This is a genomic window from Acidovorax sp. M2(2025) (assembly GCF_049330835.1).
In the GTDB taxonomy this organism is placed as follows: domain Bacteria; phylum Pseudomonadota; class Gammaproteobacteria; order Burkholderiales; family Burkholderiaceae_C; genus Acidovorax.
In genome coordinates this window covers 616,501-673,734 of sequence record NZ_CP186262.1, presented here as the reverse complement: position 1 = coordinate 673,734, position 57,234 = coordinate 616,501, and the positions used below count along the sequence as shown (strand labels likewise).

The 57,234-nt window shown below is 65.3% G+C and carries 46 protein-coding genes (2 of these 46 cut by a window edge); 15 read left to right on the top strand and 31 right to left on the bottom strand.

From position 1 onward, the window contains the following. The 3 genes in view from ACOYR3_RS03075 to ACOYR3_RS03065 are tightly spaced (at most 46 nt apart) and all read right to left on the bottom strand, a layout consistent with a single transcriptional unit that may run on beyond the window. Positions 1-2,765, bottom strand: partial view of a nitrate reductase subunit alpha gene (locus ACOYR3_RS03075; protein ID WP_422845035.1) — the 5' portion only. Its footprint begins 1,039 nt before the window's first position; 2,765 of the gene's 3,804 nt are visible here — the first part of the coding sequence; its start codon is at positions 2,763-2,765; its stop codon lies off the left edge, out of view. Positions 2,766-2,811: 46 nt separating this feature from the next. Further along, positions 2,812-4,221, bottom strand: coding sequence for a NarK family nitrate/nitrite MFS transporter (locus tag ACOYR3_RS03070; protein ID WP_422845034.1), 1,410 nt, complete (start codon positions 4,219-4,221; stop codon positions 2,812-2,814). 24 nt (positions 4,222-4,245) lie between these two features. Beyond that, positions 4,246-5,535, bottom strand: coding sequence for an MFS transporter (locus ACOYR3_RS03065; RefSeq protein WP_422845033.1), 1,290 nt, complete (start codon positions 5,533-5,535; stop codon positions 4,246-4,248). Between the two features lie 296 nt (positions 5,536-5,831). Here ACOYR3_RS03065 and ACOYR3_RS03060 point away from each other — a divergent pair, with 296 nt between their 5' ends. Further along, positions 5,832-6,860: an IS30 family transposase gene (locus ACOYR3_RS03060; protein WP_422845032.1), complete on the top strand. Its 1,029-nt coding sequence runs from the start codon at positions 5,832-5,834 to the stop codon at positions 6,858-6,860. A 130-nt stretch (positions 6,861-6,990) separates the two neighbouring features. Here ACOYR3_RS03060 and ACOYR3_RS03055 read toward each other — a convergent pair whose 3' ends face one another. Together ACOYR3_RS03055 and ACOYR3_RS03050 are read right to left on the bottom strand one after the other, a co-directional pair. After that, entirely contained in the window at positions 6,991-7,713 is a 723-nt protein-coding gene (locus ACOYR3_RS03055) for a response regulator (RefSeq protein WP_422845031.1), read from the bottom strand. Next, positions 7,710-9,704 carry a type IV pili methyl-accepting chemotaxis transducer N-terminal domain-containing protein gene (locus ACOYR3_RS03050; RefSeq protein WP_422845030.1) on the bottom strand — a complete coding sequence of 665 codons (1,995 nt, stop codon included), beginning with the start codon at positions 9,702-9,704 and terminating at the stop codon, positions 7,710-7,712. The genes ACOYR3_RS03055 and ACOYR3_RS03050 overlap by 4 nt, the downstream gene beginning before the upstream one ends. A gap of 78 nt (positions 9,705-9,782) precedes the next feature. On the opposite strand from ACOYR3_RS03050, the gene ACOYR3_RS03045 reads away from it, so the two are divergent. Then, on the top strand, positions 9,783-10,643 hold the full coding sequence (locus tag ACOYR3_RS03045; RefSeq protein WP_422845029.1) for a ChaN family lipoprotein: 861 nt from the start codon (positions 9,783-9,785) through the stop codon (positions 10,641-10,643). 21 nt (positions 10,644-10,664) lie between these two features. On the opposite strand, the gene ACOYR3_RS03040 is transcribed toward ACOYR3_RS03045, so the two are convergent. Beyond that, positions 10,665-12,992: a putative bifunctional diguanylate cyclase/phosphodiesterase gene (locus tag ACOYR3_RS03040; RefSeq protein ID WP_422845028.1), complete on the bottom strand. Its 2,328-nt coding sequence runs from the start codon at positions 12,990-12,992 to the stop codon at positions 10,665-10,667. A gap of 51 nt (positions 12,993-13,043) precedes the next feature. Here ACOYR3_RS03040 and purU point away from each other — a divergent pair, with 51 nt between their 5' ends. From purU to ACOYR3_RS03025, 3 genes are all read left to right on the top strand, one after another. Further along, positions 13,044-13,892 carry a formyltetrahydrofolate deformylase gene (gene purU, locus ACOYR3_RS03035; protein WP_291487993.1) on the top strand — a complete coding sequence of 283 codons (849 nt, stop codon included), beginning with the start codon at positions 13,044-13,046 and terminating at the stop codon, positions 13,890-13,892. A gap of 173 nt (positions 13,893-14,065) precedes the next feature. Beyond that, positions 14,066-14,971: a LysR substrate-binding domain-containing protein gene (locus tag ACOYR3_RS03030; RefSeq protein WP_422845027.1), complete on the top strand. Its 906-nt coding sequence runs from the start codon at positions 14,066-14,068 to the stop codon at positions 14,969-14,971. A gap of 211 nt (positions 14,972-15,182) precedes the next feature. Continuing rightward, positions 15,183-16,688: an FAD-linked oxidase C-terminal domain-containing protein gene (locus ACOYR3_RS03025; protein WP_422845026.1), complete on the top strand. Its 1,506-nt coding sequence runs from the start codon at positions 15,183-15,185 to the stop codon at positions 16,686-16,688. A gap of 865 nt (positions 16,689-17,553) precedes the next feature. Here the strand turns inward: ACOYR3_RS03025 and ACOYR3_RS03020 are convergent. The 4 genes from ACOYR3_RS03020 to ACOYR3_RS03005 all read right to left on the bottom strand — a co-directional run bounded on the left by ACOYR3_RS03020 (position 17,554) and on the right by ACOYR3_RS03005 (position 25,119). Then, positions 17,554-18,849 carry a DUF445 domain-containing protein gene (locus tag ACOYR3_RS03020; protein ID WP_422845025.1) on the bottom strand — a complete coding sequence of 432 codons (1,296 nt, stop codon included), beginning with the start codon at positions 18,847-18,849 and terminating at the stop codon, positions 17,554-17,556. Between the two features lie 33 nt (positions 18,850-18,882). Then, positions 18,883-20,022, bottom strand: coding sequence for an aminotransferase class V-fold PLP-dependent enzyme (locus ACOYR3_RS03015; RefSeq protein WP_422845024.1), 1,140 nt, complete (start codon positions 20,020-20,022; stop codon positions 18,883-18,885). A 101-nt stretch (positions 20,023-20,123) separates the two neighbouring features. Further along, positions 20,124-23,423: a carboxyl transferase domain-containing protein gene (locus ACOYR3_RS03010; RefSeq protein WP_422845023.1), complete on the bottom strand. Its 3,300-nt coding sequence runs from the start codon at positions 23,421-23,423 to the stop codon at positions 20,124-20,126. Between the two features lie 85 nt (positions 23,424-23,508). Further along, positions 23,509-25,119 (bottom strand): AMP-binding protein, encoded by a 1,611-nt coding sequence (locus tag ACOYR3_RS03005; protein ID WP_422845022.1) that lies wholly within the window; start codon positions 25,117-25,119, stop codon positions 23,509-23,511. Positions 25,120-25,239: 120 nt separating this feature from the next. Between ACOYR3_RS03005 and ACOYR3_RS03000 the strand changes: the two genes are divergently transcribed. The 3 genes from ACOYR3_RS03000 to ltaE all read left to right on the top strand — a co-directional run bounded on the left by ACOYR3_RS03000 (position 25,240) and on the right by ltaE (position 28,423). Next, a complete protein-coding gene (locus ACOYR3_RS03000) occupies positions 25,240-25,971 on the top strand; it encodes a TetR/AcrR family transcriptional regulator (RefSeq protein WP_422845021.1) in 732 nt (243 codons plus the stop codon). Then, positions 25,968-27,212, top strand: coding sequence for a branched-chain amino acid ABC transporter substrate-binding protein (locus ACOYR3_RS02995; protein ID WP_422845020.1), 1,245 nt, complete (start codon positions 25,968-25,970; stop codon positions 27,210-27,212). The genes ACOYR3_RS03000 and ACOYR3_RS02995 overlap by 4 nt, the downstream gene beginning before the upstream one ends. 140 nt (positions 27,213-27,352) lie before the next feature. Then, positions 27,353-28,423 carry a low-specificity L-threonine aldolase gene (ltaE, locus tag ACOYR3_RS02990; RefSeq protein ID WP_422845019.1) on the top strand — a complete coding sequence of 357 codons (1,071 nt, stop codon included), beginning with the start codon at positions 27,353-27,355 and terminating at the stop codon, positions 28,421-28,423. 27 nt (positions 28,424-28,450) lie between these two features. On the opposite strand, the gene ACOYR3_RS02985 is transcribed toward ltaE, so the two are convergent. Beyond that, the gene (locus ACOYR3_RS02985) at positions 28,451-29,170 is read right to left on the bottom strand and encodes a YggS family pyridoxal phosphate-dependent enzyme (RefSeq protein ID WP_422845018.1); all 720 of its coding nucleotides are present in this window, start codon (positions 29,168-29,170) and stop codon (positions 28,451-28,453) included. Between the two features lie 39 nt (positions 29,171-29,209). On the opposite strand from ACOYR3_RS02985, the gene ACOYR3_RS02980 reads away from it, so the two are divergent. From ACOYR3_RS02980 to ACOYR3_RS02965, 4 genes are all read left to right on the top strand, one after another. Then, the gene (locus ACOYR3_RS02980) at positions 29,210-30,253 is read left to right on the top strand and encodes a type IV pilus twitching motility protein PilT (protein WP_055398404.1); all 1,044 of its coding nucleotides are present in this window, start codon (positions 29,210-29,212) and stop codon (positions 30,251-30,253) included. A 71-nt stretch (positions 30,254-30,324) separates the two neighbouring features. After that, on the top strand, positions 30,325-30,960 hold the full coding sequence (locus ACOYR3_RS02975; RefSeq protein ID WP_422845017.1) for a cyclic nucleotide-binding domain-containing protein: 636 nt from the start codon (positions 30,325-30,327) through the stop codon (positions 30,958-30,960). 88 nt (positions 30,961-31,048) lie between these two features. Next, positions 31,049-32,185: a PilT/PilU family type 4a pilus ATPase gene (locus ACOYR3_RS02970; RefSeq protein ID WP_422845016.1), complete on the top strand. Its 1,137-nt coding sequence runs from the start codon at positions 31,049-31,051 to the stop codon at positions 32,183-32,185. A gap of 147 nt (positions 32,186-32,332) precedes the next feature. Continuing rightward, complete coding sequence (locus ACOYR3_RS02965) at positions 32,333-33,247, top strand: NAD(P)-dependent oxidoreductase (RefSeq protein WP_422845015.1); 915 nt, start codon at positions 32,333-32,335, stop codon at positions 33,245-33,247. 251 nt (positions 33,248-33,498) lie between these two features. Here ACOYR3_RS02965 and ACOYR3_RS02960 read toward each other — a convergent pair whose 3' ends face one another. The 3 genes from ACOYR3_RS02960 to ACOYR3_RS02950 form a co-directional block, all read right to left on the bottom strand. Then, positions 33,499-34,167 carry a BON domain-containing protein gene (locus tag ACOYR3_RS02960; protein ID WP_422845014.1) on the bottom strand — a complete coding sequence of 223 codons (669 nt, stop codon included), beginning with the start codon at positions 34,165-34,167 and terminating at the stop codon, positions 33,499-33,501. After that, positions 34,164-34,766 (bottom strand): SIS domain-containing protein, encoded by a 603-nt coding sequence (locus tag ACOYR3_RS02955; protein ID WP_422845013.1) that lies wholly within the window; start codon positions 34,764-34,766, stop codon positions 34,164-34,166. Before ACOYR3_RS02955 ends, ACOYR3_RS02960 begins: the two co-directional genes overlap by 4 nt. An 88-nt stretch (positions 34,767-34,854) precedes the next feature. Beyond that, positions 34,855-35,271 (bottom strand): YraN family protein, encoded by a 417-nt coding sequence (locus tag ACOYR3_RS02950; RefSeq protein ID WP_422845012.1) that lies wholly within the window; start codon positions 35,269-35,271, stop codon positions 34,855-34,857. On the opposite strand from ACOYR3_RS02950, the gene rsmI reads away from it, so the two are divergent. Beyond that, entirely contained in the window at positions 35,271-36,206 is a 936-nt protein-coding gene (gene rsmI, locus ACOYR3_RS02945) for a 16S rRNA (cytidine(1402)-2'-O)-methyltransferase (protein WP_422845011.1), read from the top strand. The two genes, ACOYR3_RS02950 and rsmI, sit on opposite strands and share 1 nt — an antisense overlap. Positions 36,207-36,301: 95 nt before the next feature. Here rsmI and ACOYR3_RS02940 read toward each other — a convergent pair whose 3' ends face one another. The 12 genes from ACOYR3_RS02940 to ACOYR3_RS02885 form a co-directional block, all read right to left on the bottom strand. After that, on the bottom strand, positions 36,302-37,561 hold the full coding sequence (locus ACOYR3_RS02940) for an Hsp70 family protein (RefSeq protein ID WP_422845010.1): 1,260 nt from the start codon (positions 37,559-37,561) through the stop codon (positions 36,302-36,304). A 475-nt stretch (positions 37,562-38,036) separates the two neighbouring features. Then, entirely contained in the window at positions 38,037-40,310 is a 2,274-nt protein-coding gene (locus tag ACOYR3_RS02935) for a DUF7024 domain-containing protein (RefSeq protein ID WP_422845009.1), read from the bottom strand. A gap of 115 nt (positions 40,311-40,425) precedes the next feature. Continuing rightward, positions 40,426-41,358, bottom strand: a complete 933-nt coding sequence (locus ACOYR3_RS02930) for a glycosyltransferase family 2 protein (protein ID WP_422845008.1) — start codon at positions 41,356-41,358, stop codon at positions 40,426-40,428. Further along, positions 41,351-41,713, bottom strand: coding sequence for a GtrA family protein (locus ACOYR3_RS02925; RefSeq protein WP_422845007.1), 363 nt, complete (start codon positions 41,711-41,713; stop codon positions 41,351-41,353). The genes ACOYR3_RS02930 and ACOYR3_RS02925 overlap by 8 nt, the downstream gene beginning before the upstream one ends. Before the next feature lie 16 nt (positions 41,714-41,729). Then, positions 41,730-42,671 carry an NAD-dependent epimerase/dehydratase family protein gene (locus ACOYR3_RS02920; RefSeq protein ID WP_422845006.1) on the bottom strand — a complete coding sequence of 314 codons (942 nt, stop codon included), beginning with the start codon at positions 42,669-42,671 and terminating at the stop codon, positions 41,730-41,732. Positions 42,672-42,673: 2 nt separating this feature from the next. Continuing rightward, the gene (locus ACOYR3_RS02915; RefSeq protein WP_422845005.1) at positions 42,674-43,594 is read right to left on the bottom strand and encodes a transketolase family protein; all 921 of its coding nucleotides are present in this window, start codon (positions 43,592-43,594) and stop codon (positions 42,674-42,676) included. Beyond that, positions 43,591-44,427: a transketolase gene (locus ACOYR3_RS02910; protein ID WP_422846514.1), complete on the bottom strand. Its 837-nt coding sequence runs from the start codon at positions 44,425-44,427 to the stop codon at positions 43,591-43,593. The genes ACOYR3_RS02915 and ACOYR3_RS02910 overlap by 4 nt, the downstream gene beginning before the upstream one ends. Before the next feature lie 16 nt (positions 44,428-44,443). After that, entirely contained in the window at positions 44,444-45,796 is a 1,353-nt protein-coding gene (gene rfbH, locus ACOYR3_RS02905; protein ID WP_422845004.1) for a lipopolysaccharide biosynthesis protein RfbH, read from the bottom strand. Continuing rightward, positions 45,793-46,875, bottom strand: coding sequence for a CDP-glucose 4,6-dehydratase (gene rfbG / locus ACOYR3_RS02900; RefSeq protein WP_422845003.1), 1,083 nt, complete (start codon positions 46,873-46,875; stop codon positions 45,793-45,795). The genes rfbH and rfbG overlap by 4 nt, the downstream gene beginning before the upstream one ends. Then, the gene (gene rfbF, locus ACOYR3_RS02895; RefSeq protein WP_422845002.1) at positions 46,866-47,639 is read right to left on the bottom strand and encodes a glucose-1-phosphate cytidylyltransferase; all 774 of its coding nucleotides are present in this window, start codon (positions 47,637-47,639) and stop codon (positions 46,866-46,868) included. Before rfbF ends, rfbG begins: the two co-directional genes overlap by 10 nt. An 18-nt stretch (positions 47,640-47,657) precedes the next feature. Next, on the bottom strand, positions 47,658-48,653 hold the full coding sequence (locus ACOYR3_RS02890; protein ID WP_422845001.1) for an FAD-binding oxidoreductase: 996 nt from the start codon (positions 48,651-48,653) through the stop codon (positions 47,658-47,660). Between the two features lie 81 nt (positions 48,654-48,734). Next, a complete protein-coding gene (locus ACOYR3_RS02885) occupies positions 48,735-49,181 on the bottom strand; it encodes a hypothetical protein (protein ID WP_422845000.1) in 447 nt (148 codons plus the stop codon). A 700-nt stretch (positions 49,182-49,881) separates the two neighbouring features. On the opposite strand from ACOYR3_RS02885, the gene ACOYR3_RS02880 reads away from it, so the two are divergent. After that, positions 49,882-51,099, top strand: coding sequence for a tyrosine-type recombinase/integrase (locus ACOYR3_RS02880; protein WP_422844999.1), 1,218 nt, complete (start codon positions 49,882-49,884; stop codon positions 51,097-51,099). Between the two features lie 480 nt (positions 51,100-51,579). Then, entirely contained in the window at positions 51,580-52,275 is a 696-nt protein-coding gene (locus ACOYR3_RS02875; RefSeq protein WP_422844998.1) for a YkgJ family cysteine cluster protein, read from the top strand. A gap of 124 nt (positions 52,276-52,399) precedes the next feature. On the opposite strand, the gene ACOYR3_RS02870 is transcribed toward ACOYR3_RS02875, so the two are convergent. The 5 genes in view from ACOYR3_RS02870 to ACOYR3_RS02850 are tightly spaced (at most 23 nt apart) and all read right to left on the bottom strand, a layout consistent with a single transcriptional unit that may run on beyond the window. Continuing rightward, entirely contained in the window at positions 52,400-53,140 is a 741-nt protein-coding gene (locus ACOYR3_RS02870; RefSeq protein WP_422844997.1) for a hypothetical protein, read from the bottom strand. 23 nt (positions 53,141-53,163) lie between these two features. Then, on the bottom strand, positions 53,164-53,568 hold the full coding sequence (locus ACOYR3_RS02865) for a hypothetical protein (protein WP_422844996.1): 405 nt from the start codon (positions 53,566-53,568) through the stop codon (positions 53,164-53,166). Positions 53,569-53,574: 6 nt separating this feature from the next. Continuing rightward, a complete protein-coding gene (locus tag ACOYR3_RS02860) occupies positions 53,575-53,925 on the bottom strand; it encodes a hypothetical protein (RefSeq protein ID WP_422844995.1) in 351 nt (116 codons plus the stop codon). A gap of 10 nt (positions 53,926-53,935) precedes the next feature. Further along, positions 53,936-56,737, bottom strand: a complete 2,802-nt coding sequence (locus tag ACOYR3_RS02855) for a hypothetical protein (RefSeq protein WP_422844994.1) — start codon at positions 56,735-56,737, stop codon at positions 53,936-53,938. A gap of 14 nt (positions 56,738-56,751) precedes the next feature. Further along, a protein-coding gene (locus ACOYR3_RS02850) for a DUF7146 domain-containing protein (RefSeq protein WP_422844993.1) crosses the window boundary here: on the bottom strand, positions 56,752-57,234 show its 3' portion. 237 nt of this gene lie beyond the right edge of the window; 483 of the gene's 720 nt are visible here — the last part of the coding sequence; the start codon falls outside the window, past its right edge — the gene reads right to left on this strand; the stop codon is at positions 56,752-56,754.

The window sequence follows — 57,234 nt, the reverse complement described above, 5'->3', positions numbered from 1 at the left end:
GCGGTGAAGCGCTTGTACAGGTTGGGGTAGTCGCGCTCGACCACCGTGACCTGCGGCGCGGTCTTGCCGGGGACGAGTTCGCACTCACCGCGCTTCCAGTCGCGCACGCCATAGGGCTGGGCCATTTCGGCAGCCGTGTCGTGCATGATGGGGGTGAGCACCACGTCTTTCTCGACGCCCAGGTGGCCTGCGCTGACCTCGCTCACGGCCTTGGCGAAGCCCTTGTAGATCTCCCAGTCGCTCTTGGCCTGCCAGGCAGGGTCCACCGCCGTGGACAGCGGGTGGATGAAGGGGTGCATGTCGCTGGTGTTGAGGTCGTTCTTCTCGTACCAGGTGGCCGTGGGCAGCACGATGTCGGAGTACAGGCAGGTCGTGCTCATGCGGAAGTCGAGCGTGACCAGCAGGTCCAACTTGCCTTCGGGCGCTTTGGCGTGCCACTGCACTTCCTCGGGCTTGGCTTCGTCCTGGCCCAGGTCCTTGCCCTGCACGCCGTGGGTGGTGCCCAGCAGGTGCTTGAGGAAGTACTCATGGCCCTTGCCCGATGACCCGAGGATGTTGGAGCGCCACACGAACATGTTGCGCGGCCAGTTGTCGGGGTGGTCCGGGTCCTCGCAGCTCATCTGCAGGCTGCCATTCTTGAGCGACTGCACCACGTAGTCCTTGGCGTCCATGCCTTTCGCAGCGGCGTCCTTGGCCACTTGCAGCGGGCTGGTCTTGAGCTGGGGCGCGGACGGCAGCCAGCCCATGCGCTCGGCACGCACGTTGTAGTCGATCTGGGCGCCGTGGTAGGCGCGCGCATCGGCCAGGGGCGAGAGGATTTCCTCCATGCCCAGCTTCTCGTAGCGCCACTGGTCGGTGTGGGCGTAGAAAAAGCTGGTGCTGTTCATCTGGCGGGGTGGACGGATCCAGTCCAGCGCAAAGGCCAGGGCCGTCCAGCCGGTTTGCGGGCGCAGCTTTTCCTGGCCCACATAGTGCGCCCAGCCGCCGCCGCTTTGGCCGATGCAGCCGCACAGCATCAGCATGTTGATGATGCCGCGGTAGTTCATGTCACTGTGGTACCAGTGGTTCATGGCCGCGCCGATGATGACCATGGACTTGCCGCGGGTCTTGTCGGCGTTGTCGGCGAACTGGCGCGCCACGGTGATGATCTGGTCGCGCGGCACGCCGGTGATCTTCTCTTGCCAGGCGGGCGTGAACGGACGGTCTGCGTCATAGCTGCCGCCAGGTTCTTCACCGGGCAGGCCGCGGTCGATGCCGTAGTTGCCAGCCAGCAGGTCGAACACGGTGGCCACGGCCACGCGGCCTTCGATGCCATCGCCGTGCAGGTCCAGGTGGGTCACGGGCACACGGCGCACCATCACGTCACCGCCCTGATCGTTGGCGGTGAAGTTGGGTGCGTGCACGCCGCCAAAGTACGGGAAGGCCACATCCGCCACGTCGTAAGCCTGGGCGCCGTCTTCCATCACTGACAGCTTGAGCTTGACGGTGTTGCCGGTGCGTGCGTCCTTGTTCTCCAGGTTCCACAGGCCCTGGTCGGCGCGGCCGTCCGCGCCCCAGCGGAAGCCGATGGAGCCGTTGGGCAGCGTGACCTGGCCCAGCTCGTCATAGCCCACGGTCTTCCAGTCGGGGTTGTTCGACTGGTCGAGCTTGTTCGGGAAGTCGCTGGCGCGCACGTAGCGGTCCGGCACCATGGCCTTGCGGCCGTCGGGCAGCGTCTTTTCCTTGAGCACCACCAAGAGCGGCAGGTCGGTGTAGCGGCGCGCGTAGTCGTCAAAGTAGGCGCTGCGCCCCTTGCCGCCGTCCTTGAAGTAGAACTCCTTCAGGATCACATGGCCCATGGCCATCGCGGCGGCGGCGTCGGTGCCCTGCTTGGGGTGCATCCACAGGTCGGCCAGCTTGGCCACCTCGGAGTAGTCGGGCGTGACGGCCACGACCTTGGTGCCCTTGTAGCGCACCTCGGTCAAGAAGTGCGCATCGGGCGTGCGCGTTTGCGGCACGTTGGAGCCCCAGGCAATGATGTACGAGCTGTTGTACCAGTCGGCAGATTCGGGCACGTCGGTCTGCTCGCCCCAGGTTTGCGGGCTGCTGGGGGGCAGGTCGCAGTACCAGTCGTAGAAGCTCATGCACACGCCGCCGATCAGGCTCAGGTAGCGCGAGCCGGCGGCGTACGAGATCATCGACATCGCCGGGATGGGCGAGAAGCCGATGATGCGGTCGGGCCCGTGCTTCTTGATGGTGTAGACGTTGGCCGCGGCGATCATCTGGTTCACTTCGTCCCAGGTGCTGCGCACGAAGCCGCCCAGGCCGCGCTGCTTTTGCCATTCGCGGCGGGCCGTTTCGTTCTCTACGATGCTGGCCCAGGCGTCGACGGGACTCTTGGCAATGGCCAGGGCCGCGCGCCAGTGCTTGAGGAGGCGGCCGCGCACCATGGGGTACTTCACGCGGTTGGCGCTGTACAAGTACCAGCTGTAGCTGGCGCCGCGGGCGCAGCCACGGGGCTCGTGGTTGGGCAGGTCCGGACGGGTGCGGGGGTAGTCGGTCTGCTGGGTTTCCCAGGTGACGATGCCGCCCTTGACGTAGATCTTCCACGAGCAAGAGCCCGTGCAGTTCACGCCGTGGGTGCTGCGCACGATCTTGTCGTGCGCCCAGCGGTCGCGGTAGGCGTCTTCCCAGGTGCGGTCTTCACCGTTGGTTTCGCCATGGCCTTGGGCGAAGGTTTCGCGGGGCTGCGAAAAGTGGGTGAGTCGGTCCAAAAAGTGGCTCATCGGGGGCTCCTTGTTCTGTAGGGGGTGCTGAGGGCGCGGGCGTCCGTCAGCAAGGCATCTCGGCGTTCTTGCGGGCGTAGTACCACCACGTCACGACGATGCAGACCGCATAGAAGGCGGCAAAGCACCACAGGGCGGCGTTGGGCGCACCCGTCAGCGCAATCGAGCTGCCATAGCTCTTGGGAATGAAGAACCCGCCATAGGCGGCCATGGCGGCCGTGAAGCCCAGCGTGGCGGCGCCCAGGGTGTTGCCTTCCTTGTTGGCGCTGGCCACGGCGGCGGGGTCATTGCGGTCCACGCCGCGCATGGCCTCGGTCAGGAAGATCACGGGGATCATGCGGAAGGTGGAGCCGTTGCCGATGCCGGTGGTCAGGAACAGCACTAGGAAGCACACGAAGAAGCCGGCAAACTGGCCTTCATGGCCGCCCGCGGGCAAGAACACGGTGACGCCCATCACGGCCACGGCCATGACGATGAAGTTCCACAGCGTGACGCGGGCGCCGCCGAGCTTGTCGGCCAGCCAGCCGCCAAAGGGCCGCACCACGGCGCCCACCAGCGGGCCCAGCCAGGCGTAGGCCAGGGGATTCACGCCCGGGAACTGGCTCTTGATGAGCAGCGGAAAGCCTGCGGCGTACCCGATGAAGGAGCCGAAGGTGCCCAGGTACAGCACGCACATGAGCCAGTTGTGCTTGCGCCGGAAGATGGCGGCCTGCGCGGCAAAGGAGGCCTTGGCGTCGGCGATGTCGTTCATGCCGAACCACGCGGCCAGCGCGGTGATGGCGATCCAGGGCACCCAGATGAAGGCGGCGTTCTGCGTCCACACCTGCACGTTCTGGCCGTTCTTGACGATGGTCTGGGCGTCGCCGCCAAAGACGCCGAAGATGCCGGCGGTGACGACCAGGGGGCTCAGAAACTGCACCACGGACACGCCCAGGTTCCCGAGGCCCGCATTCACGCCCAGGGCCGAGCCCTTGCGCTCCTTGGGGAAGAAGAAGCTGATGTTGGCCATGCTGGAGCTGAAGTTGCCCCCGCCCAGGCCGCACAGCAGGGCCAGGATGAGCATGGTGGGGTAGGCGGTGGTGTTGTCCTGCACGGCAAAGCCGATGCCGATGGCCGGGATCAGCAAGCTGGCGGTGGAGATCGCCGTCCAGCGGCGCCCGCCCACCAGGGGGACCATGAAGGAGTAGAAGATGCGCAGCGTGGCGCCCGAGAGGGCGGGGGCGGCGGCCAGCCAGAACAGCTGGTTGGTGGAGTACTTGAAGCCCAGGCCGGGCAGGCTCACGGCCACGACGCTCCAGACCTGCCAGATGGCAAAGGCCAGGAACAGGGCGGGCACGGAGATCCAGAGGTTGAGCTTGGCGACGGCTTCGCCTTCGCGCTCCCAGAACGACTTGTCCTCCGGCGTCCAGAGGGTGAGCAGGCGCCCCGGGCGCCCGCTGGTGGTGATGGCAGACATGGTGAGGGTCCTTTGAAGAAGAGATCAGCGGGCAGCGGCCGCAACGGCGCCTTGCGCGCCCATGACACGGGTGCGGCGCACCTCCGTGAAGTACATCCAGATGAGCGACACCCACACCACGCCGTACATCAGCATGAAGGCGCTGGAGCGGATGCCGGTCAGGTCCATCAGCGCGCCGAACAGGATGGGCAGGATGAAGCCGCCCATGCCGCCGGCCAGGCCGACGATGCCGCTGATGGTGCCGATGTTCTTGGGGTAGTCATCGCTGATGTACTTGAACACGCTGGCCTTGCCGAAGGCCCAGCAGATGCCCAGCAGGAACATCAGGCCAGTGAAGGCATACACGTTCAGGCCGATGTGAAAGGTCTTTGCGCCGTTGACGGTGGCGATGGTGAAATCGGTCTGCGGGTAGGACAGCAGGAACAGGCAGATCCAGCTCACCCACATCACCCACCAGGTCACGCTGTGCGCGCCGTACTTGTCAGACAGCACACCGCCGATGGCACGCAACACACCGCCGGGCAGCGAGAAGCAGGCCGCGAGCAACGCCGCCACGCGGATGTCCAGGCCGTATTCGCCCACGTAGTACTGCACCATCCACAGCGACAGCGCCACGTAGCCGCCAAACACGATGCTGTAGTACTGGCAGTACTTGAGCACCTTGGGGTCCTTCAGCGCCTTGAGCTGGTCGGTGAACTTGACGTTGCTGGGCACCAGATGGGACGGGTCGCTGTGGCTGAACAGCCAGAACAGCACCAGCGTGCCGAGCATGATGGCGGCATACACCTGCGGCACCATGGTCCACCCGAAGGCCACCAGGATGACGGGCGCCACGAACTTGTTCACGGCTGCGCCCGAGTTGCCGGCGCCGTACACGCCCATGGCCGTGCCCTGGCGCTCCTTCGGAAACCAGCGCGCCACGTACGGCGTGCCCACCGAGAACGAGCCCCCCGCCAGGCCCACGAACAGGCCGATGGTGAGGAAGTGCCAGTACTCGGTGGCGTAGCTCATCAGCCAGATGGCGGGGATGGTGGTGGCCATGACGGCGGCCATCACGATGCGGCCGCCGAACTTGTCGGTCCAGATGCCCAGCGGCACCCGCACCAGCGAGCCCGTGAGCACGGGCATGGACATCAGCAACCCGAACTGCGTGGAGTTCAGGTTGAGCATTTTCTTGATCGGGATGCCGATGACGCCGAACATCATCCAGACCATGAAACAGACGGTGAAAGCGAACGTGCTGACGATCAGCACGGACCAGGCTTGGCGGGTGCGCTGAGGGCTGGAGACCTCGGGCTGGGCAGGATGTGCCATGCGCTATTCCTCTTTTCTTGCGTGTGAGGAATGGTCGCTCCCGGGGCTGCTTTTGCCCATCCTTCGCTAGACCAGCCGGGGCGCGGCAGAAGGACTAGTCCTTGCGCGGCGCGCATCGTCCGAAAGAACTATGCGGCGTGCAGGCCCGCGCGCAGCCCCGGGGCGTACAGGCGGCCAGGGCGCGGCCCGCCCAGGGCTGCAGCCTGCGCGTGCTGGTGCAAGATTCAGAGAAAATGGCCTCTAGCGCTTGGCGGCCTCAATTCTGAAGTGCAACACCCTTCAGAATTGAGACGTCTATGAGCAAAAGAACCTACGAGCAGGTCACAGAATCAGAACGCCACGCTATAGCGCTGGGGCTGCAGCAAAAGCAAAGCATCCGGGCTATCGCCAGAGCCTTGGGACGCAGCGCCAGCACAATCAGCAGGGAGGTTCGCCGCAACTCGGGGGGCAACGGCTACGCAAGCCGGTTCGCCCATCAGCGCTGTTGTAGGCGCCGCATTTTTAGTCGCCCTCAATCCAAACTGAGCCGGCCAGGGGCCTTGTTCAAGCAGGTGTGCGAGTATTTGCACCTGCATTGGTCGCCCCAGCAGATTGCAGGGCACCTGAAAAAACTCCACCCCAACGACCGGCGCCAACGAGTGTCACACGAGAGCATCTACACCTGCATTTACGCCCAGCCGCGCGGCGAGCTAAAGAAAGAGCTGGTGTCTTGCCTGCGCCTGGCCCATGCCAAGCGTTGGCCTCGCTCCAAGGGCAATGACCGGCGTGGGGAGATCAAGGATCTGCTGAGCATCCATGTGCGCCCTCCAGAGGTTGAGGACCGTCAGCTGCCAGGCCACTGGGAGGGGGATCTCATCAAGGGCGCCAACAATGCCAGCGCCATCGGCACCTTGGTCGAGCGCACCACGCGCCTGGTGCTGCTGGTCAAGCTGCCACACCCCAACCCGGCCACGGCTGCGCACGTGCTACAGGCGTTCAGCGACAAGCTCAATGCAATAGCCAGCCCCATGCGCCAGAGCCTGACCTACGACCGTGGCAGCGAGATGGCCGAGCATGCCAGGCTCACCGAGAAAACGGGCATGAAGGTGTACTTCTGTGATCCCTACAGTCCCTGGCAGCGGGGCAGCAACGAGAACACCAATGGGCTGCTGCGCCAGTACTTCCCCAAGGGCACCGACCTCAGTGGCTACACCCAGCAGCAACTTGATGCGGTGGCTGACGAGCTCAATGGGCGCCCCAGGATGACCTTGGGGTACAGCACCCCTCTTGAGATTTATGCGCAGCACTTACAGCGGTTGACTCAACAGCCTGGTTCGATGCACTGAGCGAATAAGTGTTGCACTTGGACTTGAATCCGCCCCCTACCGCAAAGCGCAGGAAGCTACAAATACAATAGCAAACTTGGCAAGCACCCACGGCGCTGAGCCGAGGGGCTTGGGCCAGCGCCCGTTCACGCTACTCCGCCCGTTGGCGGTCGGACGCATACACGGCCGCCTGCACCCGCGAGCTGAGGCCCAGCTTGCGCAGGATGTGCTGGACGTGGATCTTCACGGTGGTTTCCGCGATGTCCAGCGTGCGTGCGATTTCCTTGTTGCTCAGGCCGCGCGCGATCTCGCGCAGCACTTCCTCCTCCCGGGGCGACAGGGGGGAGAAGCTGCCCTCCGCCGTGGCGGCGGCCGGCTCGGGCACGTCCGCAGCCGGCGCCGCCATGGCGGGCGCCGGCGCGCCCTGGGACTGGAAGGCCGCCACCAGCTTGCCCATCAGCTCTGGGCTGACGACGGGCTCGCCGCGCGCTGCGCGGCGGATGGCTTCGGCCAGCAGTTCGCCGTCGATGGTCTTGAGCAGATAGCCCTGCGCGCCGTTGCGCAGGGCGGTGGCCAGGTCCTGCGCGTCTTCGCTGACGGTGAGCATGAGCACGCGCGAGGTGGGCGAGACCTCGCGCAGCCCGCGGATGGCGTCCACGCCCATCACGCCGGGCAAGTGGTTGTCCAGCAGGATGACCTGGGGCCGCAGCTGCGGGGCCAGGCGCAGGGCCTGGGCCGCGTCGCCGGCCTCGCCCACCACCTGCAGCCCGCCGTCCAGCGAGAGCAGGGCAATCAGGCCCCGGCGGAACAGGGTGTGGTCGTCCACCACCAGCAGGGTGACGGGGGGCTGCGCGGCCGAGGTCGTGACCGTCATGGTGCGACGGCCTCCCGGGCCGTACTGGCGGCAGCGGTCGTGCCAGAATTTCCAGACGTGCCGGAGGCGCTTGGCGTGCCGGATGCGCCCGCAGGCTCCTGCGGCCGCGCCGCCGCCGGCAGCGGCGCCGTCACGCCGGAGGGCAGCTCGATGCTGACGCGCGTGCCCCGGCCCGGGGCGGAGTCCACCTGGACCACCGCGCCAATGCGCTGCGCGCGCTCGCGCATGATGCCCAGGCCCACATGGGTCGAGTCCGGCGGCACCGCGGCCACGTTGAAGCCGCGGCCGTTGTCCAGCACCTCGAACTTCCAGCGCGGATGCCGGTGGACCAGCACCTCGACCCGGGTGGCGCCGGCGTGCTTGCGCACGTTGGACAGCGCTTCCTGCACCATGTGCAGCACCTGGATCTGCACGTCGGGCGCCAGCGGCAGGCCGTGGCCCGACATGCCCAGGGTGGTGGCCATGCCCGTCTGGTGCTCGAACTTGGAGAGCGTGGCGCGCAGCGCCGATTCGATGTCCTCTTCGCTCGTGCGGGTGCGAAAGTGCACCAGCAGCTCGCGCACGTCGGCATAGCACTCGCGCACGCCCACGTCGAGTTCGGCCATGCTGCGGTCGCGCTTGGCCTCGTCGCCACGCGCCACCGCATCGCGCAGCAGCTGCGTCTGGATCTTGAGGAAGGCCAGCGACTGGGCGATGGAGTCGTGCAGCTCGCGCGCCAGCAGGCTGCGCTCCTCGGCCACCGCGGCCTCGCGCTCCAGCGCCGTGGCGCGCAGGCCTTCCATGGCGCTGGCCAGGTGGCGCGTCATGGCCTCCAGCAAATCGCGCAGCTCGTCGGTCAGCTCCACGTGCGTGCGGAAGAACAGGTCCACTTCGCCCAGCAGCTTTTGCTGCATCTCCACCGGGATGGTGACCATGGTCTCGAAGCCCGCGTTATGGCAGTGCGGCAGCGACACGCCCGTGGACGCCGCGATCGGAATGACGCGCATGCGCGCCTGCATCTGGGGCTGGCCGCACAGGCATGCCCCGGTGGGCAGGCAGTGCTCGCCGTCGGCCATGCTGCGCGGCAGGCCGTCGCCGGCCAGCAGCACATAGCGCTCGTTGGCCTCGTTGGACCAGCGCACCGCGGCGGCATCCGCCCCTGCAACGCGGCGGATCTGCTGCACGAAGCCCTGGGCCAGCGCTTCCAGGCTGTCGGCCGTGGAGGCCAGCGCGCTCACTTCGTAGAGGGCGCCCAGGCGCTGGTTCTGCACGGCGATGCTGGCCGTCTTCTTGCGCACCTTTTCCTCCAGCTCGTCGTGGGAGGCCTGCAGGGCGTGCGCCATCAGGTTGAAGCCTGCGGAGAGCTGGCCGAACTCGTCATCGGTGTCCACGGTCAGCCGGGTGCCCAGCTCGCCCTGGCGCAGGCGGGCCTGGGCGGCCTGCAGGCGCGCCACGGGGTTGATGACCAGCAGGTAGCTCACCGCCATGAACGTCACGGCCGCAACGATGGCCAGCGCCATCATGAACAGCTGGAACAGGTGCAATGCGGCCGTCCAGCCGGCAATCTGGATCTCGATGGCTTCGACAAAGCCGTCCACCTGGCGCACGAAGTCGTCGGCCTGCGCCAGGGCGCCCGCCCGGTCTTGCGCACGGCCGCTGGTGAACCCGGCCCGGGCGCCAGCCCACTGGTTGCGGACGGCGTCAAAGCGCGTGCGCGTCTCGGCGCTCCACGGCACGAACAGCGGCCGGGACGGATCGCCCGTGCGCAGCAGCTCCAGGCTGGCATCGAACTGGCGCGCACGCTCCAGCACGGCTTCGGGGGTTTCGGTTTGCAGCACCAGCACCATGCGCAGCATGTTCATCCGCAGCCGGCCGGCCTCGTTGACCGCGGCTGCGCCGCCCTCGAGCTTCCAGGTCACCCACAGGGTCAGGCCGATGGAGGCGAGCGCCACCATCAGGAACCCCGCGCCCACGGCGAGAAGTTTGGCGGTCAGGGTGGGCTTGGTGCGCATCGGCGCAGTGTAGGGAGGGCGGGGGGCAGAACTCTTGACGTGTGTCAATTTTCGCCAGGGTAGCATGGCGCCATGAGGATGACGAGTTCCCGCCCCTTTCCCCTGGCGCTCCCGTGGGCGGCGGCGCGGCGGCGGCTGGCCAGCGCGGCCGTCGCCGGCACGGCGGTGCTGGCCGCGGGCTGCGCCACGCCCCCCACGGCCGCGCCGCCCGCCGCACCCTGGCCCGACCGGCTGCAGGCCCTGCTGCCCGCCGATGTGCTGCTGCTGGGTGAGCAGCACGATGCGCCGGAGCACCAGCGCCTGCAGCGCGAGGCCGTGCAGTGGCTTGCCGCGCGCGGGCGGCTGGCGGCCGTGGTGCTGGAGATGGCCGAGAGCAGCCACGGCACGCGCGGCCTGCCGCGCGATGCCACCGAAGCGCAGGCGCAGGCCGCCCTGCAGTGGAACGATGCAGCCTGGCCCTGGAAGGCCTACGGCCCCGTTGTCATGGCCGCGGTAGCGGCCGGGGTGCCGGTGCTGGGGGGCAACCTGCCCCGCTCCGCGCTGCGCGCCACCCTGGCGGAGGAGGCCTGGGACCAGCACCTGCCGGGCCCTGCCCTTCAGCGCCAGTACCAGGCGCTGCGCGACGGCCATTGCGGGCTGCTGCCCGAGGCGCAGATCGCCCCCATGGCCCGGGTGCAGATCGCACGCGACGCCCGCATGGCGCGCACGGCGCAAGAGGCGCTGCGGCCCGGGCAGACGGTGCTGCTGATTGCCGGCGCGGGGCATGTGCTGCGCAGCCTGGGCGTGCCCACGCACTGGCCGGAGAGTTTGCAGTCAAAAGTACTTCTGGCGCGGGCGGGACCTGCGCAAGCAGCTATCAAAACAGAAGCAAATTCCGTGGTGGAGACGCCGCCGCTGCCGCCCGGGGACCCCTGCGAGGCCCTGCGGCAGCCCCGGTAGCGGCCGGGGCGTGCCGCCCGCTCAGGCGGGTGAAGGCGCTGCGGCCGGGGCGTTGCGCTCTTTCAGCAGCGCGGCAAAGGCCTCGGCCGGGACGGGGCGGCTGCACAGGTAGCCCTGGTACGAATCGCACCCGCGCTCCTGCAGGAACGCCAGCTGGCCGGACGTTTCCACCCCCTCGGCCAGCACCGACAGGCCCATGCTGTGGCCCATGGCGATGATGGCCGCGCTGATGGCCATGTCGTCTTCGCTTTGCGGAATGTCGCGGATGAAGCCCTGGTCGATCTTGAGCACGTCGATGGGAAAGCGCTTGAGCTGGGCCAGCGAGGAATAGCCGGTGCCGAAGTCGTCCACGGCAATGCGCAGCCCCAGGCCCCGCAGGCGCATCAGCACCTGGCGGGCCTCCTCGGTGCGCTCGGCCAGGGCGGTTTCGGTGATCTCCAGCTCCAGCAGCTCGGGCGGGAAGCCCGACTGCTCCAGCGCGCCCGAGGCGCAGCCCGCCAGGTCCGTCAGGTGGAACTGGCGCGGCGACACGTTGACGGCCAGCGTCAGGTCCGGCAGGCCGGCCTGGCGCCAGGCCTGGCCCTGCCGGCACACCTCGCGCAGCACCCATTCGCCCAGCGGGCCGATGACGCCCGAGGTCTCGGCCACCGGGATGAACCGCGTGGGGGAGATCAGGCCCTCGTCCGGGTCGTTCCAGCGCACCAGCGCCTCGGCCCCCACGATGCGACCGGTGGCGATCTCGACCTGCGGCTGGTAGTACATCTGCAGGTGCCCCTGGGCCAGCGCCAGCCGCAGGCGCGACTCCAGCGCCAGCCGCTCGCGCGCGGCCTGCGTCATGGCCTCGTGGAAGAAGCACCATGCGCCGCGCCCGCGCGCCTTGGCGCCGTACACCGCCGCGTGCGCGCCCTGCAGCAGCAGCTCGCTGGTGTCGGCATGTTCCGGGAACATACAGATGCCCACACTCACGCCGGCCACCACCTCGAAGCCGTCGGGCGAGCGCCACGGCTCGGCCACCGCCCGGATCAGGTGCCGCGCCACGGCGGCCGCCCCGTCGGCATGGCGCAGGTGGCGCGCCACCACGGCCAGCTCGTCGCCCGCCAGCCGCCCCATCACGTCGCCCGGACGCAGCGCGGACTGCACCTGCCGCGCGATGTGCTTGAGCACCTCGTCGCCGGTGGCGTGGCCATAGCTGTCGTTGACGTCCTTGAAACGGTCGAGGTTGAGCAGCAGCACCGCAATGTGCTCGCCGCTGGCGCGCGCCTCCACCACCGCCTGCTCCAGCTGGAAGCCGAACCAGGAGCGGTTGGACAGCCCCGTGAGCGCATCGTTGTGCGCCAGGAACTCCAGCCGCTGCTGCTGCAGCTTCTCCTCGGAGATATCGGTGAACATGCACACGTAGTGCGTGGTCTGCCCGGCCGGGTCGCGCACCGCCGACAGCGACATGTGCTCCGGAAAGATCTCGCCGTTCTTGCGGCGGTTCCAGATCTCCCCCTGCCAGTGCCCCGTCTGGCGCAGGGTGGCCCACATGGCATCGTAGAACGCCTTGTCGTGCCGCCCCGACTTGAAGATGCGCGGCGTCTGGCCCAGCAGTTCCTCCTCGGCATACCCCAGCAGCCGCGTGACCGCTGCGTTGGCCGAGAGGATGCGGCCTTGCGCATCGGTCACCACCACGCCTTCGATGGTGTTGTCCACCACCGTGGCCGCCAGGCGCTGATGCGTCTCGCTCTTCTTGAGCGCCGCGCGGGCGGCCTTGATCTCGTCCAGGTCCTGCACCACGCACACCAGGTGGGCCGGCTCGTCTTCCGTCTCCGGCACCAGCGTCACGGTGCACAGCACCGGCACCATGCGGCCGTCGCTGATCCGCTGGCACTCGCGTTCGCTCACGTAGTGGTCAATGTCGCCGGACAGCAGGCGCGCCAGCTGCGCCTGCGCCTCCTGGGGGTTCGCCGCCTGCATCACGTCGCGGAAGTTCAGCGCACACAACCGGGCCGGGGTCGCGCCCAGCAGCTCGCACAGCCGGTCGTTGGCCCACAGGAAACGCCCGTCCGCCGCCAGCCGGGCGAACCCCGCGGGCGCGTGGCGCACGATCTGGGCCAACTCCTTGGCCATGGTCATGCGCACCTTCTCGGCGCGGCGCATGTCGCGCAGCAGCCACCAGGCCACACCGCTGGTCAGCAGCACGTACGCCCAGCCCTTCCAGGTCTGCAGGTGCGTGAGCACCACCGGATCGGTCACCCACCGCACCAGCAACTCGTCGCCCAGGTACACCCAGGCCGCCCCCAGCACCAGGTACAGCAGCATGCCCCGCCAGGGGGCGATACGCGCGGCGTCGTCGCCCGGATTGGTCATCAAAATCCTTGTTCCAACGGCGCCCGGCCATGCTGCGACAATTGCACAGCTATGAACAACGCCTACATCCTCACCCTGTCCTGCCCCGACCGCCTGGGGCTGGTGCACGCTGTCTCGGGCTTCCTGATGGAGCACGGCGGCAACATCGAAGAAGCCGCACAGTACAACGACCACGATACCGGCCTGTTTTTCATGCGTGTGCAGTTTGCCTGCGACCAGCACGACCACGCCACGCTCAAAACCCGCCTCGCCAGCTTTGCCGAACCCTTCCAGATGCACTGGCGCCTGCACGCCACGGCCACGCCGATGAAAACGGTTCTCATGGTAAGCAAGGAAGGCCACTGCCTCAATGACCTACTTTTCCGGTGGAAAAGCGGGCTGCTGCCCATCGACATCCGCGCCATCGTCAGCAACCACCGCGACTTCTACCAGCTGGCGGCCAGCTACAACGTGCCCTTCCATCACATTCCGGTCACCGCAGCCACCAAGGCGCAGGCCGAAGCAAAACAGTTCGAGATTATCGAGGCCGAAGGGGCCGACCTGGTGGTCCTGGCCCGGTACATGCAGATCCTATCGCTTGACCTATGTCAAAAACTGGCCGGCCGGGCGATCAACATCCACCACAGCTTCCTGCCCAGCTTCAAGGGGGCCAAGCCGTACTACCAGGCCCATGACCGCGGCGTGAAGCTGATCGGCGCCACCGCCCACTACGTGACGGCCGACCTGGACGAAGGCCCCATCATCGAGCAGGACGTGGCCCGCGCCGACCACACCGACACCGTGGAAGACCTGACCGCCCGCGGCCGCGACACCGAAAGCCTGGTGCTGGCCCGCGCCGTGAAATGGCACAGCGAGCACCGGGTGCTGATCAACGGCCACAAGACAGTGGTCTTCCGCTAAATATGGAACACCGCCCTGAGGCGCTGCGCGCCGTCCCCCCGCTCTCGCATCGCTGCGCGCTGCGGGCAGGGGAACGCCGCCAGTGCAGCGGGGCGGCCCTTGCACGGCGGCCCCGGCTTAGGCCGCGGCAGTTTCATGCGCTGCGCATATTGCACAGCGCAGAGGTTTACTGAGTGTCCACGGCACTCGCATCGTCCTTCCTCAGCAGCGCGGCCCGGCGCATCCCGCCCATCCAGTGCCTGCTCACGTTCGAGGCGCTGGCCCGGCTGCGCAGCGTGACGCAGACGGCCGACGAGCTGTGCGTGACGCCCAGCGCCGTGAGCCACCGCGTCAAGCAGCTCGAGCAGATCCTGGGCGTGCAGTTGTTCGGCCGGGCGGATTTTTCGCTGACCACCGAGGGCAGCGCCTACCTGGCCCATGTGCGCGAAGGCCTGGGCGCGCTGCAGCGCTTTCCCGGCCAGGCCGCCGCGCCGGGGCGCCGGCGCCTCAAGCTGGCCGTGACGCCCACGTTCGCACGCACCATCCTCATCCCGCGCCTGCGGCAGTTCACCGAGGCGTACCCCGAGATCGATCTGGCGCTGCAGGTGTCCATCCCGCTGCTGGACGTGGTGGCCGAGGACGCCGACCTGATGGTGCGCTTCGGCCCCGGCCACTATGCCGACGTGGAGCATGTGGAACTGGCCCGCGACGTGGTCACGCCCCTGGCCTCGCCCGCCTTCGTGCGCGAGCACGGCCCGTTTGACCGCCCGGAGGACCTCGAAGGCGTGCCCCTGCTGCGCAGCCCGCTGGAGCCCTGGCGCACCTGGTTTGCCGCCGCCGGCCTGGACTGGGCCGAGCCCAGCGAAGGCTCGCAGTTCAACGACATCGGCCTGATGTGCGACGCCGCTGCCGCCGGCATGGGCGTGGCCCTGGTGCGCCTCAAGCTCGGCGCGCCCTGGCTGGAGAACGGCACCCTGGTGCGGCTGTCGTCGCAGGACGCACCCAGCCCCCACGCCCATTACCTGTGCTGGCGCACCGGCACCATGGACCGGTGGGAGTGCGCGGCGTTTGCCGAATGGTTGCGCAAAACTATGGTGTAACGGCGCATCTGATCTGCAACGCCTCCGCCCGTTCGGGCTGAGCCGGTCGAAGCCAGGGCGCAAAGTCACCGAGAATTTCAAGCCAAATCAGCCTCCAGCGCTTAACCATCAGGCGCAAGCAGCTATCAATTCATGAGCACACAGGTATTTTTCACAAACATCTGCAGAAAACCTCACGCCCCGCCCGCCGCCATCCCCTACAGTGGCGGCCATGAACACCGCCACTTCTCCCGCCACGCGCCCGACCTCTGCCGAGCGCGCCGCCCGCCAGGCCGACGTCGTGCAGGCCCTGGGCCGTGTGGTGCCTGCGCACGCGCTGCTCTGGAATGCCGAAGACACCACGCCGTACGAATGCGACGGCCTCACCGCCTACCGCCAGCGCCCGCTGGTGGTCTGCCTGCCCGAAACCTACGACCAGGTGCAGGCCGTTCTGCGCACCTGCCACCAGCTGCAGGTGCCCGTGGTCGCACGCGGCGCGGGCACGGGCCTTTCGGGCGGCGCCATGCCGCACGCGATGGGCGTGACGCTGTCGCTGGCCAAGTTCAACCGCATCCTGGACCTGGACCCGGTGAGCCGCACCGCCCGCGTGCAATGCGGCGTGCGCAATCTGGCCATCAGCGAGGCGGCAGCGCCCTACAACCTGTACTACGCGCCCGACCCCAGCAGCCAGATCGCCTGCACCATCGGCGGCAACGTGGCCGAGAACTCCGGCGGCGTGCATTGTTTGAAGTACGGCCTCACGGTGCACAACGTGCTCAAGGTGAAGGGCTTCACGGTGGAAGGCGAACCCGTAGAGTTCGGCAGCGAGGCCCTGGACACCCCCGGCTACGACCTGCTGGCCGCCGTGATCGGCAGCGAGGGCATGCTGGCCGTGGCCACCGAAGTGACCGTGCGCCTGATTCCCAAGCCGCAGCTGGCGCGCTGCATCATGGCCAGCTTTGACGACGTGCGCAAAGCCGGCGACGCCGTGGCGGCGGTGATTGCGGCCGGCATCATCCCCGCAGGTCTGGAAATGATGGACAAGCCCATGACGGCGGCCGTGGAAGATTTTGTGAAGGCCGGCTACGACCTCACGGCCGAGGCCATCCTGCTGTGCGAGAGCGACGGCACGCCCGATGAAGTGGAGGAAGAAATCGCCCGCATGAGCGAGGTGCTGCGCGCGGCAGGCGCCACCGCCATCTCGGTCAGCCAAGACGAGGCCGAGCGCCTGCGCTTCTGGAGCGGCCGCAAAAACGCCTTCCCCGCCAGCGGCCGCATCAGCCCCGACTACATGTGCATGGACTCCACCATCCCGCGCAAGCGATTGGCGGACATCCTGCTGGCCATCCAGGAAATGGAAAAGAAGTACGGCCTGCGCTGCGCGAACGTGTTCCACGCGGGCGACGGCAATTTGCACCCGCTGATCCTGTTCGATGCGAACGATGCGGACCAGCTGCACCGCTGCGAATTGTTTGGCGCGGACATCCTGGAGACCAGCGTGGCCATGGGCGGCACGGTGACGGGCGAGCATGGCGTGGGCGTGGAGAAGCTCTCCAGCATGTGCGTGCAGTTCACGGCCGAGGAGATTGCGCAGATGCACGGGCTCAAAAGCGCGTTCGACCCTGCGGGGTTGCTCAATCCGGGCAAGGCGGTGCCGACGCTGAACCGTTGTGCGGAGTACGGGAAGATGCTGGTGCGGGGGGGAAAGATCAGCCATCCGGAGTTGCCGCGGTTTTGATGGTTTGGGGATGTAGCCCTTTTCGGATAAGCGCTGGCAGCTATTGATTTCGTAGTACAGGACTGTTCCACCCGTTCAGGCTGAGCTTGTCGAAGCCGGGGCGCCATTCCACCCGTTCGGGCTGAGCTTGTCGAAGCTGGGGCGCGCTCGCAGGCTCGCTGATTGGCTGTATGCCTCGGCTCAGGGCGGGAGCCGGGATGTCGCCCCGGCGGGCGAGTTCCTTTCTTTCGCGTCGCCAAAAGAAAGGAACCAAAGAAAGGGCGACCCTACAGGCTGCGTCCCTCCGCTTCGCTGCGGGCAACCTGCGGTGCTCGGTCAGGGGGCGCCACCGCAGAACTCACTGCGCTGCTTCGCAGCTCCGTTCGGACAACTGCGGTGAGTCGGAGCACGAAGTGCGTGTGTCCTGCGGCACACGCACGCGCCCCCTGCCCTGCGCTCCTCGGCGCATCCTGAAGGGAACCCGGGGAGCCCATCCGGGCCATCGCTGCTGGCTGCGCCTGCGGCGGGGCGGTTGCGGGGTGAGCATGCGCGTCGGAGCGCGCATGCCTCGTGAACTGACTCGCCGTGGTTGTCCGAGCGGCGCTGCGCAGCAGCAAAGCGAGTTCCACGGCGCACCCCGCAACCGCCCCGCCGCAGGTTTGCCCCGGAGCGCAGCGCAGGGGTCGCAGACTGGGGGTCGCCTTTCTTTTGGGTACTTTTCTTTGACGAAGCAAAGAACAAGTACCTCGGCCGCCGGGCCGAGACCCGGCCTCCGACCTCAACACCAGCATGCCTTTCAAACCAGCACGCCTTGGCTTCGACAGGCTCAGCCCGAACGGTTGGGGTGGAGCGCACCAGCTTCGACAAGCTCAGCCCGAACGAGTGGTCAGCCCCCCGCCACCGCCCGCCAAATCCCCCCCGCGTTCGACACAGCAAACAGCACCAGCCCGATGAGCCCCCCCACCACCGTCCCATTGATCCGGATGTACTGCAAATCCTTGCCGATATTCAGCTCGATCAGCTGGGTCATCTCCTCCGCATCCCACCGCCGCACCGTGTCCTCGATGTGCTGCGCAATGAACGCCGACACATCCGGCGCCAGCCCTTCGGCCCACCGCTCCAGCCGGTCGTTGAACGACTGCCGCAGCGCCGCGTCCCCCGCCAGCGACTCGCCCAGCCACGCCCCCAGCTTGCCCACCTGCCGCGCCAGCACGGAGTCGGCATCGGCCAGGTCACGCTGCAAAGCACCACGCAGGTCCAGCCACAAGGTCTGCACATAGCCGCCCACGGTGGCGTCGGTCTGCAGCCAGGTGCGGATCTCCTCGCCCTTGCGCGCCCATTCCGGGTCGCTGCGCAGGCGCTCGATAAAGCGCTGCAGCGCCGCATCGAACTGCGCGCGCAGCGCGTGCTGCGGGTTGGCGGCCACGTCGGCCATCAGGCTTTCCAGCGCGCGGGCCAGCAGGGCCGAACCCTTGTCGCCCAGCCAGTCGCTGGGTAGCAGCTTTTCAGTGCGCGGGTGGTCCTTCTTGAGCCAGGCCACGATGGACTGCGCGACCCAGGCGCGGGTCTCGGTGGTCTGCAGCAGCTCGATCAGCTGGGCCAGCACGTCGTCCAGCAGGGCCTGGTGGCGGCCGTTGTGGGTCAGGGTGTCCAGCACCGCCGCCAGCGCGCGGGACAGGTCCACCTGCCCGATCAAGGTGCGCGCGGCTTTTTGCATGAAGCGCTCCACCTGCGCGTCCTGCGCCATCTCCAGCGCGGCGGACGCCAGGCGCTTGGCCTGGTGGCCCAGCAGCGCAGCGTTGCCGGGGGCGGTGAGCCATTGCGCGAGCCGCTCGGCGGGGTCGTGCCTGCGGATGAGCGACACGAGCGAGGGCACGTCCAGGAACTTGTCGCGCACAAAGGTGGCCAGGTTGCGGCCGATGCGGGCCTGGTTGCGCGCGATGACCGCGGTGTGCGGAATGGGCAGGCCCAGCGGGCGGCGGAACAGCGCCACCACGGCAAACCAATCCGCCAGCGCGCCCACCATGGCGGCCTCGGCCATGGCCTTTATGGCGTTGAGCCCCAGGCCACGCTCCACCACGCTGGTGGCCACAAACACCGCTGTCACCAGCAGCAGCAGGCCCAGGGCCTGCCGCTTGGCCCGGCGCAGGGCGAGGGCTGCGGCATCGGTGTCTGGCTTCATGCGGGCAAGCCTGCCAACCTCGACCGCAACCGCTCAGGCTGCTGCGGCAATCTGATCCAGCGCCTTGACCAAGTGGCCCACCGTGCGGTCCACGTTGTGCCACTTCTCCAGGCCGAACAGGCCGATGCGGAAGGTCTTGAAATCCGCTCCTTCATCGCACTGCAGGGGCACGCCGGCGGCCGTCTGCAGGCCCACGTCCAGGAACTTCTTGCCGTTCTGGATGCCGGGGTCGGTGGTGTAGCTCACCACCACGCCCGGGGCCTTCCAGCCCTCGGCGGCCACGCTGGGGAAGCCGCGCGATTCAAGCAGCGCGCGCACCTTGGCGCCCAGCTCCATCTGCTCGGCGCGCACTTTGGCAAAGCCGTAGGCGCGGGTCTCCAGCATCACGTCGCGCAGGCGCACCAGCGCGTCGGTGGGCATGGTGGTGTGGTAGGCGTGCTGGCCCTTTTCGTAGCCTTCCGCGATCTGCATCCACTTCTTGAGGTCGCACGAGAAGCTGGAGCTTTGCGTGCCGTCAATCGCCTGGCGGGCACGTTCGCTCAGCATCACCATGGCGCAGCAGGGCGAGCTGCTCCAGCCCTTTTGCGGGGCCGAGATCAGGATGTCGACGCCCGTGGCCTGCATGTCCACCCACATCGCGCCGGAGGCAATGCAATCCAGCACGAAGAGCGCGCCCACCTCGTGCGCGGCGGCGCTCACGGTGCGGATGTAGTCGTCAGAGAGGATGATGCCGCTGGCCGTCTCGACGTGCGGCGCAAACACCACCTTGGGCTTTTCGGCGCGGATGGTGGCGGCCACTTCCTCGGCAGGGCACGGCGCCCAGGGGGCTTGCGCGCCGTCGCCCTGCTTGCGGGCCTTGCACACCACGGCGCCGCCGCCGAGGCCGGTGTCGGCGTCAAAGATCTGGCTCCAGCGGTAGCTGAACCAGCCGTTGCGCACGATGAGCACTTTTTCCTGGTTGGCAAACTGGCGTGCCACGGCCTCCATGCCGAAGGTGCCGCTGCCGGGCACCAGCACGGCGGTGTGGGCGTGGTAGACCTCTTTGAGCGTGGCGAGGATGTCCTGCATCACGCCGGTGAAGCGCTTGGACATGTGGTTGAGCGCGCGGTCGGTGTAGACCACCGAGAATTCGAGCAGGCCGTCGGGATCGATATCGGGCAGCAGTCCGGGCATGGGGTCTCCGTGAACAACAGGCAGTCCGCGGGGCACGCGCCGGCGCGTGGTGATGCCGGCCCGACCCCACGCATTGGTAGGGCCGGCCAGCTTAGCACGCCCTACCAGGTGTCCACCGGGTGTGCGGTCAAAGGCGCGATGCGCGACGAGGCCAGCCCACGCGCCAACCAGCTGCGGGTGTCGGCCGGGTCGATCACCGCGTCGATCTCCAGCGTGGCCGCCATGTGCATGGCCTCGCCATTGGCATATGACTTGGCCACCAGCTTCCGGAACAGCGCGTCGCGCTCGGGCCCTTCGGGCAGCGCCTCCAGCTCCTTGCGGAAGCCCAGGCGCACCGCGCCTTCGAGCCCCATGGCGCCGAACTCGCCCGTGGGCCAGGCAATGGTGAACACCGGGGCGTGAAAGCCCCCGGCCGCCATGCCCATGGCGCCCAGGCCGTAGCCCTTGCGCAGCACCACGCTGAAGAAGGGCACGCGCAGGTGCGCGGCCGCGACGAACAGGCGGCTCACGTGCCGCACCTGGGCCGTGGTCTCCACGTCGGGCCCGACCATGAAGCCGGGCGTGTCCACCAGGCTCACCAGGGGCAGGCCGTGCGCGTTGCACAGCTGCATGAAGCGCGCGGCCTTGTCGGCGGCGGGCGCGTCGATGGCGCCGCCCAGGTGCAGCGGGTTGTTGGCCATCAGCCCCACGGGGCGGCCTTCGATGCGGGCCAGCGCCGTGTGGATGCCGACGCCAAAGCCGGTACGCAGCATCAGCAGGCTGCCGGTGTCGGCAATGCCTTCCAGGGCGCGGCGGGTGTCGTACACGCGCAGGCGGTTTTCGGGCACCACGCTGCGCAGGCCGCGCGGGTCGGCGGCGGACCAGTCCGTGGTGCGGCCCTGGAAGTAGCCCAGGTACTGGCGCGCGGCGCGCACGGCGTCGGCCTCGGTGTCCACCAGCACGTCGATCACGCCGCTGGCATGCTGCACGGTGCTGGGGCCGATCTGCTCGGGCCGGAACACGCCCAGGCCGCCGCCCTCGATCATGGCGGGGCCGCCCATGCCGATGTTGCTGGCGCGAGTGGCAATGATCACGTCGCTGCAGCCCAGCAGCGCGGCGTTACCCGCAAAGCAGCGGCCGTGCACCACGCCCACCACCGGCACCTGGCCGGAGAGCGCGGCGTAGCTGGCAAACGTCTCCACATGCAGGCCGGCCACCACGGGCACGTCGGTGTCGCCGGGGCGGCCGCCGCCGCCTTCGGCAAACAGCACCACGGGCAGCTGCTGCGCCAGCGCAATGCCGAGCATGCGGTCGGTCTTGGCGTGGTTGCGCGCGCCCTGCGTGCCGGCCAGCACCGTGGCGTCGTAGGCCATGACCACGGTGCGCGCCTTCTCGGGGCCGAACTGCGCGCCGTTGACGCCGCCGATGCCGGTGACCATGCCGTCGGCGGGCGTGTTGGCGATGAGGTCTTCACGGGTGCGGCGGCGCGTTTGCGCGGCAATGGCGAGCGCGCCGTATTCGAGGAAGCTGCCTTCGTCGCACAGGTCGGCAATGTTCTCGCGGGCGCTGCGGCCGCCCTGGGCGTGGCGCTTGGCCATGGCCTCGGGGCGGGCGGCGTCCAGCGTGAAGGCGTGGCGGTCGATGACGCGCTGCAGGTCGGCGCGGATGTGGTCCGCACCGTGCGCCGCCGCTTCGGCCTGCGCGGCAGCGTCGCCTGCGGCGTCCACGGGCTCCAGCACCAGCAGGGGCTGGCCGGGCTGCAGGTAACTGCCGGGCTCGGCCAGCCACTGGCGCACGCGGCCGGCGTGCGGGGCACTCAGCACATGCTCCATTTTCATGGATTCGAGCACGGCCAGCTCGGCACCGGTGGCCACCACGTCGCCTTCGGCCACGCTGCGCTGCACCAGGCGGGCGGGCATGGGGGCGCAGACGGCGCCCTCGGGCACTGCAGACTGTTGGGCCGCGGAGGGATCTGAAAGAAATTGGCCTCCAGCGCTTTCTGGATAAGCGCGGGCAGCTATTGTTTTGGAAGCATCCAGCAGCGCCGGCAGCACCGATTCGAGCCAGCGCGTGTGCACCTGCTGCTGCGCCATCTCCGGGCGGGCGGCCAGGGCCTGCAGCAGCGCCAGGTTGGTGGCCACGCCTTCGATGCGGCATTCGGCCAGCGCGCGCTGGCTGCGGCGCATCACGTCGGCAAAGTCGCTGCTGGGGCTGTGCACGATGAGCTTGGCCAGCAGCGTGTCGTAGTGCGGCGAGGGTGCGGTGCCCGCCACGCCATGGCTGTCCACGCGCACGCCGGGGCCGGAGGGCATGTCAAAGCGCGCCAGCGTGCCGCTGCCGGGCGTGGCCTGGCCTTGCGCGTCCAGCGTTTCGGCGTTGATGCGCCACTGCACGGCGTAGCCCCGGGGGCGCTGTGCCTGCGCCGGGTCCAGGCCCAGCGCGCGCAGCGGCCGGCCGGCAGCCAGGGCGATCTGCGTCTGCACCAGGTCCACGCCCATCACTTCCTCGGTGATGGTGTGCTCGACCTGCAGGCGCGGGTTGGCCTCGATGAACACCCAGGGGAGATCCGTCGAGTGCAGGTCCACCAGGAACTCGAAGGTGCCCAGGCCCTCGTAGCGCACCTCACGCGCCATGGCCAGCGCGGCGGCGGTGATCTGCGCGCGCAAGCTTTCGGGCAGGCTGGGGCTGGGGGCGATCTCCACCAGCTTCTGGAAGCGCCGCTGCAGCGAGCATTCGCGCTCGCCCAGGGCCAGCACGTCCTGCCCGTCGCCCAGCACCTGGATCTCGATGTGCCGCGCATGCGCCATGAGGCGTTCCACATACACGCCGTCCACGCCGAAGGCGGCCTGGGCCTCGCTGCGGCAGCGCGCGTAGGCGGCGGTCAGGTCGTCCCCGGCTTGCACGGCGCGCATGCCGCGCCCGCCGCCGCCGCCAATGGCCTTGATGACGATGCCGGCCGTTGCGTGCTGTTGCCAGAAGGCCTGGGCCTCGGCCAGCGTGACGGCGTGCTCCGTGCCCGGCATCAGCGGCACGCCGCAGCGCTGCGCCAGCGCACGCGCCTGGGCCTTGTCGCCAAACAAGGCCAGCTGCGCGGGCGTGGGGCCGATGAAGCGCACGCCCGCTTCGGCGCAGGCGGCGGCAAAGTCCGCGCGCTCGCTCAGGAAGCCGTAGCCGGGGTGCAGGGCATCGCAGCCGTGCTCGCGGGCAATGGCGAGCAGCCGCACGCCGTCGAGGTAGGCGGCCGGGCCGGTGGCGCCCAGGGCGACGGCGCTGTCCGCAGCATGCACGTGGGGGGCCTGGGCGTCGTCCTCGGCGTAGACGGCCAGGCTGGCGATGCCCAGGTCGGCCAGTGCGCGCACGGTGCGCAGCGCCACCTCGCCGCGGTTGGCGATCAGGACTTTGGAAAAGAGGGGCGGGGTCATTGCGGTGCTTTTGTTTTGATAGCTGCTGGCGCTTGTTCCTCAGGCACCAGAGGCCAATGGGGCTTGAAGGTTTTGGCCGGGCAGCTCAGTCCTGGTCTTTCAGGAGCCGGCGCAGCACCTTGCCCGCGCCCGTGGCGGGCAGCGCGTCGATGAAGCGCACCTCGCGCGGGGCCTTGTAGGGCGCCATGTTCTCGCGGCACCAGGCCACCAGGGCGAGGGCGTCCACGTCCTGGCCGGGCTTCTTGACGATGAAGGCGCGCACCACCTCGCCCTTTTCCGCATCGGGCACGCCGATCACGGCCGCCTGCGCCACGGCGGTGTGCTTGATGAGGATGGTCTCCACTTCTTCAGGGAACACGCTGTAGCCCGAGACCTTGATCATTTCCTTGAAGCGGCCGATGAAGGTGAGGTAGCCGTCCGCATCGATCTTGCCCATGTCGCCGGTGAAGACCCAGCCGTCCCGCAGCGTCTTGGCGGTGGCCTCGGGCTTGTTCCAGTAGCCCTTGAAGTTGCCGGGGCCGTGGATGGTGATCTCGCCCACTTGGTCGGCAGGCAGCGGCGCGCCGGTGTCCGGGTCCACGATGCGAATCGTGTTGCCCGGCACGGGCTTGCCCTGGGTGCCCCAGCGGATGGCATCGGCGGGCATGGCGGTGTCCACGGTGTGGGTTTCCGACAGGCCATAGGCCGCCTCGTGCGCGATGCAGTTCGGCGCGAACTGCTGCCACTGCTGGGCCAGCGCCTCGGTGAAGGTGATGCCGAAGCTGGTGACCGGGTTGCGCCGCAGCGCGCTCCAGTCCATGGCGCGCGCGCCGGGCACCTGCATCAGGGCGCCGTTCATGGGCGCGATGCTGTACCACCAGGTCACGCGGTGGCGCTCCAGCGCCTGGGCCACGCCCAGCGGGTCGAAGCGGTACAGCAGCACGGCGGTGGCGCCGGTGTACACGGGCAGGTTCACACCCATCACCATGCCGGCAATGTGGTACAGCGGGGCCACGGCCAGCAGCACTTCCTGGGGTGTCATGCCATTGCAGTCGGCCGATGCGGCGGTCTTGAAGCTGGCGTTGCCGTAGCTCAGCATGGCGCCCTTGGGCAGGCCGGTGGTGCCCGAGGTGTAGGTCATCAGCGAGATGTCATCCATCGACAGCGCCACAGGCGCGGGCCGCGCGCCGGTGCGCGTGGCGGCCAGGAAGTCTTCGCAGCCTGCGGGCACCGGGGCCATGGCCGTGCGCATGGCCTGCAGCTCGGCGGGCACGTCGATGCTGGGTTCGCCCTCGGGCAGCAGCTCGGCATAGCGCACCACGAACACGTGCTCCAGTGCCGTCTGGGCGCGCACCTTGTCCACCACGGGCAGCAGCACGTCGGCCGCCACGATCACGCGCGCCTGCAGGTCGGTGAGCTGGTACTCCAGCTCGTGTTCCTTGTTCAGCGGCCCGCAGGGGCAGACGATGGCGCCGATCTTCTGGATGCCGTAGTGCGCCATCACGTACTGCGGGCAGTTGTTCATGAACAGCGCCACGGGCTCGCCCTTTTGCACGCCCAGTGCCTGCAGGCGCGCCGCGAACGCGTCGCTGGCGGCATCGAGCTCGGCCCAGGTGATGGGCGTGCCGTACCAAAGGTAGGCCGTTTGACCGGGAATGGTGCGGGCGTGGCGGCGAAGGTGTTCGTGCAGCGGCAGCTGCGGTGCGGTCTGTGGCATGGCGTTGTCTCCGAGGTGTCTGGAATCGCTGGTTCTTGGCACCTACCCAGGGTTTTTGCTGAGTGCTCGCACCCGCCAGCGTCTTGCCAATATATACCGGCGGGTAGAACAATGCTACCCATGGGTATAACCAAAGCGACACCAACGCCCGCCACGCTGGCCGTGGAGCCCCCGCCCGTGAAGGCGCGCGGCCGGCAGAAGGCCTGGACGGCCAGCACGGACGAGAAGCGCGAGCGCATCCTGCAGGCGGCCGAGGCGCTGTTCGACGCGCAGGGCTATGCGCAGACCACCATGGAGCAGATCGTCCAGCAGCTGGGCGTGACCAAGCCCTACGTGTACTACTACTTCCACAACAAGCAGGAGATCTACGAGACCCTGTGCTGGCGCCCGGCCGTGGCCTGCTTCACGGCCATGGACTTCCCGGAGGACGACACCCGCCCCGCCCATGCGAAGGTGGCGGAGGGCATCGAGCGGCTGATCCGCGCCACCATCGAGCACCACCCGGCAGCGTTCTTCCCCTACCGCGAGCCGCAGGTCTTCCGCCCCGAATACCTGGCCATGCAGAAGAAGCTGGCCAACCACTTCTACGACCGCATGTGCGCGCTGATGGAAGAGGCCCGCGCGGACGGCATGCTGGACTTCAAGGAAACCCGGCTCACTGCCCTGGCGGCCTGCAGCCTGCCGGGCTTTCTGTACCACTGGTACCGGCCGGACGGGCGCCTGTCGCCGGCGGAGGTGGTGCGCGAGCTTTCCCAATTGGCCTGGCGCGTGCTGGGCCTGCGCACGGCCCGTCGGCGGCCGGCGCGTGCATCCGCCGACGAAAAACCACCACCACCGGAGACATCTTCATGAAAGCCTTGTTGTTCACGCCCCTGGCCGCCGCAGCCTTGCTCTGCGCCGGCGCCGCATCGGCCCAGGAGACCTTCAAGATCGCGTACATCGACCCGCTGTCGGGCCCGTTCGCCAACGTGGGCGAGCTGATGCTCACGCACACGCAGTACGCGGTGGAGGACATCAACGCCAAGGGCGGCGTGCTCAAGGGCACCAAGCTGCAGCTGCTGCAGTTCGACAGCAAGCTGTCGGCGCAGGAGAGCCAGAGCGCGCTGCAGGCCGCCATCGACCAGGGGGCCAAGGCCATCGTGACCGGCGGCTCGGGCTCGTCGGTGGTCACGGCACTGGTGCAGGCGGCGGCGCGCCACAACCAGCGCAACCCGGGCAAGGAGGTGATCGTGCTGAACCACTCCTCCATCGACCCCGAGCTGACGGGCAAGGCCTGCAACTTCTGGCACTTCCAGTTCGAGGCCAACACGGCCATGAAGATGAAGGCCATCGCCAACTACATCAAGAAGCAGCCGGACATCAGGAAGGTTTACCTGCTGAACCAGGACTACGCGCACGGCAAGCAGTGGGCGCACTACGGGCGCGAGATGGTGGGTCTGGCGCGGCCGGACATCCAGTTTGTGGGCGAGGCGCTGCACCCCATTGGCCGCGTGAAGGACTTTGCGCCCTACCTCGCCAAGGTCAAGAGCAGCGAGGCCGATTCGGTCATCACCGGCAACTGGGGGCAGGACATGACGCTCTTGCTCAAGGCCGCGGGCGACGCGGGCTACAACCTGCGCTACTTCAACCACAGCGCGGGCTCCATCCCCGGCACGGTGCTGGCGGTGTCGCAGGCCAAGCAGGGCCAACTGACCTGGGTGGCCGAATGGCACCCCGGCCAGGCCGACACCCCCAAGGTGGACGCGCTGGCCAAGGCCTACAAGGCCAAGACGGGCAAGGACTTCCTCGCGCCGCGCATCGAGATGACGCCGCGCTTCCTGGCCGCGGCCATCAACAAGGCCCAGTCCACCGACGCGGTGAAGGTGGCGCGCGCCCTGGAAGACCTGACGCTGGAATCGGTGGTGGGCCCCGTGCGCATGCGCGGCGAGGACCACCAGTTGCTGCTGCCCCAGGTGGTCAACACCATTGCGCCGGTGGACGGCAAGACCGTGAAGGTCGGCTGGGAAGGCACGAACTACGGCTTCCGCACCGATGCGGCCTACACCGGCAACGAACTGGCGCAGGGCACCGACTGCAAGATGGCGCGGCCTTGACGCCACGGCGCGACGATTCTTGAAGAGGATCCCTAAGAACAGGTTCTAAGCGCCGTTATCCCCACGGCGGCAGCTCCCACGGGCCGCCGCTACCATGGCCGGTCTCGCCTTCAATGACCCGCCCCACAAGGACCGCGCCCATGCCTGACTTTCGCAGCGACACCGTCACCCAGCCCACGCCCGCCATGCGCGAGGCCATGTTCAATGCTCCGCTGGGCGACGATGTGTTTGCCGACGACCCCTCGGTGAACGCGCTGCAGGAGCATGCGGCGCAGTTGCTGGGCTTCGAGGCCGCGCTGTTCGCCCCCTCGGGCACGCAGACCAACCTGATTTCGTTGTGGGGCCACTGCCAGCGCGGCGACGAGGCCATCGTGGGCCAGAGCTGGCACACCTACCGCTGGGAGGCGGGCGGCATGGCCGTACTGGGCTCCATCCAGCCCCAGCCGGTGGAAACGCAGCCCGACGGCACGCTGCGCCTGGCCGACATCGCCGCCGCCATCAAGCCCGACGACCCGCACTTCGCCCGCACCCGCCTCATCGTGCTGGAGAACACCACCGGAGGCCAGGTGCTGCCACCCGCCTATGTGGCCGAGGTGGCGCAGCTGGCGCGCCAGCGCGGCCTGGCGCTGCACCTGGACGGCGCGCGGCTGTTCAATGCCGCCACGGCCAACGCGGCCCGCCACGGCACGGATGTGTACGACGAGGCGCGCACGCTGTGCGGGCATTTTGATTCGGTGTCGCTGTGCCTGAGCAAGGGCCTGGGCGCGCCCGTGGGCTCGCTGGTGCTGGGCACGCGCGACTTCATCCGCCAGGCGCGGCGCACCCGCAAGATCCTGGGCGGCGGCATGCGCCAGGCAGGGGTGCTGGCGGCGGCCGGGCGGTACGCCCTGGAGCACCATGTGCGCCGGCTGGCCGACGACCATGCCCACCTGGACCGGCTGGCCCAGGGCCTGGCCGAAGCCAACCGCAGTCACCCCGTGCTGCAGGGCAAGCTCACCGTGCAGCCCTGGCAGACCAACATCCTCTTCACCGACCTGCGCGCGGACGTGGCCCCCGCCTTCACCGCCTGGCTGGCGCAAAACGGCGTGCGGGTGACCAGCAGCCTGTATGGCGGCGCGACCCGGCTGCGCTGGGTGACGCATCTGGATGTGAGCGCGGCAGATGTGGATGCTGCGCTGGATTGCGTGGGGCGGTTTCAGCTGCCGGGCTGATACGCCCGCCAGAGCCTTTTTGCGATCTCAGGCGGCGGGGTAGCTCCGCCCGCCGAAGATGCCGGTGCCCACGCGCACCATGGTGCTGCCCGCCTGAATGGCGGCTTCCAGGTCGGCCGTCATCCCCAGCGAAAGCGTGTCGAACGACTCCAGCCCCGGCTCCCGCAGGGCGGCAATCTCGTCAAACAGCCTTCTGGCGCTGGTGTGGACGGCCAGTTGCGCTTCCAATTCAGGCGTATGGTCCGGGATGGCCATGAGCCCGCGCACGGCCAGCCGTGGCAGTTTCGCCACAGCGCGCGCCAGCGCCAGCGCCTCGGCCGGCGCCACGCCCGACTTGGTGGGCCCGCCATCGATGTTGACCTGGATGCACACCTGCAGGGGCGGCAGGTCCGCAGGCCGCTGGGCGGACAGCCGTTCGGCGATCTTCAGGCGGTCCACGGTGTGGACCCAATCGAAGTGCTCGGCCACCAGGCGCGTCTTGTTGCTCTGGATGGGGCCGATGCAGTGCCACTGCAGCGACGCACCCGGCAGCGCTTCGCGCACGGCGGCGATCTTCTCCACCCCTTCCTGGATGTAGTTCTCCCCGAAAGCCTGCTGGCCCGCGGCGGCGGCCTGCACCACTGCGTCCGGGCCGAAGGTCTTGGAAACGGCCAGCAGGGACACCGCGCCGGGGCTGCGTCCGGCGGCCTGGCACGCCTGCGCAATCCGGCCCAGAACCTGTTGGAGGTTGTTTGCAATCGTGGTCATAATGTTTGGTCAAGCGTACCAAACGATAGAGGGACTTTCGTGGACATCACCCAACTGCTCGCGTTCAGCGTCAAGAACAAGGCCTCCGACCTGCACCTCTCGGCCGGTTTGCCGCCCATGATCCGCGTGCACGGCGATGTGCGCCGCATCAATGTGGACGCGCTGGACCACAAGACGGTGCACGCCATGGTCTACGACATCATGAGCGATGCGCAGCGCAAGACGTATGAAGAGTTCCTGGAAGTCGACTTCTCCTTCGAGATCGAAGGCCTGGCGCGCTTTCGCGTCAACGCGTTCAACCAGAACCGCGGCGCGGCCGCCGTGTTCCGGACGATTCCGAGCAAGATCCTGACGCTGGAGCAGCTCAACGCCCCCAAGATCTTCGGCGATCTGGCGCTCAAGCCGCGCGGCCTGGTGCTGGTGACCGGCCCCACGGGCTCGGGCAAGTCCACCACGCTGGCGGCCATGGTCAACTACCTGAACGAAACCGAATACGGCCACATCCTCACGGTGGAGGACCCGATCGAGTTCGTGCACGAATCCAAGAAGTGCCTGATCAACCAGCGCGAAGTGGGACCGATGACGTTGTCGTTCGCCGCCGCGCTGAAGTCCGCGCTGCGCGAAGACCCGGACGCCATCCTGGTGGGCGAAATGCGCGACCTCGAAACCATCCGCCTGGCCATGACGGCCGCCGAAACGGGCCACTTGGTGTTCGGCACGCTGCACACCTCCAGCGCCGCCAAGACCATCGACCGGATCATCGACGTGTTCCCCGCCGAAGAAAAGGAAATGGTGCGCGCGATGCTGTCCGAATCGCTGCAGGCCGTGATCTCGCAGACGCTGTGCAAGACCAAGGACGGCTCGGGCCGCGTGGCCGCCCACGAGATCATGCTGGGCACCAGCGCCATCCGCAACCTGATCCGCGAGGCCAAGGTGGCGCAGATGTATTCGACCATCCAGACCAGCAACAGCGTGGGCATGCAAACGCTGGACCAGAACCTCACCGATCTCGTGCGGCGCAACATCATCAGCCCGGCCGAAGCGCGCAGCAAGGCCAAGATTCCCGAGAACTTCCCCGGCTGATGGCGGCTGCGCCGCCTCCCTGACCCCTGCATTTCGCGGCCCTGCGGGGCCGCCGCACACCGGAGCACTGTATGAAAGGCATCCTGGGCCTTCTGAAAATGAAAACCCGCGGCGGGAAACCCGCCGACGAGGGAACGGATTCTGTTTTCTTCTCCACCGCATTCGCCGGCCAGGGCGTGGACGACTCCATGCTCGTGCCCTGGGAGGCGCGGGCGGTCGAGATCGGCGCCAAGCGCCTGCCCACCAGCCGCGGCGGCAAGCTGCTGCAGGGGCTGTGGGCCAAGGACAAGTACATGGCGCACCTGGACAAGAACGCCGTGGAGCGCATGGAGCGCTTTTTCGAGTTTGCCGCCGTGCCGTCCAACCGCGACGTGATCCGCCAGGACGAGTATGGCAACTTCATGGTGGTGCTGCTCACCGGCACCATCGCGGTGGACCGTGTGCAGCCCTGGGGCGAGCACCTGCGGCTGGCCGAAACCCGGCCCGGGGACATCCTGGGCGAGATGTCGCTGCTGGACAGCGGCATCCGCTTTTCGGCCTGCACGACCCTGACGGACTGCGAGATCGCCGTGCTGAGCGCCGAGGCCATGGACGACATGATGACCCAGGACCCGCAGCTGGCGGCCAGCCTGATTGCGCTGCTGGCCCGCAAGTTGTCGCTGCGCCTGCGGGTTGTGAGCGCCCGCCTGAGCGACAACCAGAAATAACAACCAGCGGGCCGCCCATGTTGTTGTCCACGCACCTGCGCAAGACGTGCCGCCGGCCGGCCCACCATAAAACCGGGGAGAGAATCTGATGGAACGCGATCAGGCCAGTAAATTCATCAACGACCTGCTCAAGCTGATGGTGAGCCGCAACGGCAGCGACTTGTTCATCACGGCCGACTTTCCTCCGGCGATCAAGGTCGACGGCAAGGTGACCAAGGTCTCCCCGCAGCCGCTCACCCCGAACCACACCCTCACGCTGGCCCGCGCCATCATGAGCGACAAGCAGGTGGCCGACTTCGAACGCACCAAGGAGTGCAATTTCGCCATCTCGCCGGCCGGCATCGGGCGCTTTCGCGTCAACGCCTTCATCCAGCAGGGCCACGTGGGCATGGTGATGCGGACCATCCCGCTCACGCTGCCCACCATCGACGGCCTGGGCGTGCCGCAGGTGCTCAAGGAAGTGACCATGACCAAGCGCGGCCTGTGCATCCTGGTGGGTGCCACGGGCTCGGGCAAGTCGACCACGCTGGCCGCCATGGTGGACTGGCGCAACGAGAACTCGTTCGGCCACATCATCACGGTGGAAGACCCGGTTGAATTCGTGCACCCGCACAAGAACTGCGTGGTGACGCAGCGCGAGGTGGGCCTGGACACCGACACCTGGGAAGCCGCGCTCAAGAACACGCTGCGCCAGGCGCCGGACGTGATCCTGATGGGGGAGATCCGCGACCGCGAAACCATGGAACACGCCGTGGCGTTTGCCGAAACCGGCCACTTGTGCCTGGCCACGCTGCACGCCAACAGCGCCAACCAGGCGCTGGACCGGATCATCAACTTCTTCCCCGAAGAGCGCCGCGCACAGCTGCTGATGGACCTCTCGCTGAACCTGCGCGCCATGATCTCGCAGCGGCTGATTCCCAAGCAGGACGGCAAGGGCCGCGCCGCCGCCGTGGAGGTGATGCTCAACACCCCGCTGATCTCCGACCTGATCTTCAAGGGCGAAGTCTCCGAGATCAAGGAGATCATGAAGAAGAGCCGCAACCTGGGCATGCAGACGTTCGACCAGGCGCTGTTCGACCTCTACGAGGCCAACGTGATCAGCTACGAGGACGCGCTGCGCAATGCCGACTCGCTCAACGACCTGCGCCTGCAAATCAAGCTCAACAGCCAGCGTGCCAAGTCGCCCGACCTGGCGTCGGGCACCGAGCATTTCGCTATTGTTTGACCCCCCTGAGTCGCCTGCGGCGCCTTCCCCCCCAGGGGGACGACGCCGGTGGCCTGGCGCAGCCAGTTCCACGGCGTCTGCTGGCCTGGGCGGCGCCAGTTTCAAACGCCGCCGTCGTGGCGGCCTTTTTTTGCAAGAACCACTTCCATGCCAAGCACCAACCCTCGCAACTACGACGCAACGCCTTCCCGCAAGGTCGCCTTTCTGGGCCTGGGGGTGATGGGCTATCCGATGGCGGGGCACCTCGCACTGGCGGGGCATGAGGTCACGGTGTACAACCGGACTGCTACCAAATCGGTAGCTTGGTGCGCAGAGTACGCAAGCGCCAAGAACCCAAAACATGCTGCAACGCCGCACGAGGCGGCAGCGGGTGCCGATTTCGTTTTTTGCTGCGTGGGGAACGACGACGACCTGCGCTCGGTCACGCTGGGGGCCGATGGCGCCTTTGCGGGCATGAAGCCGGGCGCGGTGTTTGTGGACCACACCACGGCTTCGGCCGAGGTGGCACGCGAGCTGTATGCCGCAGCCAAGGCGCAGGGCCTGCAGTTCGTGGACGCGCCCGTCTCGGGCGGGCAGGCCGGGGCGCAGAACGGCCAGCTCACGGTGATGTGCGGCGGCGACGCCGCGGCATTCGAGGCCGCCCAGCCGGTGGCCATGGCGTTCTCGCGGGCGTTCACCCTGCTGGGTGCCAGCGGCGCGGGCCAGTTGGCCAAGATGGTCAACCAGATCTGCATCGCCGGGCTGGTGCAGGCCCTGTCCGAGGCCGTGGCCTTTGGCCAGAATGCCGGGCTGGACATGAAGCAGGTGCTGGATGTGATCGGCAAGGGCGCCGCCCAGAGCTGGCAGATGGACAACCGCGGCAAGACCATGGTGGACGGCAAGTTCGACTTTGGCTTTGCCGTGGACTGGATGCGCAAGGACCTGGGGCTGGTGCTCGACGAGGCCAAGCGCAACGGCTCGCGCGTGCCGGTGACCGCCCTGGTGGACCAGTTCTACGCCGATGTGCAGAAGATGGGCGGCAACCGCTGGGATACGTCCAGCCTGATCCAGCGGTTGAAATAAGGAAAAAGAACAACCCCCTGAGCGGCTTCGCCGCTTCCCCCTTCTCTCGCCTTGCTACGCAATGCGGGAAGGGGGACGCCCCCCAGCGCGGCGGGGCGGCCCTTGCGCGGGGGCACCGGTAGAGGCCGCGCCCGTGTCGGCGGCAGCGTGCCATGTTCGCCTCGAAGAAAAAATCCCGGCCGCATTGGTGCGAACCGGGATTCTTCTTTCAGCCGTCGTGAGGACTCATGGGTCCGAGAAAGGACCGCCGCTTAGCCGCCGGAAGGCTTGGTGTTGTCCGTGGTGACGGGCGCGGGTTGCGGTGCGATGCGGCGCAGTTCTTCTTCAGAGACGATCTCGAACACGCGCACCACCTTGCTCACGTCGCTCACGCCGCGTGCGATCTCGGTGGCGCGGTTGGCCTCGCGCTGGGTGACGCGGCCCATCAGGTACACGGTGTTGCGCTCGGTCACCACCTTGAAGGAGTTGGCCGAGATGTCCTGCGCATCCACCAGGCTGGCGCGCACCTTGCCCGTGATGAAGGTGTCGCTGGAGCGCTGGCTCAGCGTGCTCACCGGCATCACGGCCAGGTCGTTGACGACGGAGCGCGTGTTCTCCACCTGCGCCACGATCTGTTCGGCCGTCTGGCGGTCCTGGGCGCTGGCCACTTCGCCGGTCAGCAGGGCCTGGCGGTTGTAGCTGGTGACGTTCACGTGGGCCCGGTCGCCCAGGGTTTCGCGGATGCGGTTGACGGCACGCAGCTCGATGCCTTCGTCCTCGATCTGCGTGCCCGCGGTACGGCGGTCCACCGCCATCACGCCGCCAACGACGGCACCGCCGACGATCAGCGGGGCGCAGGCCGACAGGCCCGCCGCGAAAGCGCCCGCAGCGAGCACGGCACAGACCGCGCGCTGGGCACGGTGCAAGGATGTTGGTTTCATAGTGGAATCTCCTGTTCACCAAGTAACTGGGTGTCCACGCCGTCGCTCAGGCAGTGCAGCACCAGGGCGTGGACTTCCCGCACCCGCGCGGGGCGGTCGTGCGGCACACTGATCAACACATCGGTTTCGCGCAGCAGCGCGGCCAGCTTGCCGCCCGTGCGGCCGGTGAGCACCACCACGGTCATGTCGCGCTCGTGGGCCGCTTCGGTGGCGGCCAGCAGGTTGGGCTCGTTGCCGGTGACGGACAGCGCCAGCAGCACATCGCCCGCCTGGCCCAGGGCGCGCACTTGGCGCGCGAAATGCTGCGTTGCGTCCAGGCTGCCCGGCCCCGTGGAGGTGAGCAGCGTGCTGTCGGCGGTGAGGGCCAGGGCCGCCAGTTCGGGTCGGTCGCGCTCGAAACCCGCCACGCAAAACGCCGCGAACTGCTGCGCTTCGGCGGCCGAGGGCCCGTTGCCGCACGCCAGCACCTTGCCGCCGCTGGTCACGCAAGCAAGGATGGCTTGCACGGCATCGGCGATCGGGTGGCTCAGGACCTGCGCTGCCTGGTATTTCAGGTCGGCGCTGTCGATGAAATGCTGTTGGATGCGTTGCTCAAGCATGAGAGCCAGATGATACCCGCGGCGTGTTACAGCTTTTGTAGCAATGCGTAGAGAGTGCCCTTGCGCCGGCGCGCCCTGCGGGCAGCGGTCAGGAGGCGTCGAACGCGCCCCGGATCCACTCCAGCGACGCCTCCACCAGCACCACGTCAAACCGGCAGGGCGGCGGCGAAGGCAGCCGCAGAAGATAGTGCCGTGCCGCCAGCACGATGCGCTGCTGCTTGGTCGCGCCGATGCTGGCGCCAGCGCCCCCGAAGGCGCTGCCCCCGCGGCTGCGCACCTCCACGAACACCAGCGTGCCATCGCGCTCGCGCATCACCAGGTCGATCTCGCCGCCGCCGCGGCCCGGCGTCCGATAATTGCGCTCGACCAGGCGCAGGCCGGCGGCCTGGAGGTAGGCCAGCGCCTGGTCCTCCGCCGCATTGCCGCGATCGCGCGTGGTGGGAGCCCGGGGCGGGGCGTCCTGTCCCGGCGGAACCGACGGCTTTCTCTTCGCAAGGAATCTCATTGAGCGCATCTTTCGCTTCAGCCCTGGGCGCCGCGCGCGACGCGGCGGCATCGCAGCATTATCCGGGGGGCACCCTGTACGTGGTGGCCACGCCCATCGGCAACCTGGCCGACATCACGCTGCGCGCGCTGCATGTGCTGCAGCTGGCCGATGCCGTGGCGTGCGAGGACACGCGCCACACCCAGTCCTTGCTGCGCGCCTACGGCGTCGACAAAACCCCGGCGCAGCTGCTGGCCGTGCACCAGCACAACGAGGCCGAGGCTGCGCAGGCGGTGGTGGCGCAGTTGCACCAGGGCCTGCGCGTGGCGTATGTCAGCGATGCCGGAACCCCGGGCGTAAGCGACCCCGGCGCCCGCCTGGTAGCGGCCGTGCAGGCCGCCGGACTGCGCGCGATGCCCCTGCCGGGCGCCAGCAGCGTCACCACGGCGCTCAGCGTGGCGGGGGCCGTGAGCCACGGTGGCGAGACCGGGGGGTTTGTCTTTGCGGGCTTTCTGCCGACCAAGAGCGCGGAGCGCGCCACGGCGATCGAACAGCACTGGGCGCGCGAGCCCCGCTGCGTGGTCTTGCTGGAGGCGCCGCACCGCATCCAGGACCTGGCCCGGGCCCTGGCCGTGCTGGGGGAGCGCCCGGTCACGCTGGCGCGCGAGCTGACCAAGCAGTTCGAGGAAGTGACCACCCTGCCCGCCCGCGACCTGGCCGCCTGGCTGGACGCCGCCCCCCAGCGCTCGCGCGGCGAATTCGTGGTGCTGCTGCACCCGCTGGCGCGCACGGACGACGATGGTGGCGACAGCCTGCGGGTGCTGCGCCTGCTGCTGCAGGAGCTGCCCCTGAAAACCGCCGTCCGCATCGCAGCCGAGATCACGGGGGCCTCGCGCAACGTGCTGTACGACACGGCCCTGCAGTGGAAGCGCGATGCGCCGGGCGACGCCGATTAAGAATCAGGATTTAAGGCAAAATGGCCTGTAGCGCTTGTCCAGAAAGCGCCAACAGCTATCAATAATATAGCACCCCAAACCACCTTGCCACCGGGCTATCGGGAGACCGCCAGCCCGGCGGCCACCCCGCCGAACAGGTCGCCTTCCACCTGCGGCGTTGCCGGGAACGCCGCCGCCAGCGCGTGGCGCAGCGGGCGCAGGGCGGAGGAACCGCCGGTCAGGTAGATCGCTTCCACCCCCCGTGTGCCCAGCCCGGCCTGCGCCACGCAGTCCTGCGCGCACGCCACCACCTGCTCCAGCAAGGGTCCCAGGCCTGCCGCCAATCCGCCCGGCGAGAGCGTGGCCCCCAGGCCCGGCTCGATCCAGTCCAGGGGCATGGCCGTCGATGCCGCCTCCGGCGCGGAGGAGGCCGCAATCTTGGTGCGCTCCACCGTGTCCGCCAGCCGATGGCCCCAGCGTTCGTGCAGCACCCGCATCAGCCGGCCGTGCAAACGCACGTCCGCATAATCATTGCGCAGGTTTTCGGCGTCGCGCAGGGCGCGGGGCGAATACAGCCACTGGATCAGGTGCCAGGTGGAGAGGTCGAAAAACACCCGGCTCGGCACCTCCCGCCCGGAGGGGCCGCGGTGGCGCAGCCCCAGCAACGGCATGGCGAGGTCCAGGCTCAGGCGGCGGTCGAAGTCCGTGCCGCCCACATGCATGCCGGTGGTGGCCAGGACGTCGCGGGAGCGGTCCGCCTGCCCTGCGCGGTCCGGCCCCAGCCGCACCACCGTGAAGTCCGACGTACCGCCGCCAATGTCCACCACCAGCACCAGCGCCTCGTGCGCGAGCCGCTGCTCGTAGTCGAGCGCCGCGGCAATCGGCTCCAGCTGGAACGACACCTCGGCAAAGCCCGCCCCCGCGGCTGCCAGCCGCAGCGCCTCCTCCGCCTGCCGGTCACGCACCGGGTCGTCGTCCACGAAATGCACCGGCCGGCCCATGACCACCCGCGCCGGCAGGCCGCCCAACTCGGCCTGGGCGGTGTCGGCCAACCGGCGCAGAAACAGGCCAATGATGTCCTGGTAGCTCACCAACGTGTTGTGAACCGCCGTCTTCTCCTGCAGCAAGGCGCTGCCCAGCAGGCTCTTGAGCGAACGCATCAGCCGCCCCTCGGTGCCCGACAGGTACTGCGCCACGGCGTCCCGCCCGAAGTGCGTGCGCTGCTCTTCGGCATTGAAGAACAGGGCCGAGGGAAGCGTGGACGCGCCCCCCTCCAGCGGGATCATGCGCGCCGCATCCCGGCCCTGGCGCACGGCCACGGCGGAATTGGAGGTGCCAAAGTCGATACCAAGGGTGGTGTCCTGCAGAAGGGGCATGGGGAATGCTTTGAAACAAACGGGGAACAGACGGGAAGCGACAGACAGCGCCCTGGCGGCGAGACGCCCGCAAGGCAGGCGACCGGGCTGGCGACATGGCTGGCATCCCATGGGCTGCACAACGCGTCAGTGCCGCGGTTGCAGCGGCAACGCGTGGACACCGGCAAAAGGAAAAAGCCCTTGATTTTCCAAAATCAAGGGCTCCTTTTGAGGGCCGGGAATGCACCCGCCCACAGCAGAATGAAAACCAAACGGCCCCACGTGCTGGCGCGAGAGCTTCAACCGGCCCGCATCCTACCGCAAAACCCTGGGCCGCTCCTCCTCGCCGAGCCCAGTGCTGGGTACCAGCCCTACCTTTCCGGAGCTACGAAGCACAGACAGGCCTTCACGACAGGAACCGTCCCGAACCCCGGTGGAAAACGCCGCCCATGCGTTCTCCACTGCGCAACTCCGCAAAGCCCGCAGGGTGCAGGAGTCAGGGCTCTAAACGCAGGCGCACAAAACCGATTCCAAGTTTACGTGGATCCCCGTTCACCCCCAATTGTTGAGGTGAAACAGGATTCTCGGGAATGAATTCAATCGCATCGGCGGAACTGTCGCCCAAGACAATCGGCAGACGGGTTTCTGACGTTTCACCCCGAAGCACCACGCGGTGAGTTTGGCCGCCAATACGGACCGCAACCGCTTGCTCTCCATCCCGGCCAAAGGGCCGAGCAGACAGAACCAAGGTGAATTTGGCGGGAAGCGCGGAAAGGAAATCGAACCGGACAACCCTGTCAATATTTGCATCGGACCAGCGCCCCCACGGCTCGGGAGCAGAAATACCCCGGGCATCGCGGATGAATTCGGGCCACGTACTCCGCGTAAAGTCGATTCCCTCCGCAAGGCTGGCCTGGTGGCGTTGACCCAGCCGGTCCGCCCGATAACCTGCCTTGCGCATGATCTCGTCAGCACTGAGCCCCTCGAGCTGCACCTTCGCGCTTTCGTTAAGCGGAAAAAAAACCAGCTTATGCGCGGCATGCTCCAGCGAGGGACCGTAACCAAGCGCAGCCGTCAGTTGCGCAACGATTTCTTCCCCCTTGTCGGCATAGCCACGCCGGTCAATGTAGATTCCCGAGAAACCGAGCCTCCGGATGACCTCAATTTGACGCTCTATCGGCTCCTGCGCCAATCCGCGGAAAAAAAGGTCGCCGGGTCGGCCTTTCATTCCACCATAACTCCAACGCAGTGCTTTTGAATGCACGAATCCTGCCGTCAATCCATATTCTGGCAGTTGATGCTGAGAGGGTGCCTCCGGGAAAGGCATGTAGGGTAGCTGGTAAACCGCCGCTCCCGCTGCTAACTGCCCTTCGATGGCTTGAACGAAAGCGCGGTCGTTTTCAAAGTCACGCTGGGTTTGTGCGTTGCACGAGGGACATGCGGGAGTGGTCTGATCGTAATACACCAGCACCGCAAGAAGCATCGCGACAGCGGCAAAAACCATCCTGCTGCGTTGCGGAGTCAAATAACGCTGCAAAAGGCTCTGCAACAGGATCAGAAACCCTGCAATAGCACCGAAGGCAATGAATACACTTATCCGATTCCAGCCACGGATTGCCGGGGAAACGATATTAGCGAAAAGAGATCCAAGACCACCCACCGTGCCAAACAGGAACAGAACCAGCACCACAAGCGCAAGCAAAGAAATTCTGTCGTCAACCCTGCCGCCTGCAACGCGAACTACCAAAGCAGCGAAAAGGACCAGCAGACCGATCGCGCCGATCATGCCCAGGGTCGCAGTAACATTCTCGTTACTAAGAGGGGTCCCTCGGTTGTATCTGCTGGTGATCTCTGCCAAATGCTCGTTGCGATGCGCCAGGCGGGGAATAATGAGTTGGGTCAATTTCAGACCGTAGATTTCCGCCTCCGCCGGAGAGCGCTGTGCAACTTCTGGGTTTGCTCCATCCACACTCCGGTGAGCAATATTTGGCAGAACATTCAACAGCACGCCGACAGCGACTATCGCTCCACAAGCGGACGCCCACCACAAGGGCCTCAAACTCCTGCGCGCTATCGCACCGGCCGCGCCAGCAACAGCAAGCACGATCACGCCAAACAAGGCGTTGTACACGCCGAAAGATGCAACAGCTATTAATCCTATGATCAACAGAACTATCTTCCTCGTCGACGGTCTTGGAGTCGACTCTGTCGCATCGAAGCAGCGGAAGCCCAAATAGAAAAAAACCGGCACAACAAAGTACCAAGTATAAAAAAGGTGCCTCAGACGAAGAAAATGAAACGGAAGAAAATCAAACGCAAAAGCCCCTACCAAAGCCAGCGCAATCGAGAGCCCGAGCTTTCTTAGTACCAGGTACGAAGCCGCGAATGCAACAGCAAACCCCAGCAGAAAATACAGGTTCATGGCAGCGGGGAATCCCCCACCTGCCATGCCAAGAATTTTCAAAAGCAAGTGGCTTGCAGCATCAGACCCGGGATAATCCAGAAAAAGAGAGCCAAAAGGGTAGCCACTTCGGGGATTATCGAAGAGCCAGCCTTCGATGACACGCTGGGCCATCCAGGAGTGGAAAAGACCGTCACCCGCATAAGAAAAAGGCGTCGACAGTATCGGCAGCCCACCGCCCGACATCAGCAAATAGGCGACGGCGAATGCAAAGAGTGCTCCGCCAGCCCAGTACACCCACTCTGAACGCAAGACCTCCCCTGTCGCCGTGGCCAGGAGGTCATTTGGCTTTTGTTTTACATCACTCACTATCGGCGCCGTTCTTTATTTCACCCAATTCAATACACTTATCCGACTCAATCTTCTCAAAAGAAATTACCATCCGAGCAGAGAAGCACGCATCTCCAATCTCTTGAACGGTACTTCAATCAAAGTTGACTCTTTCCGCCTCGATGACGAGGGGCATATTGCGCACTTTCGTATGTATCGATCCAATATACTCGCCAAGCAGCCCCATGAAAAAGGTTTGCACGGCAGCAAAAAAGAAGATTCCAATGATGATTGGAGCGATCCCCAGCTGGAAAGAATTCCAAAAAATAAATTTAGCCAGCAAAAAGCCGATCGCCACCAAGAGGCTCAAAAAAGACAGCACAAAACCGCCCATCGTCATCACTCTAAGAGGAATCTTGGAGTGATTTGTAATTCCCAACATCGCAATATCAAAAAGCGTGTAGAAATTATTGCTAGTGATGCCTCGCTTGCGCCTGGGCTGCTTGAATGGAACCGTTGCTATTGGAAAGCCTATTTCGCACAAAAGGCCGCGAAAATACGGATACGGGTCGTTCAACGTTTTCAAGACGTCCAACACAACTCGGTCAAAAAGCCCCGCGCCCGTCGCATTTTTCACCTGCGGGACCTCAGAAATTTTACTTATTGTATTGTAGTACAGCTTTCGCACAAAAAACATTCCAGGCGACTCTTCGCTCTCTGGTTTTACAGCCAATACCGTTTTAAACCCCTTCTCCCATTTTTCAATGAACTCCGGGATCATTTCTGGAGGGTCTTGGAGATCGGACGCAATCAAAATCGCAGCATCCCCCTTGGCTTGCAGCAGCGCATGAAAGGGCGATCGAATGTGCCCAAAATTGCGAGCATTGACTATTATCTTTACCCGCTTATCAGCGGACGATATTTTCCGCAATTTTGCTACAGTATCGTCTTGCGAGCAATTATCTATGCAAATATGCTCGTATTCATAAGGCAATTTTGCCATGACAGCAGACACCCGCTGGCACAGCTCTTCAATATTTTCACCCTCATTGTAGCAAGGCGTGACAATACTTATCAGTTTATTCATGATTAAATACAAACTTTTTTTGGAGCACAAAAGCCAACAGCGCACAGGGAAGCAGCATCACCGCCCCACCCCAAAACGGACTTATCTGAATTCTGGCGAGCAACGCGATTCCGGCAACATTTATTGAATAAACAACGACGTACACCAGGATAAATCGAAATATCCTCTTGTTGTCATGCGACCTGAAGACAAGGGTCCCAAAGGTCTTAAAGTTGAACAAAACCCCCAGAACCGTTGCCAAGGCAAGTGCAAGGCTGTAGTGAAGATTGATCGCCAGGAATATTGCAAACAACCCATAGCCGAACGCAGTATTCAGCACACCAACAGCCAAGAATCGCAAAAACTGGTTTTGCATTTCGATGCCCTACGGCTCAAAAGCACGAGGGCCGTGGCTGAAGAACATGAGCAGCCTCGTCCAGCACGGTTTGCAATGAACTTTTCGAAGGCACATAGCCGAAAGCTTCTGCACGTCGATTGCGCGAAAAATAGTTCATCTTCAGCCCTGTGGCATTAATACCTGCCGGCGCCTGCGAGACCTCATAATGCAGGCCAAATCGGTCTTTCATGGATTCAAGCAGCGTGAATTTATCCACCGGATCCTGGGTATAACAATCCACCACATCATTGGCGGCAGGCGCCGCAAGGCTTCTGGATATCAACTGAAAGAAATCATCGGGCCCGATGTAGTCGCGAACAATATTGTCCGGCGATGTCACCAATATTTCTCCAGACTGAATAGCACGAAGCACATCAGTGATGAAAAATCTTGCCGACATATCTTGCGTGCGACTGAAATAGTTGAATACCCGGACATCCACAATAGGAAGATGTGTCAACGCTCGGTGGCGACACTCGGCATGCAACTTGGCTACGGCATACCAATCTTGTGACTTGAGGTGGTTAATGGCAATACTTGCACAACTGCTGGCGTCGACAGGATGCTCAAAGTTTGAGCCATAAGCCGCACCGCTGCTCAAGAAAACGTATCGGCAATGGGGATGCGCGTGAAGATAGTTGAGCGCGATCTGGTCAAATTGAAGGGTGACATCCAGGATATCTGCCCCCATCTTGGCGGCTGCCGCAGGATTTCCGACGCCGACAAAGTTGATCAAGGCGTCGAATTCTTGCTCTGCACTAAAGGACGCGTAATCCCCGACGTGGGCCACTGCGGCATCTGCACGGTCCCCCAGCAATATCGGGAGTGCCACCGGACGCCGTGCATACAAGAACAGTTGGTAGCGCCCCGATTCGGCCATCCGCCTGATCAAGTCTTTCGCGATTTGGCTGGTCGCGCCGAGAATAGCAACACGCATGGTCAATCTTTGGGCTGACCACAGAAGGCTGCCACTCGGGCCTGGACGGCGGGCGCATCCAAACTGAACTCACGCAATAAATAGGCGTGGGTACCGCAATGTTCCGTGAATTTGTCCGGTACCCCGATGCGCAGCACGCGGACTGGCTGATGTTCGCTGGTGATTTCCACCACGGCAGCGCCCAGGCCGCCCAACACTGAATGCTCCTCCAGGGTGACCAAGCCTCGGCATTCGCGAGCTGCGGCGCACACGTCGTCAGGCAGCAAGGGTTTGAGCACTGGCGCGCTCCACACGGCGAGGTCGAGCGTCTGCGCAATGTCCAGGGCGGTCCGCGTCATTGATCCCGTTGCAATAAGTCCGGGTTGGTCTGCCCGGCCATCGCGCACCTTGAGCAGGCGCCCAGCCCCCAGCGCACCCACAGGCCCTGCGTGGACGTCGCCACGGTCCGATTTGCCCATGCGCAGATAGACGGGGCCGTTGTCCGCGTAGGCGTAATCCATGCACGCCGTCATCTCAAAACGATCGGAGGGTGACAGCACGGTCAAGCCGGGAATCGAACGGGTGCATGCAATGTCTTCGGTGGACTGGTGGCTTGTACCCAGGTGGCTGTACACGAGCCCAGCACCGTCGCCCAGTAGTACGACGGGCAGATCGTCATGGGCAATGTCGAGTTTGATCTGCTCAACCGTACGGACGGGCACAAATGCCGCAAGACCGTAAACAAAAGGCCGAAAGCCCACCCGGGCCAAGCCCGCAGCCATGCCGACCATGTTTTGTTCGGCGATGCCAGCATTGATGTATTGCTGAGGGCATTGCTTGCGAAATTCATCAAACAGCGCATAACCGTGGTCCCCGGTCAGCAACAGCACTTTCGGGTCTGCGAGCGCCAGTCGTACCAAGGCACTGGAGAAGGCCTCTCTCATGGGCGCACTCCTGAAAAGCCGAGTGCATCCATGGCCTCGGCAAATGTTTTTTCGGTCAACCGGGTGTAATGCCAGCGGTTGTCTGACTCCATGAAGGGCACGCCTTTGCCTTTGACCGTGCGCGCAATCAGTGCCTTGGGTTTGCCGGTGCCGGTTTGCCACAGCTGGCGGATGGCCGCGTCAATGGCGGCTTCGTCGTGGCCATCCACCTCGAGTGTTTCAAATCCAAAGCTCAGGAACTTGGCCGACAGATCCCCCAACGACAAAACGTCATCGGTAGTGCCCATGGCCTGAAAGCCGTTTTTGTCAACGATCAGCATCAGGTTGTCCAGGCCGTGGTGCGCTGCCACCAGCGCCCCTTCCCAGATGGGTCCTTCATTGAGTTCACCGTCCCCCACGATGGCAAAGACTTTTTGGTCGGTACCCTTGCGCTGCAAGCCCATGGCAATGCCAACCCCCACGGAAAAGCCATGGCCCAGTGATCCCGACGTGACTTCCAGGCCCGGCACGCGAGAGTCCGACAAGCCCTTCAATGCGCTGCCATCCTTGAAGTAGCCTTGGATATGGGCATCGTCAAGCCACCCCAGTTCGTGCATGCAGGCGTATTGCGCCATGACGCCGTGCCCCTTGCTGAGCACGAGATAGTCGCGCCCTTCTGCTCGTGGATTGTTTCCTGGGTAGCGCAGGTGGCTGCGGTAGAGCACCGTCAGAAGTTCAATGATCGAAAATGCACAAGCGATGTGCACCGTCGATCCTGCGTACGCCATGTTCAGCACCGTCTGGCGCATGCGGCCGGGCGCAAACCGCTGATCGCATGCTTGTGGGATGGGCATCGTCACGGGGCCGTCCTCAAAAGTTGACGCCGAAAAACTCTTCCAGCTTTTCGGCGATGTAGTCCAGCTGTTCTTCACCCAGCCCCGGGAACGTGCCAAGCCAGAAGGTCTGGTTCATGACGATATCGGTGTTGGTCAGCTCACCGCTGACCCGGAAGTTGCGGCCCGCCATATAGGGTTGCTTGGTCAGATTGCCCGCAAACAAGAGGCGCGTGCCAATCTTGTTTTGTTCGAGGAAATTGATCAAATCGGTTCGCTTGACCCCCGCGGTCTTCTTGAGCACCAGCGGGAAGCCGAACCATGAGGGCTCGGAGTTCGGAGTCGCTTCTGGCAGGTGCAGAAACTGCTCGACACTGGCCAGACGGTTCTTGAGGTAGGTGAAGTTGGCCCGCCGCTTGGCGATAAATTCGTCTACGCGGTCCATCTGCGCCAATGCGCAGGCAGCCTGCATGTCGGTGATCTTCAGGTTGTAGCCGAGGTGGCTGTAGGTGTACTTGTGGTCGTAGCCGTCCGGCAGATCGCCACCCAGTTCTTTCTTGGTCCAGCAAAACCGCTTGTCGCAGGTGTTGTCCTTGCCGGGTGGGCAGTAGCAATCACGTCCCCAATCGCGGAACGATTCAGCGATCAGCTTGAGCTCCGCATTGTTGGTGAACACTGCGCCGCCTTCGCCCATGGTGATGTGGTGCGCGGGATAGAAGCTCAATGTGGCGATGTCGCCAAAGGTGCCCACCAGCTGGCCGTTATAGGTCGCACCCAGCGCGTCGCAGCAGTCTTCCACCAGCCACAGGTTGTGCTGCTTGCACAACGTGGTGACCACTTCAAGATTAAAGGGATTGCCCAGGCTGTGGGCCAGCATGATGGCCTTGGTCTTGGGCGTGATTGCGGCCTCCAGCTTGGTCACGTCAATGTTGTGCGTGGCCAGGTCCACATCGACAAACACCGGCACAGCGCCAAATTGAATGATCGGGTTGACCGTGGTGGGGAAGCCGGCGGCCACGCCAATCACCTCGTCTCCTTGCTTGATGGCACGGTCCCCCAACTTGGGGCTGGTCAGCGTAGAGAACGCCACCAAGTTGGCGGACGAGCCTGAGTTCACAGTGATTGCGTACTTGACGCCCAGGAACTGCGCCAAGCGCTGCTCGAACATTGCGTTGAAGCGGCCGGTGGTCAGCCATCCGTCCAACGAGGCCTCAACCATGAGCTGCAGTTCCTTGGCACCGATCACCTTGCCAGACACAGGTATTGCGCTCTCCCCGGGCACAAACGCCTTGGGCGTGTAGGCGATGTCGGCGTATTGCTGCACCAGGTCGCTGATCTGGCTGCGCAGCTTGTCAAGCTGCGGTTGAAAATTGATGGTTGTCGCGTTCATAGTACGGATTCGTATTGATTAATCTGGGTCAGACAAACGGTGCGCATATCCTGTCCTTGCAACCAGGCCTGATGCCACTCGGCAATGCGTTCGAGCGCGAGCTCCAAGGACCAGCGGGGGACCCATTGCAGGCGCTGCCGTGCTTTGGAAATATCCAGCTTCAAAAAGCTGGCCTCATGGGGATGGTCGCCAGGCTGCAAGGTCCAAGTTGCACCACGACCCCAGTTGTTGCACAGGTGTTCGACAATCCATTGCACGGGGCGCGCATCTTCGTCACGCGGGCCAAAATTCCAGCCCTCTGCATCGAGTTGCCCAAGCAGGTACAAGCGCTCTGCCAACAGCAGGTAGCCCGACAGAGGCTCCAGCACATGCTGCCACGGGCGAATGGCGTGTGGATTTCGGATCAGCACAGGTTCACGCGCTTCCAGGGCACGGAGTATGTCCGGAACAAGCCGGTCCAGCGCCCAATCGCCTCCTCCGATCACGTTGCCCGCGCGGACGGTTGCCACCGCAATGCCCGCATCCTTGAGAAAAGACCTGCGGTAGGCGGAGGTCACCAGTTCCGCGCACCCCTTGCTGTTGGAGTACGGATCGTGGCCGCCCATGGGCTCATCTTCACGATAGCCCCAAACCCATTCACGGTTTTCATAGCACTTGTCCGTCGTGATGTTGACGATGGCTTTGACGGAACCCGCATGACGAGCCGCCTCCAGGACGTGAACCGTACCCATGACGTTGGTGGCATAGGTCTCGACAGGTTGGTTATAAGACAGCCGGACCAGCGGTTGCGCAGCCATGTGGATAACGATCTCCGGCTGGAACTCGTCCATTTGTGACTTCACGGCACCAAGATCACGGATGTCGACGATACGGTGCTCCATGCCGTCTGCAACACGTGCCACGTCAAACAGCGCGGGATTGGTCGGCGGCTCCAGCGCAATTCCACGCAACGTCGCCCCCATGGATTGCAGCCACAGGCTCAACCAGCTGCCTTTGAATCCGGTGTGACCGGTCAGCAGGACGCGTTTGCCGCGCCAAAAATCGGGATTGGTTTGTTCCGCCACGTGCTTCAGTTCCATTTTTTCCAGGGAGCCGCCCCGCTCGCCCACAGCTTTTCCAGGGTGTTCTTGTCATGCAAGGTGTCCATGGGCTGCCAAAAACCGTAATGCGGATGCGCCATCAATTCGCCGTCTGCAGCAAGTTGCATCAAGGGGTCTTGCTCCCAAATGGTGCTGTCATCCTTGAGGTACGAAAGTACCTGCGGGGACAAGACAAAAAATCCCCCGTTGATCAGCGCTCCATCACCCCGAGGCTTTTCCTTGAAGCTCTTGACCTGGCCGTTGTCAATGTCGAGCGCACCAAAACGGCCGGGGGGATAGGTGGCCGTGAGTGTTGCGGCCTTACCGTGCTTGTGGTGGAACGCGATCGTGGCCGCGATATCGTTGTCCCCCACGCCATCGCCGTAAGTCAAGCAAAACGCATCGTCGTTCTTAACATAATCGGCAACACGGCGAAGGCGTCCGCCGGTCATGGTGTTTTCCCCCGTATCCACCAAAGTCACCTTCCAAGGCTCGGCACGCTTTTGATGCACCTCCATCTGGTTGACCTGCATATCAAAGGTGATATCGGACATGTGAAGGAAGTAGTTGGCGAAGTACTCTTTAATCAAATATCCTTTGAAGCCACAGCAGATGATAAAGTCATTCACTCCATGGTGCGAGTACATCTTCATGATGTGCCAGAGAATTGGCTTGCCACCAATTTCTACCATCGGCTTTGGACGCACCGATGTTTCCTCGCTCAAACGTGTACCGAGCCCCCCGGCAAGAATGACTGCTTTCATAGCTTAATCCACTGTAAATTAATTGGTTGCCGAACACACAAAGGCATCGGAGTAAAAGCGGTTTTCCGGCAAGCCCGCTTGCTTCAGCAAATGCCCTGCATCACGGATCATGGGATCGGATCCGCAAGCATATACAACAGCATTTTTCAAATCGGGCTGCAATGACAACAGCACCTGCTGGACATGCCCTCGCGCACCCTCCCAATCAGCCCCGGCGCGAGACAAGACAGGTATGTATCGATGCTTTACAGAGACAGCCGTCAGATCAATATACAAGTCTTGGCGCATGCGACCGCCCCACAAGACGGTTACCGACTTGGGCTGCTTTTCAGCGGGCAAGTCAGCAATGGACTCAAGCATGGCTTTGACAGGTGCAATACCGGTGCCCGTCGCCAGAAAGATCAGATCCACTCCGGCAAACTCTCGTAGGAAAAACGTCCCCAAGGGCCCATGGAGGCGAAGCAGATCATTCACCTTGGCTTCGCCAAACCAATAGCGGGACATCACACCGCCGTCGACACGCCGTACATGAAGCTCCAATACCTGCTGTTCGGAACGACAACTGGCAAGCGAATAGCTGCGCCGAACGCCATTCGGACCAATAACATCAACATATTGGCCCGGAACAAAGTTAAAACCACTTGTCGGGGGCAGCCGCAACTTTATCAATGCCACGTCGGGGGCCAAAAGTCTGATTTCGGCGATCTTGCATGGCAGTGTTCTGGCCGCGGGTAACTTGATATCTCCGAGATCATCGATATTCAAGAGAACATCCGACTGGGCCGCCCGAACGCAACTCAGAATCCATCCCTCATCTCTTTCTTCATCTGTCAGACCTGATTCTGGATGAAGTGCCACGGTTGAACCCTGCAGAACCTTGCACTTGCAAGTACTGCAACGCCCCGTTTTACAACTATATGGCAAAGAAAAACCGGCCGACATCGCCGAATCAAGGATAGAGCCGCCCTCTTTCGCCAAAAAACTGATACCAGAATGAAGCGCAATCGTCGTCAACTTATTTACCTTCGCCGTGAATAATATTTTTTTCAAAGCGCATTCAAAAATTTTCGGGAATTTTGAGGGATGGCTTGGCGTTCACACCTGCATTTTTGCTGCGTTACCAATGCATGGCGCATCAGCATCATGGGCGCTTTTTTTTTCATTGGAATTGATGCCTTGGTCATCGCAACAGCAAAGATCATCCTGGCGACTTGCATCACGACCGATTCCCATTACCCCTCTTGTCAAATTGTTACCAATCTTTTCCCCGCCACGGACCCCACTGTATTTCTGATCCTCTTTTATCATTCTAAACGGGAGGGTGGACAGACCTAATCGCCGCAGGCCCCCTTCATCCTCGTTTGCCAGCGAGGGCGAAGATAAAAAGAGGTTGCGCATCGCGCGAGCCCGTTCGGGGAGGAAGGCTCGATCACCGAAAAACGCATCCGCGACAAGCTTGCGGCTAGGCAACAAGAGTGCGCGAAGGCGCAGCTCCCGCTCAATGCCCTCACCCCACAGCAGTGGCAGGGCGGGACGGATCATCCGGAACACGGTCAAGCAGAGCAGCTAGTGCCACAGCAACACTGCGTCGTGATGCCGCCCGGGAACCGCCGAGGTTTTTTGCCCTGGAGGTCCGTGCCAGCTGCCGAGCTGGCAGACAACCCGCCGACGAAGACCGCAAAGTTGTCCGGCGCCCCAAGGGGATAGTTGAAGCCAGCCGGGAACACAAAAGAAAAAACCCCAACCGGGAATGGTTGGGGTTTCAATAGTGGTGGCTGGGGCTCTACCGAAAGAACGCCGTAACCTGTTGTCGCAATTGAATTTGCGACTTTCATGGAACGGGAGTTGCCCCCAGAGTTGCCCCCAGCCCTGCTTTGTAAGCGCCCTGATTGGGAGGCGCGATTCTACATACAGGCGCGCGCTTGGACGGTCCGCAAACCCCTCAAAGCCTACAAACCCCACCAGTCGGCCCCGGCGCGCAGGCCACAAAACCGGGCCTCTGTCCTTTTCACTTGCTCGCGCTTCGACGGTCGGTAAACCCTCCAAAGCCTACAAACCCCACCAGCCAGCCCGGCCTGCTGGTCTGCGAGTTGCCCCGCTGCTTTTTCACTTGCTCGCGTTTCGTCGGAAAAAAACCCTTCAAAACCCACCAAACCCTACCAGGCGCCCCCGGTCGGATGGCACACTGATACTGTGTTTAATCACAGTTCCCTGGCAATGGCCAGCAGGCTGCACGGTATCCATGCCCAAACGAATCCTCGAAAAAACCTCTCTGGAAGTCTCCCGCCTGCGCAGCGATGGCTCTTACGCCGTGGGTGGCGTGTCGGGTCTGTATCTCAAGATCGAAGGCGGCTCACGCGCCTGGGTGTTGCGCTATGTGCACGATGGCCACCGCCGCCGCATGGGCCTGGGCAGCTATCCGCTGGTCGGCCTGGCTGAAGCGCGCGAAGCCGCCCGCAACGCCCTCAAACTGCGCCTGGGCGGTGTTGACCCGCTGCAGGCCCGCCAGGCCCAGCGCGAAGCGGCCCGGCAAGCCATAGCGCGGCAGGTGCGCTTTGATGACGCGGCCGAAGCGTTCATTGCCGAACACGAAGGCACATGGCGCAGCCTCAAGCATGCGAAGCAATGGCGCAGCACCCTGGCCACCTATGCATTCCCCCATATCGGGCACCTGCAGGTGGCAGACATCGGGCAGGCCCACGTGCTGCAGGTGCTGGCGCCCATCTGGAAGACCAAGACAGAAACCGCCTCGCGGCTGCGCGGCCGTATCGAGCAGGTGTTGGACTGGGCCACGGCCCATGGCCACCGCACTGGCCCCAACCCTGCCCGCTGGCGCAGCCAGCTCGAACACATCCTGGCGGACCCGAACAAGCTGGCGCCCGTCAAACACCACGCGGCCGTGCCCGTGGCCATGCTGCCCGACACCTACCAGCGGCTGCTGGCCATGGATGACCAGAGCGCCCGCGCGCTGCGCTTCTTGATCCTCACGGCCGCACGCTCGGGCGAAGTGCGGGGCATGGTCTGGAGCGAGGTCGATCTAGAGGCAGGTCTGTGGACGGTGCCCGCCGAACGGATGAAGTCCAACAGGGAACACCGCGTGCCCCTGTCACGCCAAGCGCTGGAACTGCTCAGGGCACAGCCGCGCATCCCCTCGGTCGAGCATGTGTTCCCCTCCAACCGAAAAGGCCCGCTGTCCGATATGACCCTTACGGCCTTGATGCGGCGGCACGGACTGGCAGCGGTGCCGCATGGCTTTCGCTCAACGTTCAGGGACTGGGCCGGGGAGATGACGCGCCACGCGCGCGATGCCGTGGAGCTGTGTCTGGCCCACGCCATCGACACCCGGACCGAAGCCGCTTACCGGCGCGGGGACATGCTGGAAAAGCGCGCCGCCATCATGCAGGACTGGGCGGACTATGCTGTGTCGGGATGCCCTCTGCATGCGGAGGTGGCGTCATGAAAATGCCCTGCCTCCATTGCAAATCGAAAACAAAGGTTCATTCCGGCGTGCAGGTTGATCGCTATGCCTGGGAGCACATCTTTTGCTGCTCGAATCCCTATTGCGGCTGCACATTCGTTGTGCGCAGCGAGGCTCAACGGATCTTGCGTCAATCAAAAATTCCGGACCCCACTGTGACCATCCCCGTATCCACACGCGCCGCCAAGCGTCAGGAGAACAAAGCAAAACGCGAAGCGGCCGCAGCAGCTTTAAGCAGCCCAACCGCGGACACTGAGGCTAACGCGAGTCGGGAGTGCAGGCGTTGCTAACATGGCCGCAATCGGCCACAACGGACGTACATATGACTCTCGCCGTGGCCGAAGTAACGGAGAGCGGGTTCGCAGTGGCATAACCCTGTGCTCAACCTCGCTCTGTTCAGTCGATGAACGCAGCGCGATAGAGCCACATGGGATAGCTCTACGAAGTTAGGAGACACAACTCATGCACTCGCTTCAACAGTACGCACAGGCCGAATTCGGTGCCACGCGGGTCGAACTCCGACGCTCACCAGCTCAACATGCCGTGGTCAGTTTTTATGCGCGCCAGGACGCAGCCATACGAATCGCAGCGAGCAAAGCCTCGGTCGCGCCCGCATGCAAGGCTGGCTGCGCCTACTGCTGCTACTACAAGGTTGAAGCGCGAGCAGCCGAGGTACTCGCAATTAAGAACTTTGCACTCTCACGGTTCTCCCCTGCTCAGCTTCAAGCAGTCATTGAACAGGCTCAACGCAACGTCTCCCAGGCCAAAGGTCTAACACACGCTGAGCACTTGGCTACGAACCAGCGTTGTCCCTTTCTTCAAGAAACCCGATGCTCGATTTACGAAGTCCGGCCGTCAAAGTGCCGCGCCTTCCATGCTGCAGACGTAGAAGGCTGCAGAGCTTCTTATGAGCATCCAACGGATATGACCATACAAAATAGCTTCATTCCGGAGATCTTCGACGCGGCGAATGGAGTGGCCGAGGGTTTTTATGCAGCTCTGGAACATGCCGGCATCGATTCCACGGTGTACGACTTGAACTCAGCCTTCGTAGAAGCGATCCAGAACGCCGCAGTGTCGAAGCGGCTCAACTCCGGCAAGAAGGCGTTTCTCAGTGCAACCGTCGTCACAGTGAGGGAAGACGGTGCCGCGCACTAACCGTTCATGGCAGTTTGCAGCCACATATTCGCAGCCCAGCCACGCAAACTCCTGGCCATTTTCCCAACAAAAAAGCGCGAAGCAGCCACCGCCACTTCGCGCTTTCTCTCGCTGACCCTTCGCCCTACAGCACCATCTCCCCCCCACACTGCACCTTGTGAATCTGCGCAGGCGTCAGCACATCCTGCGCCGTCAGCGCCCCCAGGTCGAACACCCCCAGCGCCTCCACCTGCGGCCGCGTGCCGTACTCCGGCAGCCCTTCGGCCATGGCCTTGAGCCCATCGAGAATGAACGCCCACCGCGCCGCCACCATTTCCTCGCGCATGGCCGCAGAGCTGGGCGGGCGCCCCATCGAATCCTCATGCACGCTGGTGCTGCAGGGCGCATGCGCCGCCAGCGCCATGGCCCTGGCCACCGCTTCCCCGGCCTCCTGCAGCACCTTGTAGCCCTCGGCCCGCGCGTGCGCCGCGTAGGCCCGCTCGTACGCGGCCGCATAGGTGTGCGCCTGCCTGCTGGCCTCGGCCGCGAGCGCCTGCAGCTCCTTCGCTCCCTTGGCCTGCGCCACCCGCATCACCTCGGCCATGGCCTGCGCATCGTTCTTGCGGTTGAGCGCACTGCGCGTGGCTGCATCGCTGCTCTCAAACCCAGCTTCAGAGAACGCCTTGTGGAACGCATCCGAAGCCGCGTCGGCTTCCGCTTCCGCCGCCTCGATCTTGCTGCCCAGCAGCTCCTGCGCCGCCTTGGCCTGGGCAAACCTGGGGCCTGCATCGTTGTCGTAGGCCGTGCGTGCGCGGGCCAGCTCGGCCAGCGCTTCGTGCAGCGCAGCCTGGGCGCTGCGGGCGTGTTGTTGAACATCGAACGTCATGAATCACTCCTTGTGGACTGGGGTTAAAAAAACACGCGGGAAGAAAGGGTGGAAGGCGGCGCGGCCGCAGGCTGTGGCGGTTCCTCGGGTGCAAGCCACTGCGCAGCGCCGCAGCCCTCCAGATGCCTGCGGACCACCTGCTGCGCGGCCGGGGTCAGCTTCGGAATCAAGGCGCGCACGGCCTCGCGCAACTGCTGCAGATCGCCCTGCTCCAACTGCATCGCATCAATGCGCGCCTGCAGCGCCGCAGCCGTGCGCGTGGCCTTGTCGAGCTGGGCCGCGAGGCGCTGCACCTGGGCCACGCTCTCGCGCTCCTGCGGGGTGGCGGGCACCACCGCGCGCAGTGCCTGCAGCTCGCGCTGGCGCTTCTGCCGGTGCTTCCGTTGCCGCTCCGCCTCGGTCATGGGTGTGGGTTTGCTGGTGTGCATGGCCTGTCAGTACGGCAAGGCGCAGAACCGATGGCAGCGCTGCAGCACATCCTTGTGCGGCGTGTACCACTCGGGCACACCCGGCAAGCGTCCTTGCGCGGCCATGGCGCAATTGCCCTTGCGCTGCAGGTGGTAGCAATCGCGGCAGCGGTGGCGGTCGTCTTCCAGCACATCCACGGCCGCAGCCGACAGCAGCGCCAGCAGGCCGCTCTTGTGCTGCCGGATCAATTCGCTGGCGGCTTCGTCGAGCCACACGGCGGGCCACACCTGCAGGTTGCCCTCGGCCGTGGCCGACAGGTGCAGGCCCTTGTGGCGCAGGCGTTCCAGCAGCGCGGCGGCGTTCTTGGTATCGCTCATGCTGCGGCCCTCAGAACGTGACCACATCGTCGGCCGCAGGCATCGGCCGCAGCGCTGCCGACTGATGCACCGCCCAATGCAACAGCCCTGCCCGGTGCCCGATGCGCACAAACCGTTTGCCATCCACGATGCGCCCCTGCATGCGCTCGATCCAGCGGCCCAGCATGCGCGAATTGATCTTGCCCGCCTGCCCTGCTATGTCATCCATGGCCATGGCCAGCAGGGCATCGGTGTCGCTGCGCCGGATGGCCCCGCCCACCGTGGTCTGGTCGGGCCCGAAGGCCGCAAACCACGCCTCCACCAGCGCGCGCAGCTTGGTGGTTTCGGGGTCTTGCTCGAAGGCGCGTGCAGCGGCCTCCATGGGGTCGGCCAGCATTGGCAAGCCCTGTGCTTCGGGTGTTCCTGCCAGGGTGGCCACCTGCTGCGCCAGCCAGCAGATGGGCTGTCTCACCAGATCGTCCCAATGCTCAAAGCTGGCCGTGCGCCCTTTGGCCATCTTCGGGCGCCCTGCGGTGATGTAGGCCCGCACGATGGTCAGCGCCGCCACCACGTAGGCCAGCCGGTCGGTCTGCACCATCTGCGCGGGGTCAAACGAGAAGTCCCGCGTGTAGGGCGTCTCGCTCTGCGCGTCGATGCGCGCCGTCAGCACGCGGCGGCAGGTGTCCGAAGTCATGCGCAGGTTGTTGCCCGTGGCGATGAACAAGGCCCGGTTGGGCAAGGTGATGGTTTCGCTACTGCCCAGCACCCGGTCGGCAAACGTGGGGGCCGTCAGGAAGGCATCGAGCGATGCAGAGCCCAAGGGCTCGCGCACGTTGTCCCACAGCACCACGCGCTGGCCTTCGCGCAGCACCGCAAACAGGCGCTTGCGGGTTTCTTCGTCGGTGTCAGCCGGGGGCAATATCGAAGGTTCAGAGCCCATGGCCAGGATGCCGATACAGCGGGCCAGCAGGGTCTTGCCGCTGCCTGCGGCCGGGGCATCGAACCCCACGCCGGGCGCAGTGGGCAGGCTGGCGCGCAGTGCGGCCGACAGCAGGCCATGCAGGGCCACGCCGTTGGCCACGGCATCCACCAGGGGGAACAGGGCCAAAGGCGCCCAAAGGAAGCGAAGCGCTGCCAGGGCATCCTGCACGCTCGGTTTGACCGGCACACGCGGCGGGTTCGGGTGTTCGCAATAGAACAGCAGGCCGGAGTTTTCATCATGGCCAGGGCGGTCCAGAATGCTGCCGTCGATGCGCAAGGTGGGCGCCGTCACCACCGCCACCAGCTTCTTGAACCCGCGCTCGCCATGCTTGGCCAGGATGGCGCGGGCCACCGACAGAGGTGCATCCTCGGGTCCTTCCTCGGGCGCTTCCTCACCATCGGCTTTTCTGCGGTGGCGCATGGAGTAGAACTCGCACACCCGGCCCATGTGGTCCGTGAGCCAGTCGGGCGTGACGGGCCGCGCCTTGCCGTCGCTCACATACGCCACCGCCCCTTCGCCATAGTCGAACAGCTCGCCCCTTTCCTGCAGCACGGCCAGCACCGCATCGGTCGTGGCCACGCGCATGCCGCGCCCCACCTGAATGCGCGCACTCTGGCGCAGCAGCTCGAAGCGCATGCCGCCATGGCGGTGCGTGAACAGATAAGGGCGCTGGCCGCTCTTGAGGTTGACCACGGCCACCCGCGTATCCGTGTCCGGGTCCAGCGGGTCGGCAAACTGGGCGTTGTGCCAGCGCTCGGGGCGGTCGAGGATTTCTCCGACGGAGACGGGCTTGCCCTGCTCTGCCATCAGCACGAAGTCGCCCATCAGCACCCGCTGGGCGCTGGCGCGCTGCAGCACGTCGCGGGCCTTGTCCACGGGGATGCCCCGGCGCTTGGCCAGGGCCGGGGCGTTCGTCGCCACCCAGCGTTCGCGCTGCGCTGCGCACTGGCCTGCGAGCTGGGTGCGGGCCGCTTTCTTGAGCGCCTGGGCTTGCTTGTGGGTGTCGGCGTCGTGCGGGATCAGCGCGAGGTCGAACAGCGCCAGAGGGTCGCCAAAGATGCGCGGCGCGGCGTGCGGCCGCTGCAGGCTCTTGCCCAGCAACGGGGGCGCGCAGAAGTCCAGCCGCTCGGGCTGCCACACGCTGGCGTCGATCAGGGTGCGCTCCAGTGCCTGCCCTGCCCGGCCTACGTCGAACCAGCCATGGCCTGCAGCCCAGAGCAATTGCACCAGGGCGCGCCCGGCCTCGGGGATGCGCGAGGCGTCGCGCACGGGGATATACAAACGATGCCGCGTGAGCGCCGACAGCTCGCGGCCATCAGCAGTGCACACGCCTGCGGAACAGCTCGGGCGCCACAGCATGGGCGCATCGGCCAGAGCTGGGCAGGCTTCTATCAGGCGCTGGCGGAACACGTCCGCACTCAGCTCGCCATCGGGTGCGCCGTCATGGTCGAGCATCATCACGCCGGGGCCTACGGGGTAGGCAAAGTGCTTGCGGGTGCGGGAGATGGCGCCCGGTGTCTCTGCCACTTCGCGCTCGGGGACGATGGGCACGGGCTTGCCCACGCTGCCATCGCACACGCCCCAGCTAGTGGCCTGCGCGGGGTCGAGCTTTTCCAGCATATCTGCCAGTTCCTGCAGGCCGTGCGCCACGGCACGCGATGCCGTGCCGCGCATCATGTTGGCGGCGCTTTCCTTGTGCAGCGTGCCATCGGGGGCCAGGGTCAGAACCTTGGTCAGGCGGTCGGGGACTGTGGCGGTGTAAACGGTGAATTGCAGGGCGCCAGCGGGTGGCACGGATGGGGTGGGTTTTGCCGCGCCCGTGCTTGGTGCGCTGGCCTTCTTTGTAGCCATGGTGGGGTCGTTTTCTAAAGCCGGGTGGCGGTGAATTGGGGGACGGTGTGGACGCCTTCGGCGTGGGCCATGTCGGCCCCCATCGGGAAGACGTGCAGGCCGCAGGCGCTGGCCTTGCGGGCCAGCTCGGCGGCGCTGCGCCATTGGCCGGGGTCGCGGGTATCGATGAACACATGCAGGTGTCGCAGGCCACGGGGCCAGCGCGCATGCGCCAGTAGTGATGCCTCGGGCACGGCCCAGACGGGCATGCGTGCGGCCTGGGCGATGCGCAGCGCGGTGGCGATGCCCACGGCCATGCCCATCACGCGGCTGGTGCTGTCTGCCAGGGCCAGCCGCGCGCAGGCACCCAGCGCGGGGCCAGCCTTGCCGGTCAGCTTGATGGGCGCGGGCACTGGGGCCAGCGCTCCATCGGCCGCAAGGTAGATGCGCTGCAGCGCCACCGCATGGGGCACCGGTGCGCCGTGCAAGCCGCGCGGGTAGGTGTCCACCTCGAACAA

What these genes read in the sequence shown, in the direction of transcription:
- ACOYR3_RS03070 (WP_422845034.1), bottom strand. Translation starts at nt 4,221, where the DNA reads ATGTCTGCCATCACCACCAGCGGGCGCCCGGGGCGCCTGCTCACCCTC.
- ACOYR3_RS03065 (WP_422845033.1), bottom strand. Translation starts at nt 5,535, where the DNA reads ATGGCACATCCTGCCCAGCCCGAGGTCTCCAGCCCTCAGCGCACCCGC.
- ACOYR3_RS03060 (WP_422845032.1), top strand. Translation starts at nt 5,832, where the DNA reads ATGAGCAAAAGAACCTACGAGCAGGTCACAGAATCAGAACGCCACGCT.
- ACOYR3_RS03055 (WP_422845031.1), bottom strand. Translation starts at nt 7,713, where the DNA reads ATGACGGTCACGACCTCGGCCGCGCAGCCCCCCGTCACCCTGCTGGTG.
- ACOYR3_RS03050 (WP_422845030.1), bottom strand. Translation starts at nt 9,704, where the DNA reads ATGCGCACCAAGCCCACCCTGACCGCCAAACTTCTCGCCGTGGGCGCG.
- ACOYR3_RS03045 (WP_422845029.1), top strand. Translation starts at nt 9,783, where the DNA reads ATGACGAGTTCCCGCCCCTTTCCCCTGGCGCTCCCGTGGGCGGCGGCG.
- ACOYR3_RS03040 (WP_422845028.1), bottom strand. Translation starts at nt 12,992, where the DNA reads ATGACCAATCCGGGCGACGACGCCGCGCGTATCGCCCCCTGGCGGGGC.
- purU (WP_291487993.1), top strand. Translation starts at nt 13,044, where the DNA reads ATGAACAACGCCTACATCCTCACCCTGTCCTGCCCCGACCGCCTGGGG.
- ACOYR3_RS03025 (WP_422845026.1), top strand. Translation starts at nt 15,183, where the DNA reads ATGAACACCGCCACTTCTCCCGCCACGCGCCCGACCTCTGCCGAGCGC.
- ACOYR3_RS03020 (WP_422845025.1), bottom strand. Translation starts at nt 18,849, where the DNA reads ATGAAGCCAGACACCGATGCCGCAGCCCTCGCCCTGCGCCGGGCCAAG.
- ACOYR3_RS03015 (WP_422845024.1), bottom strand. Translation starts at nt 20,022, where the DNA reads ATGCCCGGACTGCTGCCCGATATCGATCCCGACGGCCTGCTCGAATTC.
- ACOYR3_RS03010 (WP_422845023.1), bottom strand. Translation starts at nt 23,423, where the DNA reads ATGACCCCGCCCCTCTTTTCCAAAGTCCTGATCGCCAACCGCGGCGAG.
- ACOYR3_RS03005 (WP_422845022.1), bottom strand. Translation starts at nt 25,119, where the DNA reads ATGCCACAGACCGCACCGCAGCTGCCGCTGCACGAACACCTTCGCCGC.
- ACOYR3_RS03000 (WP_422845021.1), top strand. Translation starts at nt 25,240, where the DNA reads ATGGGTATAACCAAAGCGACACCAACGCCCGCCACGCTGGCCGTGGAG.
- ACOYR3_RS02995 (WP_422845020.1), top strand. Translation starts at nt 25,968, where the DNA reads ATGAAAGCCTTGTTGTTCACGCCCCTGGCCGCCGCAGCCTTGCTCTGC.
- ltaE (WP_422845019.1), top strand. Translation starts at nt 27,353, where the DNA reads ATGCCTGACTTTCGCAGCGACACCGTCACCCAGCCCACGCCCGCCATG.
- ACOYR3_RS02985 (WP_422845018.1), bottom strand. Translation starts at nt 29,170, where the DNA reads ATGACCACGATTGCAAACAACCTCCAACAGGTTCTGGGCCGGATTGCG.
- ACOYR3_RS02975 (WP_422845017.1), top strand. Translation starts at nt 30,325, where the DNA reads ATGAAAGGCATCCTGGGCCTTCTGAAAATGAAAACCCGCGGCGGGAAA.
- ACOYR3_RS02970 (WP_422845016.1), top strand. Translation starts at nt 31,049, where the DNA reads ATGGAACGCGATCAGGCCAGTAAATTCATCAACGACCTGCTCAAGCTG.
- ACOYR3_RS02965 (WP_422845015.1), top strand. Translation starts at nt 32,333, where the DNA reads ATGCCAAGCACCAACCCTCGCAACTACGACGCAACGCCTTCCCGCAAG.
- ACOYR3_RS02960 (WP_422845014.1), bottom strand. Translation starts at nt 34,167, where the DNA reads ATGAAACCAACATCCTTGCACCGTGCCCAGCGCGCGGTCTGTGCCGTG.
- ACOYR3_RS02955 (WP_422845013.1), bottom strand. Translation starts at nt 34,766, where the DNA reads ATGCTTGAGCAACGCATCCAACAGCATTTCATCGACAGCGCCGACCTG.
- ACOYR3_RS02950 (WP_422845012.1), bottom strand. Translation starts at nt 35,271, where the DNA reads ATGAGATTCCTTGCGAAGAGAAAGCCGTCGGTTCCGCCGGGACAGGAC.
- ACOYR3_RS02940 (WP_422845010.1), bottom strand. Translation starts at nt 37,561, where the DNA reads ATGCCCCTTCTGCAGGACACCACCCTTGGTATCGACTTTGGCACCTCC.
- ACOYR3_RS02930 (WP_422845008.1), bottom strand. Translation starts at nt 41,358, where the DNA reads ATGAATAAACTGATAAGTATTGTCACGCCTTGCTACAATGAGGGTGAA.
- ACOYR3_RS02925 (WP_422845007.1), bottom strand. Translation starts at nt 41,713, where the DNA reads ATGCAAAACCAGTTTTTGCGATTCTTGGCTGTTGGTGTGCTGAATACT.
- ACOYR3_RS02920 (WP_422845006.1), bottom strand. Translation starts at nt 42,671, where the DNA reads ATGCGTGTTGCTATTCTCGGCGCGACCAGCCAAATCGCGAAAGACTTG.
- ACOYR3_RS02915 (WP_422845005.1), bottom strand. Translation starts at nt 43,594, where the DNA reads ATGAGAGAGGCCTTCTCCAGTGCCTTGGTACGACTGGCGCTCGCAGAC.
- ACOYR3_RS02910 (WP_422846514.1), bottom strand. Translation starts at nt 44,427, where the DNA reads ATGCCCATCCCACAAGCATGCGATCAGCGGTTTGCGCCCGGCCGCATG.
- rfbH (WP_422845004.1), bottom strand. Translation starts at nt 45,796, where the DNA reads ATGAACGCGACAACCATCAATTTTCAACCGCAGCTTGACAAGCTGCGC.
- rfbG (WP_422845003.1), bottom strand. Translation starts at nt 46,875, where the DNA reads ATGGAACTGAAGCACGTGGCGGAACAAACCAATCCCGATTTTTGGCGC.
- rfbF (WP_422845002.1), bottom strand. Translation starts at nt 47,639, where the DNA reads ATGAAAGCAGTCATTCTTGCCGGGGGGCTCGGTACACGTTTGAGCGAG.
- ACOYR3_RS02885 (WP_422845000.1), bottom strand. Translation starts at nt 49,181, where the DNA reads ATGATCCGTCCCGCCCTGCCACTGCTGTGGGGTGAGGGCATTGAGCGG.
- ACOYR3_RS02880 (WP_422844999.1), top strand. Translation starts at nt 49,882, where the DNA reads ATGCCCAAACGAATCCTCGAAAAAACCTCTCTGGAAGTCTCCCGCCTG.
- ACOYR3_RS02875 (WP_422844998.1), top strand. Translation starts at nt 51,580, where the DNA reads ATGCACTCGCTTCAACAGTACGCACAGGCCGAATTCGGTGCCACGCGG.
- ACOYR3_RS02870 (WP_422844997.1), bottom strand. Translation starts at nt 53,140, where the DNA reads ATGACGTTCGATGTTCAACAACACGCCCGCAGCGCCCAGGCTGCGCTG.
- ACOYR3_RS02865 (WP_422844996.1), bottom strand. Translation starts at nt 53,568, where the DNA reads ATGCACACCAGCAAACCCACACCCATGACCGAGGCGGAGCGGCAACGG.
- ACOYR3_RS02860 (WP_422844995.1), bottom strand. Translation starts at nt 53,925, where the DNA reads ATGAGCGATACCAAGAACGCCGCCGCGCTGCTGGAACGCCTGCGCCAC.
- ACOYR3_RS02855 (WP_422844994.1), bottom strand. Translation starts at nt 56,737, where the DNA reads ATGGCTACAAAGAAGGCCAGCGCACCAAGCACGGGCGCGGCAAAACCC.